The sequence below is a fragment of the Lactiplantibacillus xiangfangensis genome (assembly GCF_001438845.1).
In the GTDB taxonomy this organism is placed as follows: Bacteria; Bacillota; Bacilli; order Lactobacillales; family Lactobacillaceae; genus Lactiplantibacillus; species Lactiplantibacillus xiangfangensis.
Genome location: NZ_JQCL01000074.1, coordinates 157,670 through 214,689, shown reverse-complemented (window position 1 = coordinate 214,689; position 57,020 = coordinate 157,670). Strand labels below are relative to the sequence as shown.

Annotated in this window: 62 protein-coding genes, 1 other RNA gene and 1 other annotated feature (2 of these 64 running past the window's edge); of the genes, 46 read left to right on the top strand and 17 right to left on the bottom strand. The window is 45.5% G+C overall.

The features are described 5' to 3' along the window. The 15 genes from IV64_RS08980 to rplL form a co-directional block, all read left to right on the top strand. Positions 1-422: the 3' portion of a PIN/TRAM domain-containing protein gene (locus tag IV64_RS08980; protein WP_057706909.1), read on the top strand. 790 nt of this gene lie to the left of the window's left edge; only the last 422 of its 1,212 coding nucleotides appear in the window; its start codon lies off the left edge, out of view; its stop codon occupies positions 420-422. A gap of 173 nt (positions 423-595) precedes the next feature. Beyond that, positions 596-2,086, top strand: a complete 1,491-nt coding sequence (gene gltX, locus IV64_RS08975; protein ID WP_057706908.1) for a glutamate--tRNA ligase — start codon at positions 596-598, stop codon at positions 2,084-2,086. 194 nt (positions 2,087-2,280) lie between these two features. Next, positions 2,281-3,693, top strand: coding sequence for a cysteine--tRNA ligase (cysS, locus tag IV64_RS08970; protein ID WP_057706907.1), 1,413 nt, complete (start codon positions 2,281-2,283; stop codon positions 3,691-3,693). 1 nt (position 3,694) lies between these two features. Further along, on the top strand, positions 3,695-4,105 hold the full coding sequence (locus IV64_RS08965; protein WP_057706906.1) for a Mini-ribonuclease 3: 411 nt from the start codon (positions 3,695-3,697) through the stop codon (positions 4,103-4,105). After that, complete coding sequence (gene rlmB / locus IV64_RS08960; protein WP_057706905.1) at positions 4,077-4,868, top strand: 23S rRNA (guanosine(2251)-2'-O)-methyltransferase RlmB; 792 nt, start codon at positions 4,077-4,079, stop codon at positions 4,866-4,868. The genes IV64_RS08965 and rlmB overlap by 29 nt, the downstream gene beginning before the upstream one ends. 2 nt (positions 4,869-4,870) lie before the next feature. Continuing rightward, positions 4,871-5,416, top strand: coding sequence for a YacP-like NYN domain-containing protein (locus IV64_RS08955; protein ID WP_057706904.1), 546 nt, complete (start codon positions 4,871-4,873; stop codon positions 5,414-5,416). Between the two features lie 190 nt (positions 5,417-5,606). Then, entirely contained in the window at positions 5,607-6,170 is a 564-nt protein-coding gene (locus tag IV64_RS08950; RefSeq protein WP_057706954.1) for a sigma-70 family RNA polymerase sigma factor, read from the top strand. 61 nt (positions 6,171-6,231) lie between these two features. Then, positions 6,232-6,381, top strand: coding sequence for a 50S ribosomal protein L33 (gene rpmG / locus IV64_RS08945; protein WP_057706903.1), 150 nt, complete (start codon positions 6,232-6,234; stop codon positions 6,379-6,381). 11 nt (positions 6,382-6,392) lie between these two features. Next, positions 6,393-6,578, top strand: coding sequence for a preprotein translocase subunit SecE (gene secE / locus IV64_RS08940; RefSeq protein WP_057706902.1), 186 nt, complete (start codon positions 6,393-6,395; stop codon positions 6,576-6,578). 105 nt (positions 6,579-6,683) lie between these two features. Continuing rightward, a complete protein-coding gene (gene nusG, locus IV64_RS08935; RefSeq protein WP_057706901.1) occupies positions 6,684-7,232 on the top strand; it encodes a transcription termination/antitermination protein NusG in 549 nt (182 codons plus the stop codon). 49 nt (positions 7,233-7,281) lie between these two features. Further along, positions 7,282-8,160: an alpha/beta hydrolase gene (locus IV64_RS08930; protein WP_237757323.1), complete on the top strand. Its 879-nt coding sequence runs from the start codon at positions 7,282-7,284 to the stop codon at positions 8,158-8,160. A 101-nt stretch (positions 8,161-8,261) separates the two neighbouring features. Then, entirely contained in the window at positions 8,262-8,687 is a 426-nt protein-coding gene (gene rplK / locus IV64_RS08925; RefSeq protein WP_003640942.1) for a 50S ribosomal protein L11, read from the top strand. A 100-nt stretch (positions 8,688-8,787) separates the two neighbouring features. Continuing rightward, complete coding sequence (gene rplA / locus IV64_RS08920) at positions 8,788-9,477, top strand: 50S ribosomal protein L1 (protein ID WP_057706899.1); 690 nt, start codon at positions 8,788-8,790, stop codon at positions 9,475-9,477. Between the two features lie 56 nt (positions 9,478-9,533). Then, positions 9,534-9,646, top strand: a sequence feature (ribosomal protein L10 leader region). Positions 9,647-9,675: 29 nt separating this feature from the next. After that, a complete protein-coding gene (rplJ, locus tag IV64_RS08915) occupies positions 9,676-10,179 on the top strand; it encodes a 50S ribosomal protein L10 (protein WP_057706898.1) in 504 nt (167 codons plus the stop codon). 59 nt (positions 10,180-10,238) lie between these two features. Then, complete coding sequence (rplL, locus tag IV64_RS08910) at positions 10,239-10,607, top strand: 50S ribosomal protein L7/L12 (RefSeq protein ID WP_057706897.1); 369 nt, start codon at positions 10,239-10,241, stop codon at positions 10,605-10,607. Positions 10,608-10,876: 269 nt separating this feature from the next. Here rplL and IV64_RS08905 read toward each other — a convergent pair whose 3' ends face one another. The 4 genes from IV64_RS08905 to IV64_RS08890 form a co-directional block, all read right to left on the bottom strand. Further along, on the bottom strand, positions 10,877-11,782 hold the full coding sequence (locus IV64_RS08905; protein WP_057706896.1) for a phosphatase PAP2 family protein: 906 nt from the start codon (positions 11,780-11,782) through the stop codon (positions 10,877-10,879). Between the two features lie 301 nt (positions 11,783-12,083). Next, entirely contained in the window at positions 12,084-12,998 is a 915-nt protein-coding gene (locus IV64_RS14685; RefSeq protein ID WP_057706895.1) for an Ltp family lipoprotein, read from the bottom strand. 230 nt (positions 12,999-13,228) lie between these two features. Then, positions 13,229-14,206 (bottom strand): DNA/RNA non-specific endonuclease, encoded by a 978-nt coding sequence (locus tag IV64_RS08895; protein ID WP_083491619.1) that lies wholly within the window; start codon positions 14,204-14,206, stop codon positions 13,229-13,231. 14 nt (positions 14,207-14,220) lie between these two features. Further along, entirely contained in the window at positions 14,221-14,841 is a 621-nt protein-coding gene (locus tag IV64_RS08890; RefSeq protein WP_057706894.1) for a sunset domain-containing protein, read from the bottom strand. Positions 14,842-15,065: 224 nt separating this feature from the next. On the opposite strand from IV64_RS08890, the gene mprF reads away from it, so the two are divergent. Continuing rightward, positions 15,066-17,687, top strand: a complete 2,622-nt coding sequence (mprF, locus tag IV64_RS08885; RefSeq protein WP_057706893.1) for a bifunctional lysylphosphatidylglycerol flippase/synthetase MprF — start codon at positions 15,066-15,068, stop codon at positions 17,685-17,687. A 63-nt stretch (positions 17,688-17,750) separates the two neighbouring features. Here the strand turns inward: mprF and IV64_RS08880 are convergent, their stop codons facing one another. From IV64_RS08880 to IV64_RS08865, 4 genes are all read right to left on the bottom strand, one after another. Continuing rightward, the gene (locus tag IV64_RS08880; protein ID WP_057706892.1) at positions 17,751-18,326 is read right to left on the bottom strand and encodes an LOG family protein; all 576 of its coding nucleotides are present in this window, start codon (positions 18,324-18,326) and stop codon (positions 17,751-17,753) included. A 75-nt stretch (positions 18,327-18,401) separates the two neighbouring features. Then, the gene (gene nrdF / locus IV64_RS08875) at positions 18,402-19,427 is read right to left on the bottom strand and encodes a class 1b ribonucleoside-diphosphate reductase subunit beta (protein WP_057706891.1); all 1,026 of its coding nucleotides are present in this window, start codon (positions 19,425-19,427) and stop codon (positions 18,402-18,404) included. A gap of 36 nt (positions 19,428-19,463) precedes the next feature. Further along, a complete protein-coding gene (nrdE, locus tag IV64_RS08870; protein WP_057706890.1) occupies positions 19,464-21,629 on the bottom strand; it encodes a class 1b ribonucleoside-diphosphate reductase subunit alpha in 2,166 nt (721 codons plus the stop codon). A 144-nt stretch (positions 21,630-21,773) separates the two neighbouring features. Further along, entirely contained in the window at positions 21,774-22,004 is a 231-nt protein-coding gene (locus tag IV64_RS08865) for a redoxin NrdH (RefSeq protein ID WP_057706889.1), read from the bottom strand. A 223-nt stretch (positions 22,005-22,227) separates the two neighbouring features. On the opposite strand from IV64_RS08865, the gene IV64_RS08860 reads away from it, so the two are divergent. The 16 genes from IV64_RS08860 to galE all read left to right on the top strand — a co-directional run bounded on the left by IV64_RS08860 (position 22,228) and on the right by galE (position 33,041). Next, positions 22,228-22,836 (top strand): class I SAM-dependent methyltransferase, encoded by a 609-nt coding sequence (locus tag IV64_RS08860; RefSeq protein WP_057706888.1) that lies wholly within the window; start codon positions 22,228-22,230, stop codon positions 22,834-22,836. Between the two features lies 1 nt (position 22,837). Then, entirely contained in the window at positions 22,838-23,350 is a 513-nt protein-coding gene (gene tadA, locus IV64_RS08855; protein ID WP_083491618.1) for a tRNA adenosine(34) deaminase TadA, read from the top strand. Between the two features lie 48 nt (positions 23,351-23,398). Further along, an RNA gene (gene ffs / locus IV64_RS14145) (signal recognition particle sRNA small type) lies at positions 23,399-23,485 on the top strand. A 103-nt stretch (positions 23,486-23,588) separates the two neighbouring features. Continuing rightward, positions 23,589-25,277 carry a DNA polymerase III subunit gamma/tau gene (gene dnaX / locus IV64_RS08850; RefSeq protein ID WP_057706887.1) on the top strand — a complete coding sequence of 563 codons (1,689 nt, stop codon included), beginning with the start codon at positions 23,589-23,591 and terminating at the stop codon, positions 25,275-25,277. Positions 25,278-25,328: 51 nt separating this feature from the next. Continuing rightward, positions 25,329-25,637, top strand: a complete 309-nt coding sequence (locus IV64_RS08845) for a YbaB/EbfC family nucleoid-associated protein (RefSeq protein ID WP_057706886.1) — start codon at positions 25,329-25,331, stop codon at positions 25,635-25,637. Between the two features lie 22 nt (positions 25,638-25,659). Further along, a complete protein-coding gene (gene recR / locus IV64_RS08840) occupies positions 25,660-26,259 on the top strand; it encodes a recombination mediator RecR (RefSeq protein ID WP_057706885.1) in 600 nt (199 codons plus the stop codon). A gap of 15 nt (positions 26,260-26,274) precedes the next feature. Then, a complete protein-coding gene (locus IV64_RS08835) occupies positions 26,275-26,526 on the top strand; it encodes a YaaL family protein (protein ID WP_057706884.1) in 252 nt (83 codons plus the stop codon). A 218-nt stretch (positions 26,527-26,744) separates the two neighbouring features. Beyond that, positions 26,745-27,032, top strand: coding sequence for a type II toxin-antitoxin system RelB/DinJ family antitoxin (locus tag IV64_RS08830; protein ID WP_057706883.1), 288 nt, complete (start codon positions 26,745-26,747; stop codon positions 27,030-27,032). Then, positions 27,025-27,306: a type II toxin-antitoxin system RelE/ParE family toxin gene (locus IV64_RS08825; RefSeq protein ID WP_057706882.1), complete on the top strand. Its 282-nt coding sequence runs from the start codon at positions 27,025-27,027 to the stop codon at positions 27,304-27,306. The genes IV64_RS08830 and IV64_RS08825 overlap by 8 nt, the downstream gene beginning before the upstream one ends. A gap of 492 nt (positions 27,307-27,798) precedes the next feature. After that, positions 27,799-28,464, top strand: a complete 666-nt coding sequence (gene tmk / locus IV64_RS08820; protein WP_057706881.1) for a dTMP kinase — start codon at positions 27,799-27,801, stop codon at positions 28,462-28,464. Beyond that, complete coding sequence (locus IV64_RS08815; protein ID WP_057706880.1) at positions 28,461-28,790, top strand: cyclic-di-AMP receptor; 330 nt, start codon at positions 28,461-28,463, stop codon at positions 28,788-28,790. The genes tmk and IV64_RS08815 overlap by 4 nt, the downstream gene beginning before the upstream one ends. Before the next feature lie 18 nt (positions 28,791-28,808). After that, positions 28,809-29,831: a DNA polymerase III subunit delta' gene (gene holB / locus IV64_RS08810; protein WP_057706879.1), complete on the top strand. Its 1,023-nt coding sequence runs from the start codon at positions 28,809-28,811 to the stop codon at positions 29,829-29,831. Between the two features lie 25 nt (positions 29,832-29,856). Continuing rightward, positions 29,857-30,204: a DNA replication initiation control protein YabA gene (locus tag IV64_RS08805; RefSeq protein ID WP_057706878.1), complete on the top strand. Its 348-nt coding sequence runs from the start codon at positions 29,857-29,859 to the stop codon at positions 30,202-30,204. Positions 30,205-30,226: 22 nt separating this feature from the next. Then, positions 30,227-31,120 (top strand): 16S rRNA (cytidine(1402)-2'-O)-methyltransferase, encoded by an 894-nt coding sequence (gene rsmI / locus IV64_RS08800; protein ID WP_057706877.1) that lies wholly within the window; start codon positions 30,227-30,229, stop codon positions 31,118-31,120. A gap of 1 nt (position 31,121) precedes the next feature. After that, positions 31,122-31,907 carry an acyl-[acyl-carrier-protein] thioesterase gene (locus IV64_RS08795; protein WP_057706876.1) on the top strand — a complete coding sequence of 262 codons (786 nt, stop codon included), beginning with the start codon at positions 31,122-31,124 and terminating at the stop codon, positions 31,905-31,907. Positions 31,908-32,045: 138 nt separating this feature from the next. Next, positions 32,046-33,041 carry a UDP-glucose 4-epimerase GalE gene (gene galE / locus IV64_RS08790; protein WP_057706875.1) on the top strand — a complete coding sequence of 332 codons (996 nt, stop codon included), beginning with the start codon at positions 32,046-32,048 and terminating at the stop codon, positions 33,039-33,041. A gap of 76 nt (positions 33,042-33,117) precedes the next feature. Here galE and phnW read toward each other — a convergent pair whose 3' ends face one another. From phnW to IV64_RS08760, 6 genes are read right to left on the bottom strand one after another with little or no spacing between them, the layout of a single operon-like run. Then, positions 33,118-34,218: a 2-aminoethylphosphonate--pyruvate transaminase gene (gene phnW, locus IV64_RS08785; RefSeq protein WP_057706874.1), complete on the bottom strand. Its 1,101-nt coding sequence runs from the start codon at positions 34,216-34,218 to the stop codon at positions 33,118-33,120. 34 nt (positions 34,219-34,252) lie between these two features. Further along, positions 34,253-35,029, bottom strand: a complete 777-nt coding sequence (gene phnX, locus IV64_RS08780; protein WP_057706873.1) for a phosphonoacetaldehyde hydrolase — start codon at positions 35,027-35,029, stop codon at positions 34,253-34,255. Between the two features lie 26 nt (positions 35,030-35,055). Next, positions 35,056-35,910: a PhnE/PtxC family ABC transporter permease gene (locus tag IV64_RS08775; RefSeq protein WP_057706872.1), complete on the bottom strand. Its 855-nt coding sequence runs from the start codon at positions 35,908-35,910 to the stop codon at positions 35,056-35,058. Next, positions 35,907-36,710 carry a phosphonate ABC transporter, permease protein PhnE gene (phnE, locus tag IV64_RS08770; protein WP_057706871.1) on the bottom strand — a complete coding sequence of 268 codons (804 nt, stop codon included), beginning with the start codon at positions 36,708-36,710 and terminating at the stop codon, positions 35,907-35,909. Before phnE ends, IV64_RS08775 begins: the two co-directional genes overlap by 4 nt. After that, the gene (gene phnC, locus IV64_RS08765; RefSeq protein WP_057706870.1) at positions 36,700-37,473 is read right to left on the bottom strand and encodes a phosphonate ABC transporter ATP-binding protein; all 774 of its coding nucleotides are present in this window, start codon (positions 37,471-37,473) and stop codon (positions 36,700-36,702) included. The genes phnE and phnC overlap by 11 nt, the downstream gene beginning before the upstream one ends. Positions 37,474-37,510: 37 nt before the next feature. Continuing rightward, complete coding sequence (locus IV64_RS08760) at positions 37,511-38,563, bottom strand: phosphate/phosphite/phosphonate ABC transporter substrate-binding protein (protein ID WP_057706869.1); 1,053 nt, start codon at positions 38,561-38,563, stop codon at positions 37,511-37,513. A gap of 276 nt (positions 38,564-38,839) precedes the next feature. Here IV64_RS08760 and tsaB point away from each other — a divergent pair, with 276 nt between their 5' ends. From tsaB to tsaD, 4 genes are read left to right on the top strand one after another with little or no spacing between them, the layout of a single operon-like run. Further along, positions 38,840-39,565, top strand: a complete 726-nt coding sequence (gene tsaB / locus IV64_RS08755) for a tRNA (adenosine(37)-N6)-threonylcarbamoyltransferase complex dimerization subunit type 1 TsaB (RefSeq protein WP_057706868.1) — start codon at positions 38,840-38,842, stop codon at positions 39,563-39,565. Then, the gene (rimI, locus tag IV64_RS08750) at positions 39,549-40,127 is read left to right on the top strand and encodes a ribosomal protein S18-alanine N-acetyltransferase (RefSeq protein ID WP_057706867.1); all 579 of its coding nucleotides are present in this window, start codon (positions 39,549-39,551) and stop codon (positions 40,125-40,127) included. Before tsaB ends, rimI (IV64_RS08750) begins: the two co-directional genes overlap by 17 nt. Continuing rightward, positions 40,120-40,578: a ribosomal protein S18-alanine N-acetyltransferase gene (gene rimI / locus IV64_RS08745; RefSeq protein WP_057706866.1), complete on the top strand. Its 459-nt coding sequence runs from the start codon at positions 40,120-40,122 to the stop codon at positions 40,576-40,578. The genes rimI (IV64_RS08750) and rimI (IV64_RS08745) overlap by 8 nt, the downstream gene beginning before the upstream one ends. After that, complete coding sequence (tsaD, locus tag IV64_RS08740; protein ID WP_083491616.1) at positions 40,547-41,629, top strand: tRNA (adenosine(37)-N6)-threonylcarbamoyltransferase complex transferase subunit TsaD; 1,083 nt, start codon at positions 40,547-40,549, stop codon at positions 41,627-41,629. Before rimI (IV64_RS08745) ends, tsaD begins: the two co-directional genes overlap by 32 nt. A gap of 86 nt (positions 41,630-41,715) precedes the next feature. On the opposite strand, the gene IV64_RS08735 is transcribed toward tsaD, so the two are convergent. After that, complete coding sequence (locus IV64_RS08735) at positions 41,716-43,695, bottom strand: ABC-F family ATP-binding cassette domain-containing protein (RefSeq protein WP_057706865.1); 1,980 nt, start codon at positions 43,693-43,695, stop codon at positions 41,716-41,718. 168 nt (positions 43,696-43,863) lie between these two features. Here IV64_RS08735 and IV64_RS08730 point away from each other — a divergent pair, with 168 nt between their 5' ends. Beyond that, complete coding sequence (locus IV64_RS08730; RefSeq protein ID WP_057706864.1) at positions 43,864-44,529, top strand: redox-sensing transcriptional repressor Rex; 666 nt, start codon at positions 43,864-43,866, stop codon at positions 44,527-44,529. Positions 44,530-44,575: 46 nt separating this feature from the next. On the opposite strand, the gene IV64_RS08725 is transcribed toward IV64_RS08730, so the two are convergent. Continuing rightward, the gene (locus IV64_RS08725) at positions 44,576-45,214 is read right to left on the bottom strand and encodes a CPBP family intramembrane glutamic endopeptidase (protein ID WP_057706863.1); all 639 of its coding nucleotides are present in this window, start codon (positions 45,212-45,214) and stop codon (positions 44,576-44,578) included. A 189-nt stretch (positions 45,215-45,403) separates the two neighbouring features. Between IV64_RS08725 and groES the strand changes: the two genes are divergently transcribed. The 5 genes from groES (at position 45,404) to IV64_RS08700 (ending at position 52,038) form a co-directional block, all read left to right on the top strand. After that, on the top strand, positions 45,404-45,688 hold the full coding sequence (groES, locus tag IV64_RS08720) for a co-chaperone GroES (protein ID WP_057706862.1): 285 nt from the start codon (positions 45,404-45,406) through the stop codon (positions 45,686-45,688). A 53-nt stretch (positions 45,689-45,741) separates the two neighbouring features. Beyond that, positions 45,742-47,367, top strand: a complete 1,626-nt coding sequence (gene groL, locus IV64_RS08715; RefSeq protein WP_057706861.1) for a chaperonin GroEL — start codon at positions 45,742-45,744, stop codon at positions 47,365-47,367. A gap of 374 nt (positions 47,368-47,741) precedes the next feature. Beyond that, positions 47,742-49,577, top strand: coding sequence for an APC family permease (locus tag IV64_RS08710; RefSeq protein ID WP_057706860.1), 1,836 nt, complete (start codon positions 47,742-47,744; stop codon positions 49,575-49,577). A 153-nt stretch (positions 49,578-49,730) separates the two neighbouring features. Then, a complete protein-coding gene (locus tag IV64_RS08705) occupies positions 49,731-50,828 on the top strand; it encodes a glycosyltransferase family 4 protein (protein WP_083491615.1) in 1,098 nt (365 codons plus the stop codon). Between the two features lie 307 nt (positions 50,829-51,135). Beyond that, complete coding sequence (locus tag IV64_RS08700; RefSeq protein ID WP_057706859.1) at positions 51,136-52,038, top strand: phosphate ABC transporter substrate-binding protein; 903 nt, start codon at positions 51,136-51,138, stop codon at positions 52,036-52,038. A gap of 62 nt (positions 52,039-52,100) precedes the next feature. On the opposite strand, the gene IV64_RS08695 is transcribed toward IV64_RS08700, so the two are convergent. Then, entirely contained in the window at positions 52,101-52,742 is a 642-nt protein-coding gene (locus IV64_RS08695) for a YigZ family protein (protein WP_057706858.1), read from the bottom strand. A gap of 67 nt (positions 52,743-52,809) precedes the next feature. On the opposite strand from IV64_RS08695, the gene IV64_RS08690 reads away from it, so the two are divergent. The 4 genes from IV64_RS08690 to secA form a co-directional block, all read left to right on the top strand. Then, positions 52,810-54,162 (top strand): ATP-dependent helicase ComFA, encoded by a 1,353-nt coding sequence (locus IV64_RS08690; RefSeq protein ID WP_057706857.1) that lies wholly within the window; start codon positions 52,810-52,812, stop codon positions 54,160-54,162. Positions 54,163-54,373: 211 nt separating this feature from the next. Then, entirely contained in the window at positions 54,374-54,805 is a 432-nt protein-coding gene (locus IV64_RS14680) for a ComF family protein (RefSeq protein WP_237757322.1), read from the top strand. 133 nt (positions 54,806-54,938) lie between these two features. Then, on the top strand, positions 54,939-55,505 hold the full coding sequence (hpf, locus tag IV64_RS08680; RefSeq protein ID WP_057706855.1) for a ribosome hibernation-promoting factor, HPF/YfiA family: 567 nt from the start codon (positions 54,939-54,941) through the stop codon (positions 55,503-55,505). A 200-nt stretch (positions 55,506-55,705) separates the two neighbouring features. Beyond that, on the top strand, positions 55,706-57,020 hold the 5' portion of the coding sequence (secA, locus tag IV64_RS08675) for a preprotein translocase subunit SecA (RefSeq protein WP_057706854.1). The gene runs 1,046 nt beyond the window's last position; 1,315 of the gene's 2,361 nt are visible here — the first part of the coding sequence; its start codon is at positions 55,706-55,708; the stop codon falls past the right edge of the window.

The window sequence follows — 57,020 nt, the reverse complement described above, 5'->3', positions numbered from 1 at the left end:
TCACGAACGATTACAACTTAAATAAAGTGATCGAATTTCAAAATGTTCAGGTTTTAAACATCAATCAATTGGCCAAGTCATTGAAGCCACGGGTCATTCCTGGTGAAGAAATGAACGTCATGGTGGTTAAGAACGGTAGCGAACGGCAACAAGGGGTTGGTTACCTTGATGACGGGACCATGGTCGTTGTTGAAGACGGGAAATTCTACATCAACGAAAAAGTGGATGTCATTGTGACGAGTGCGTTGCAGACGGATGCGGGCCGGATGATTTTTGCGCGGTTAGCACATGCCAGTCGTGGTATTTCGGACCATACCGAAAATGAGAGTGGCCATACTGGTAATAAGCATGGCAACAATCGTAGTAGTCACAACAATGACAATCTCCAAAACGGTGGAAACAACCATAATAATCGCCACTAAGGTTGATTAGTTTATCGTGGAAAAATCAAGGTGGAAACTTAATTTTTAGCGGTAAACATGGTAAACTGGATAAGCAAGTGGACCGGATGGCGTCTCGGTTATTGAAGCGGGGCGTCACTGGTTTTATATCGTCACAGTAAGTGATAAAAATAATGAAAGAGGCGTTAATCACATTGGCAAAGAGCAAGATTCGTGTGCGTTACGCACCAAGTCCAACTGGCCATTTACACATTGGTAATGCCCGGACAGCATTGTTTAACTATTTATTTGCCCGGCATAATAAAGGGAAGTTTATTCTTCGAATCGAAGACACCGATTTAAAGCGGAACGTCGCTGATGGTGAAAAGAGTCAAATGGATAACCTGAAATGGTTAGGCATGGATTGGGACGAAGGTCCAGATATTGGTGGCGACTACGGTCCTTACCGTCAATCTGAACGGAAGTCAATTTACGATCCGTTGATTCAACAATTGATCGATGAAGGCAAAGCTTATGAGTCTTACATGACGGAAGACGAATTAAAAGCTCAGCGTGACGTCCAAAAAGCCAACAAAGAAATGCCACATTACGTGTACGAATTTGCTGGCATGACCGAAGAAGAAAAACAAGCTAAGATTGCCGCTGCTAAAGCAGCAGGATTAAAGCCTGTTATTCGTTTCCACGTCCCAGAAGGTAAAACTTACGCTTGGGATGACATGGTTAAAGGGAACGTCTCCTTTGAATCCAAGACGGTCGGTGGTGACTTCGTCATTAAGAAACGTGACGGGATGCCAACGTATAACTTTGCCGTTGTGGTTGATGATCACATGATGCAAATCAGCCACGTTTTCCGTGGTGATGATCACGTTGCCAACACGCCTAAACAATTAATGATTTACGAAGCATTCGGCTGGGAAGCACCTAAGTTTGGTCACATGAGCTTAATTATTAATACCGAAACCGGTAAGAAATTAAGTAAACGTGACGAAACGGTGCTCCAGTTTATCGAACAATACCGTGAATTGGGTTACTTACCAGAAGCGATGCTTAACTTCATCATCCTATTAGGGTGGTCACCAGTCGGTGAAAGTGAATTGTTCACGAAGCGCGAATTCATCAAGATGTACGATGAAAAGCGTTTGAGCAAGTCACCAGCCTCATTTGATGGCAAGAAGTTGGAATGGGTCAACAACCAATACATCAAGAAGGCTGACGAAAACGAAGTCTTTGCGATGTCAATTCGTCAATTGATCAAAGCCGGTCGGTTACCAAAACGTCCTGACATGAGTCAAATCGAATGGACCCGGACGCTAGTTTCACTTTACAAGAACCAAATGAGTTACACGGGTCAAATCGTCGACTTAGCTGACTTGTTCTTTAACGGTCCAGCTGACATTAACGATGAAGCCAAGGCGGAACTTGATAATGAAACTGCGCCAATCGTCTTGAAGGAATTCCGGAAGCGCGTTGAAGATATCGATGTCTTTGAAGCAACTGAAATTCAAAAGACCATTAAGAGCATTCAAAAAGATACTAAGATCAAGGGTCGTCAACTTTACATGCCGATTCGGATTGCCGTTTCCCATGAAATGCATGGTCCTGAATTACCAGAAACAATCGAATTATTAGGTCGCGAAACGACGATGAAGCATCTTGATGCGATGATCGCGGAACTCGCTAAATAACAATTTGCGTATAAACGTCTTTGGCACTGCGGCGTCTCCGTAGTGCGGGGGCGTTTTTTATTGCGTTGTTGAAGGCTAGCCGATGGCGTGAAACGAACCACGGCGTAATTTAATCCGACTAAGAATTTCACCCGCGGGTAGAACATGGTAAACTAGCAACAAAGCAATTGTGAACTGGAAAGGAGTGCCACTGCATGTTAAATGTTTTTAATACGCTGACGCGTCAAAAGGAACCATTCAAACCACTGACCCCCGGGGTCGTTAAGATGTACGTCTGTGGGCCAACCGTCTATAACTATATTCATATTGGGAATGCCCGCTCCGCCATTGCGTTTGATACCATTCGGCGCTACTTTGAATATTCAGGCTACCACGTTTATTATGTGTCAAATTTTACTGATGTTGACGATAAGTTAATCAAACGTGCGGCTGAAGACCACACGACGGTGCCTGAAGTGGCCGACCGTTTTATCAAAGCTTTTATGGAAGATACAGCTGCGGTCAATATTGAACCCGCAACGGCTCATCCCCGTGCATCGGAAAATATTCCTGAAATTATTAGTTTTGTTCAAGAATTGATTGATAAAGGTTACGCTTATGAATCTGAAGGGGACGTCTACTATCGGACCCGGAAGTTTAAAAATTACGGCCAGTTGTCTGATCAACGGATCGACGACCTTGAAGTCGGTGCGAGTCAGCATACGGCCGACGAGGAAACGAACCGTAAAGAAGACCCAATCGACTTTGCTTTATGGAAAGCCGCTAAACCGGGCGAGATTTCTTGGGACTCGCCTTGGGGTAAAGGGCGTCCGGGCTGGCATATCGAATGCTCCGTCATGTCCACTAAGTATTTGGGCGACACGTTCGATATTCATGGCGGCGGTCAAGACTTAGAGTTTCCCCACCATGAAAATGAAATTGCGCAAAGTGAAGCGAAGACTGGTCAAAAGTTTGCTAACTACTGGTTACATAATGGCTTTGTGACGGTTGGCGATGATAATGAAAAGATGAGTAAGTCCTTAGGTAACTTTGTGACCGTTCATGATATCATTAAAAAAATCGATCCTCAGATTTTACGCTTCTTCATGGCGACAACGCAGTACCGGCGGCCGATTCAATACATGCAGGGTAATTTGGACGAAGCGGCGAACAACTTAAGCAAGTTGCAGAACGCTTATCGTAACCTGAATTTCCGATTAAGCGATGCTGAAGCAGGGACGGATACTGACGTGATGGCACAACTCCAAAGCTTAAAGGGTGATTTTGTGACTGCCATGGATGACGACTTTAACGTGCAAAACGGGATTACGGCCGTCTACGAATTAGCTAAGTTGGCAAACGTCTACGCTGCTCAAACGGCTGTTCAAGCGGACACCGTAACTGCTTTGCGGGATGCTTTAACGCAACTAGCAGGGGTCTTTGGGGTGACGTTTGAAGTGCCAAGTAACGAACTTGCCGATGCGGATATTCAAGCGTTGATCGATGACCGTGAAGCGGCACGTCAAGCTAAGGACTTTGCCAAGGCTGACCAGATCCGAGACGATTTAAAAGCCCAAGGGGTTATTTTAGAAGATACACCCCAAGGGGTTCGGTTTAGAAAGGAATAATATGCAAGTTGATTACCAACAATTAAACGGCATCGCCCTCGCGTACTTAGGTGACGCGGTGTACGAACCGTTTATTCGCCAACATTTGATTGAAATTGGATTTACAAAGCCTACCAAATTGCACCACCATGCGACTCATTACGTTTCTGCTAAAGCCCAAGCGGCCTTAATTGCGTTGATGCAAGCAGATGACGTGTTGACGCCGGTTGAAACTGACGTCTTCAAACGCGGACGCAACGCTAAGAGTCATACATCTGCAAAGCACACCGACGTTTTAACTTACCGGATTTCAACCGGGTTTGAAGCGGTCTTTGGTTACTTGCAGTTAACGCAACAGACGGAACGAATTGCGGAACTCGCTAATTGGTGCATTCAGCAAGTTGATGAAGGGAGGATTTCAAGTGTCAAATAATGAACAGAACCAAACGCCAGAAAACGGTGACTTCGTCATTGGGCGTCATCCAGCCATGGCCGCAATCAAGAGCGACCAACAGATCAATAAAGTCTTCATTCAAAGTGGGCTACAAGCCGACGTTTTAAACGATATTGCCAAGATTGCTAAGAAGCGGAACTTGATCGTACAGTACGTGCCGAAGCAGAAGCTTGATCGGTTAACTGATAATGCGAACCATCAGGGGGTCGCTGTCGGGGTCGCGGCGTTTGAATACGCGACGATCGACGATTTATTCGCCGTTGCAAAGGAAAGAAATGAAGCGCCATTTTTCCTGATCCTTGATAATATCGAAGATCCACATAACTTAGGGTCAATCATGCGGACAGCGGATGCAGCTGGTGCACACGGGATTATCATTCCTAAACGCCGGGCCGTTGGCTTAACCAGTACGGTTGCCAAAACGTCGACCGGTGCCATTGAGCACGTGAAGGTGGCTCGGGTCACCAACCTCGTGCAGACGGTCAAACAGTTACAGGAAGCCGGCCTATGGATCTTTGGTACGGATATGAATGGAACTGATTACCGCCAGTGGGATGCCTCTGGTGCGGTTGGACTAATTATCGGGAATGAAGGCAAAGGAATTTCACCATTACTTAAGAAGAGTGTGGATGAAATGCTGACAATTCCAATGATTGGGCATGTTCAGAGTTTGAATGCGAGTGTGGCCGCTAGTCTTTTGATTTATCAAGGCTACACGTCCCGCCACCCACTTGGAAAATAGTGATGAAACAACAATTATTGATTGTAGATGCATATAATATGATTGGTAATTGGCCGGAACTTGCCCGGTTAAAACAAGCCGGTCGTTTACCCGAAGCACGGGATGAACTGATCAACGTTTTAACGGAGTATAAAAAAATTACGGGTCTAAATATTAGCCTGATTTTTGATGCCATGTACGTTCCGGGCAATTCGAAGAGTTATCGGCAAGCCGATTTAGAGATTGTATGGACGAGTAAGGATCAGACGGCTGATAGTTATATTGAAAAGTACGCGGCGGATAAGCAGTCTCGTGTGCTACAAGTGACGGTTGCGACTAGTGACCAGGCGGAACAATGGGTCATCTTTTCGGAAGGCGCCCTGCGTGTGCCGGCCTTAGAACTACGCAAACGGGTTCACGATGAATTGAAGGAGGTTCGCCACACCGCTGTTCGAACTCAGGATTTGGGTGCGGTCCGTAAATCACCGTGGGATGACGATCAATTGTCGAAATTGAATCAGTACCGTGAACGACTAGAACGTGAGCACGTTAAACACCATCATAAATAGAATTATGGGGTGTCGGCACGTTAGTTTTAATGGCTAGACTGATAACTTTAAATTAATTAATTGGTGAACTGATTTCTAGTATGAAATAAAAACGCTTGTTCGCTTGTGCTGCGCAAAAGGCCCATGTATATTGGGTTTACAGATTCAATGGGGTGCGGTTTCTGAAAATTACAGAAACGAGGAAAGCCATTTGAACGAGCAGCAATTAATTGCGTTAGCAGCACAAGGTGATGATCGGAGTATTATCCAGTTAGCTGATCAATATTTGCCAGTGGTTTTAAAGTTAAGGCGCCAGTATTTCATTCGTAATTTTGATGATGAGGATTGGCTGCAAGAGGCGCGTATTGCCATTCATCGAGCAGCTAAGCAGTATGATGCCGCGCAACCGTGCAGTTTTGGTGCGTTTTATCGGTTATTACTGAGCAATCAGATCATCGATTTGATTCGTCGTTCGCAGGCCAAGAAACGTCGTCCTGAACAGGAAGTAGTTTCGTTGGATACGGAGGAAGAGGACGGGCTAAGTAACGTCCTCGTGACCACCTTGTCCGCCGTAGACGTGGTCTATGTTCATGAGCAGCTCGTTGAATTTGCACGGGTCTGTTCACACTTTGAAGCGCAGGTCTTTGCAGCGATGCTGACGGGGATGACGCCCCAAGGGATCGCGGTGATGCTTCAAGTGGAGCTCGCGCCGGTCACGAACGCGGCGGATCGGTGTCGACGTAAGTTACGGCGACTATTGCTAAGCCAGACATGAAATTGACATTCAAAAAATTCCATGCTAATGTTAAGCTTGAATTATTATGGAGGTTTTGTCGATGGCTCAAAAAAAAGTTGCACTGGCATGTACCGTTTGTGGTTCGCGAAACTATACGGTCGATGCCAATCCGAATCGGACTAACCGCTTAGAAGTTAAGAAATTTTGTAAATATTGTGGTAAACACACACTTCATCGTGAAACGCGGTAGGGGGTTAAAACATGCGCTTGTTTAAGTTCTTTGGTCTAGTTGGTCATGAAATGAAAAAAGTTACCTGGCCAACTTGGCGGGAAAATCGGCGGGACTCGTGGACGGTTATTTCAACGTCACTGTTCTTCGTGGCTTTCTTCGCTTTGTTTGACTGGATCATTCAGATGTTACTACAGACGTTAACCACATTACATTAATGGTTTTTTAGCCGGAAATTTGGTATAATGTCCTTATTGAGAGAAAACTTCGTGTTGACGAAGTTTTTTTATTTTACCCAAAACAAGCCTTAAAGGAGTTCAATCATGGTCGAATCTGTTGAAAAAAAGTGGTATGTCTTACATACTTACGCTGGTTATGAAAACAAAGTTAGTTCTAACTTGGAATCACGAGTACAATCAATGGGCATGGAAGATAACATCTTTCGGGTCGTTGTCCCAGAAGAAGAAGCTCATGAAGTTAAGAACGGTAAAGATAAAGTTGAAATGAAGAAGGTTTTCCCCGGCTACGTCTTAGTTGAAATGGTCATGACCGACCAAGCTTGGTACATTGTGCGGAACACGCCCGGTGTTACTGGTTTCTTGGGTTCACATGGTCAAGGGAGTAAGCCAACGCCATTGTTACCTGAAGAAGCAGAACAAATCTTGCATCAATTAGGGATGAGCGCACGCCATACCGAATTGAATGTTCAAGTTGGCGAACAAGTTACGATCATCGACGGTGCCTTCTCTGGCTTGTCTGGTGAAATTACAGAAATCGACAACGAAAAGATGAAGTTAAAGGTCAACATCAACATGTTCGGACGTGAAACGAGTACTGAATTAGATTTTGACCAAGTCGACGAAATTAAGTAGTTCGACGGATAAAATTATTTAAGTAAGCTGGTGGGCCACTTTGGCAGAAATGATTTTGATCATCATCGGCGTTTTAATTATTGGGATTGTGGCCCGCATTGGTCTCAAGTTTTGGCAGTATGGTCGGCCGCAACACCTGACCCACGCACCCGCAGCTAGTTGTGCGGATGATAGTGCGGTCACATTGTTTATTCCCGGTTATGCGGGCAATCGCTTTTCGTTTGGCGGGATGCTACAACGCTTTGTGTCTAGTGGCATCGCTAATAAGTCGTTAGTCGTCATGATTGATCGTCATAATCAACCGCACGTCACGGGTCATTTAGATCCGTACCGGCCGATGGTGCAACTGATTTTTGCGACGCCGCGAGTGGCCGTTCGCCAACAAGCGGAGGGCGTTTTAGCGGTCGTTCAATATTTGATTGCGCATGAGCACGTTCAGACGATGAACTTAGTGGCACATTCAATGGGTGGCGTCGTGCTGTTTCAGTATTTGACAACTGCGGCTAAACTGGTGAATCTGCCGGAAGTGCGCAAAGTTGTCACGATTGGTGCGCCCTTTAACGATAGTGAGGTTGGTCAGAATACTTATCCGATTGAAAATCACCCGCTAACGGAAAATGGGCCGACGAAAACGACGCCCGTTTATAATTACTTTTTGCGCACGTTACAACGGTTACCCAATACGATTTCGTATTTAAATATCGCGGGTAATATTGGTGACACGGTGCAAAGTGATGGGGCGGTCGCACTAAATAGTGCGTTATCGTTACGGTTCTTATTGCGACCAGCCATTAACCAGTACCAAGAATTTGTCGTACACGGAAAAAATGCACGGCACTCGCGGTTGCACGAAAACTACGAGGTTGATCGACAAATTGTTCAATTTCTGTATCCGGACGCGCAAAAAAATGTTGCTGGTGAAAAATAGATATGCTACAATGACATTTGTGCGTCACGTATGCACGTTTACGTGGGAGGAGCAAAAACTCAGCTCCATTTACCACATCACGGACTAAGGAGGAATGTCTCGTGGCTAAAAAAGTAGCTAACGTTGTTAAATTACAAATTCCTGCGGGCAAAGCAACACCTGCTCCGCCAGTTGGCCCAGCTTTAGGTCAAGCAGGTATCAATATCATGGGATTCACAAAGGACTTTAATGCTCGTACTGCTGATCAAGCAGGTATGATCATTCCCGTTGTGATTACGGTGTACGAAGATCGTTCATTCGACTTCATCACTAAGACCCCACCTGCTGCCGTTCTTTTAAAGAAAGCTGCCGGTGTTGAAAGTGGTTCCGGTGAACCTAACACGAAAAAGGTTGCAACTGTAACCAAAGATCAAGTTAAGCAAATCGCCGAAACTAAAATGCAAGATCTAAACGCAGCTGATGTTGAAGCAGCTATGCGCATGATCGAAGGTACTGCTCGTAGTATGGGATTCACTGTCGAAGGCTAATTCAATACTGATGAGTACGTCGGACACTTCATCAAAATGAATGTGTCAAGTGGGAGGAAATCTCCGTTTGAACCACATTTGCAAGGAGGAAAACACTTAGATGGCAAAGAAAAGTAAACAATACCAAGACGCCGCTAAGCTCGTTGATCGTGACAAAGCTTACGATGTAACGGAAGCGGTAGACTTGGTTAAAAAAATGGATTTCGCAAAGTTTGATGCAACTGTTGAAGTTGCCTTCAAATTAAACGTTGATACAAAGCAAGCCGACCAACAACTTCGTGGTGCGGTTGTCCTTCCTAACGGTACTGGTAAAGATCAAACAGTTATCGTTTTTGCAAAGGGCGACAAAGCCAAAGAAGCTGAAGAAGCCGGTGCTGACTTTGTTGGTGAAGCTGACTTAGTTCAGAAGATCCAAGACGGTTGGTTAGACTTTGATGTCGCAATCGCAACTCCAGACATGATGGCCCAAGTTGGTCGTTTAGGTCGGGTTCTTGGTCCTAAGGGATTAATGCCTAACCCTAAGACTGGTACGGTTACGATGGACGTTTCTAAAGCCGTTAACGATTCAAAAGCTGGTAAGGTGACTTACCGGACTGACCGTGACGGTAACGTCCACGTTCCTGTTGGCAAGGTATCATTTGATACTGACAAGTTAGTTGGCAACTTCAAGACCATTGAAGACGTCATCGTTAAAGCTCGTCCAGCCTCAGTACGTGGGACTTTCATCCAAAACTTAGTTGTTACTTCAACGTTTACCCCAGCGGTACGTGTTGACTTAGCATCATTTTAAGGATTAATTTTCTGAAAACAATTGACCCTGTAGGTGATCTGTGATAGATTACTAGAGGTTAAGTAATATCTCTACCTAAGACTCAGGTGGCCAAATGGCCTCAATCTACCTGCCGAGGACATTGTTTTTCTCTATGTCTTGGTGGACATAGGGATTTTTTTATTAATCCCTGAACCAAAATTCTGGGAGGTGAATCTGTTGAGTAAAGAAACTGTTGCTGTAAAAGCACAAGAAGTTAAAGAAGTCACTGAACTTTTAAATAGTTCAGTATCAGCCATTGTAGTTGACTACCGTGGTTTGACGGTTGAACAAGTTACGGATTTGCGTAAGCAATTACGCGAAGCTGGCGTTAAAATGCGCGTTATCAAGAACAAGATCATGGTGCGTGTTGCTGACGAAGCTGGCTACCCTGACTTGAAACCTGTCTTTGCCGGTCCTACTGCCGTTGCCTTCTCTGAAGAAGACCCAGTTGCACCAGCTAAGATTTTGGCTAACTTCGCGAAGACTGCCGATGCCCTTCAATTAAAGGGTGGTATCATCGAAGGTAAAGTTGCTAGTCTTGAAGAAGTTCAAGAATACGCTACGTTGCCATCACGTGAAGAATTATTGGCTACGATCGCTAACTTGTTACAAGCACCTGTTCGTAACGTTGCATACGCTGTTAAGGCGATTGCTGAAAAGGGCGACGAAGACGCAGCTTAGGCTGACGTTGGTGTTAAAAAATACAAAAAATAATCTCACCTATAATGGAGGAACACAAAATGGCTTTTGATAAAGATAGTATTATTGCTTCATTAAAAGAAGCATCAATTTCAGATTTAAACGACTTAGTTAAGGCTATCGAAGAAGAATTCGATGTCTCAGCTTCAGCACCAGTTGCTGTTGCTGGCGCTGCTGGTGGCGACGCTGCCGCTGCAAAGGATTCATACGATGTTGAATTAACTGAATCTGGCGACCAAAAGGTTAAGGCTATTAAGGCCGTTCGCGACATCACTGGTCTTGGCTTGAAAGACGCTAAGGGTCTTGTTGACAACGTACCTTCAGTTGTTAAGGAAGGCGTTTCAGAAGACGAAGCCAACGATATCAAGGCTAAACTTGAAGAAGTTGGTGGTGTTGTTACCCTTAAGTAGTCATCTACTTAAAGGAACGACATCGAAAAACGCACTCACATTTGTGGGTGCGTTTTTTTGTGCTACTAGCAGATGTTAACGTTAACCGAAATGTATCCGCACAGGACGGAAACGGTTTGTTGGTACCGGTAATTATACAAGGATTGCACAGTAGGCCGGTTTCAATCCTGCTGGCAAACGATTCAATTAGGTAACGCTCTGTTAGTGACATGGTGGGCCGCTGGTCGTAACACTAATCTAGCCCCAACGACCCAGTTGCTACTTGGTCGTTATAATTGCAAGTTGTCTGGGACCAAGCGATGGTAGCATTCTTCCATGACGTAGATAATGGCTGCCGTGATCAGGAATGAGAAGGTGACGTCGGATAAGAAGTGCGCTCCGATGACGACCCGACTGATTGCCATGAGAATTGCGAAGACCACGCCTGAAACCCAAAGAATTTTCTTAGTCTTAGGATTGACGGCAAACCATGAGAAGAGGATGCTGACCGTTCCGGCCATTGCGTGTCCAGATGGGAAGGACATATGACCGTTGGGTCCGTTAGGATGAACCCAGCTCGTGAAGTTGGTCTGAGCGTGGTTGAGTTCATAAGGACGGAAGCGGCCCCAGAAAGTCTTTAGGGCACCGTTTACTTGCCCAGCAAACCAAAGTGTCAGGGAAGCGAAGACGGCGACGATTAGGTACTTTTTGAGCATCTGATCGTCTTTTTTATGAAGCCAATATTGAATCAAAATAGTGAGTAGCAGGTAAACCACGATCCACAAAATAAGGGATTGTCCCACTGGCAGCTTAACGGCGGCCTTATCGCTATTAGCTAGGCCCATGGGTTTGTCGACTTGAATGTTATGTAGCGCAGACAAGCCGTAGTTGGCGACTTGGTTAAGGTATTGCTTGAGCTGCCAAGCAGATAGGCCCAAGCCCCCTAAGAAGAGTAGCCCCGCAAATAATGGTTCGTCAGTGTGGCGTAGCGCGTAGGCCATTCCAATTTGGCCCGCTAATACAAAGACCAGGTAGGCAGCAAATAAGCCAAAGGTCTGAAAAAGCGTGCCAAAGATACTGTTGTAGTTGATGACCGCGTTACTAATGGATAAATCGGCGAATAGTGCAACAACTAGCAGACCGCCCCCAATTAAAAACGCTGCTAGAAAAAGTCGATTCTTGGTACTTTTTGACATAAGTGATTCCTCCTTTGTGTGTCATCATAGGAGGTCATTGTAAAGAAAAGGTTTAGTTATGGCTGTTGTTTTGTATATTTTGTAAAGGCGATGAAAATGAACTGAATTTTTCGGAATGGAAACGTTGGTAATTCAGAGGGGGAACTCACCTTTAATTGTAAAATCATAATTTGGGATTAAAAATAACAAGTATCTATTTGTTAACTAAAGTTTCTTAGAAAATCATTGATGAAAAAATAAGCTCTGAAAACCGATTTTGGCTTTCAGAGCTTATTTGCAATCATTATTATATCAAAAAATCTTATTTAGAAAGATGATCAATTGCGTATTGCGCTTGTTCATTAGTAAAACCTTCACCATAGGAAGAAGTTAACTGGTCTTTAATGGCGCTTGTAGACATTGATTGATCCTTTTGGTAAGATTCTGCCGATTTCCGTGCATTTTCATTCCAATTAATGCCAGTTAAATGCGCCATTGCGTACTGGGCATCTGCTGGAGAGAATCGATCACCGTAATCAGAGATGAGTTGTTCGTAAACTCCCTTTTCAGACATGTCCATACCAGCGTATATCTTTGCTGACTCTAGGGCCGCTAAACTTTGTGCAGGAACTTTTGGTTGAGCAGGCTTTTCGGCCACTGGATGATTTGGTACAGCAGGTGCAGGTGCTGGTACCTCTTGACTTGGAATAGCTGCTGGAGCTTGATTATTCTGGGCTACCTTGTGGCTTGGAACAGTTGCTTTAGCTGGACTATTTTGAGTTACCTTGTGACTTGGAACAGTTGCTTTAGCCGGACTGTTCTGAGTCACCGTATGATTAGCAGCTGACTTGGCCGGATTTTTTTGCATTACTGCATGACTTGAAGTGGCTGCTGAAGATGAGCTACTTTGAGTTACTTTTTGACTCGAAGTGGTTTTTTCATCCGGATGATCTTCGTCGTCTTTGTGACTTGAAGTTTCTGCTTTAGATGATTGATTCTTTTCATCCGATTGTTCTGAAGCCTCTGTTTCAGACGAACTGTTCTTGGCAACTTTGTGAGTCATGGTATCTGCTTCAGATGAACTTGAAGTGTTTGAACCGGCACCCAGAGCAATACCTGAGGCAACGCCTAAAATGATGACAGTGATGGCTGATAAGGTCCAAACCCAAACCTGCTTGTAGATTGGCTTTTTCTGCATGTGAACGTTACCATCCTCACTTTTGAGCTGTTTTGACATGAAATACTCCTCCAAAGAATTATTTTCTTAATCAAAACATCCCCGCTAATCAATCATACTAAGCCCGGTAGATTTTAGCAACTTTCGATTCGATTGTATATATAGGAACGATAAGGAATTTAAACCGCTATCAAACTTTATTATATATAGGAAAAAGTTAAATAAATAAAAAAACTACCAATACAGTCAAAAATCACTGTATCAGTAGTTCCAAATGTAAATATATGATCTTATTTTCCGACCCGACTAGTCCCCGTTTGATAGTTTAAGGTCACGCCCGGTTGAACGTTGAAAATGTAAACGTTGAAGCTAACACTGTTGTCGCCAACGGACTGGCCGCGCATCTGAACTCCGCGCGCCAGCAATTCGTTACCTTTGAAGATTGGCTTTACTTCGTAACGAACGTAGTGTTTTGGGCTCGCCTTGAGGTAAGCAGCCACTTGGTTTTCGTAGGTGGTCATTTCCGGGTCGTTAAGTGTGCGCGTCCCGGTCATCAAATTTTTCCAGTTGTTATTTTGACCAGTCAACTGGTAGCCGATTAAATGACTCCGGTTGTATAACCAACCGCTATTGATCCGTTTGTTATGCCAGCCAGTCGGATTCACGTGTAACGCTTCACGTTTCGCTTTAGGCATTAAGGATTGGTTCAAGAGGGCGTTAGCCGCGCGCACCCGGTTCAAATTATCGAGTGCCGTGTACTTCTGCCAAGCACCCTGACTCGTGGATAAGTCACTTGCACTAAAAGCGGGGGCGTTGTGATTCACGGTAATGGTTTGTTGGCCAGCAAAGGTTTTATCGGCTAACTTTTCATTACTAGGGTTGTTGCCAGCTTTAACGGTTGTTGCGGCAGTGGCCTTAGTGGCACCACCAGCTTGGTTCTTGTCTTTTTGCTTATTGACCTTTTTTTCTTCTTTATTGAGATTGGTCGCAACTGTTTTTAAACTGCTAGCCGAACTGGAATTAGCTGACTGTAACGCAGCCAATTTTTTGTCGTTAGTTGCGGTAACCCACTGCGTTTTGGTTTCCGTCTTGATCTCAGGTTCGGCGGCATTAGAACTTGGACTGCCACAACCACCCAGTGTTGCGACGGTCACTAGTAAGAGACTCGCTAATAACCAGAACTTACGGTGACGCTGAGAAGGTAAAGAAGTGTGCCAAACAATCCAAATTAACGCACTGATCAGTGCGAGTAGCATCATGATTTCCATTTCAAAGCTCCCCCTTAACGTAGTGACTTACGGTAGCCGGCAGCTTGCGCTTGGGCTTCCGTATTGAAGTACACGACGTTTTTACCGGACATTCGGTAATTATGACCGTACTCGACGTGGTAGATTTTAGAACGGCTGTTACCGATGATCCGTCCCTGTTGAGCAGTATCCGTGTCCCCAGAAAAGTTATTGGCGCGCGAGGGCTTGGTCGAGCTACTTTGTGTCGCTGCCTTTGACTGAGCTTCGGCTGCGCTGGCAGCGGATTTTGATTCTGATTTGGAGGCTGCTTCAGATTGTTCCGCTGCGACGGATGCCGCTGATGACGAGGATGCTTTGACCGCTTCCACCGATTCAGCGTGCGAGCTGCTCAACGAAGCGGCTTGTGAGCTTGCCTGCTCGTCCGCTTTTTTCAGCGTGCTTTCTGATTCGCTGAGTTTCTTAGCGGATTCGGATAAGGCTTGGCTCTCTGCTTTGGCGGTCGCCCAGGCTTTCTGATTCCCCTTAGTCCTTTTGGAAACGTAAGTCGTTTTGACGCTAGTATCCTTGGCTGATGATTTTTGACTAGTTGTCGCACTACAACCAGATAATAAAACCAGTCCTAGTAACACGGTTAGTGCCTTTTTTCGAGCATGCATAATAATCTCCCCCTATGTATGTGATTAGTTTTAATTATACAAGAAGGAAAAAGTGGGGTAAAGAACTGCTTGACGTAATTATAGAATGAAGCGCTTATAACTTTAATTAATTAAAATCAGTGTACTAGCCGTGTTAAGCTCTGCTTAAAACCCCCGTCAACAGTTGTATAAATCAGATAAGATTGCGATAATAGGAACAATTAAAACTATTGGGGGAATTAGCTTTGAAGGCAGCGTTACAGAAAATGGGTGCGGTACTGAATAAACGAATGGGCATTATTAAAGCGCTCTTCGTTTTCTCCGTCCTGTTATTTGTGATCACAGAAGTCGGCAAGATTGCGAAAGAAGTTAGTGGCGAACAATTAGCCAACGCACTGGCATCGCAAAGTTGGTGGCATCTCCTGAGTATGGTTGTGATTGGGATCATTGCGGTGACGCCGATGTTAACGTACGACGTCATGATTACAAAGTTTTTACCAAATCACTATTCACTGGGCTACATTTTTAAGGCCGGGTGGATCACAAATACATTTACAAACATTGGTGGTTTCGGCGGCGTACTGGGGGCTTCGCTGCGAGCTAATTTTTATAATAAGGCGGCGACAAAAAAACAGATCGTCTTCGCTATTTCAAAAATTGCACTATTCTTAGTTTCAGGTTTATCACTGTATTGTATGATCTCGCTGGTCCTAGTCTATGGCTTTGGCATCGGGAGCATGTACGGGAGTTATTGGATCTGGCTAGTCGGTGGGGCGATCTACTTCCCAGCCATCTTTATTTTTACGCGAGTCAACGATTCCGAGTTCTTTGACGGTCTGACACTGGGTAACGTCGTTCGCTTATTGAGTGGGTCTTTCGGTGAATGGACGGGGTGCGTCCTCTTTTTCTTATTGATTGGGAACTTTATGCACTTACCAATCGATTTTGCGGCGGTCGTCCCACTATTCGTCATTGCCTCGGTTGTTGGGGAAGTTTCGATGGTGCCCGGTGGGATCGGGTCGTTTGACGTTTTCATGATCTTTGGCTTGGGCGCAGTTGGCGTCTCCCGGCCGGATGCGGTCGCGTGGTTGTTATTCTACCGGCTGTTTTACTACATCATTCCGTTTGCAATTGGCCTGGCCTTATTCGTGCACGACACCGGTCACCGGTTCAACGAACGCTTAGAGGGGATTCCAAAGATTGCCCTTCAACGGTTCGCGCAACTTGCCCTGACCGTCTTCTTGTACGCCTCAGGACTGTTGATGTTGCTGATGTCGACAGTACCAAACTTTGCTTATAATAATAAATTGTTCCTACAGTTTTATCCGTACACCTTCTTTTTCATTAATCAGGCTACTAGTATCGTGATGGCGTTCCTATTGATTGGGGTCGCCCTTGGAACTGCGGGACGGGTCAAGAAGGCGTTTTGGCCCACAGTGGTCGTCTTATTTGTCGCCATTTTAAATACGATTCGCTGGCTAGTGGTATACGACGCCATCTCAATGAAGTTCATCATTTTCTTGGTGATTATTTTAGGCGTGGTGGTCTTATCCAAACACGCTTATTATCGTGACCACTTATCATTTTCGTGGGGTCAAACGCTATGGGTCGCTTGTGTCTATGTCGTAACGTTTGTCTTGTACACGATAGTGGGGGTCTATAACGCGCCTCAGATTCACCATCGGCACGCGGTTCCAGAGGCGTTGTTCTTCCCTTCGCAAAAACTGTGGGTCTTTGGGGTCATCGGGCTAGTCTTAGCAGCGCTGATTCTAGTCTTGATGTACCGGTACTTTGCGACTGGTCATAATTCCCGTATTGGGCAGGCCATGGATGCGCAGCGGGTCAAGCAGGTCATTACGACGTATGGCGGTAATGAGATTTCACATTTAGCTTACCTAAATGATAAGTTGGCCTACTACTATCAGGTTGATGGGGAAGATCAACTGATCTTCTTATACCAGAAAAAAGCCGATAAACTGATTATTATGGGTGAACCATTTGGTAACCAGGAACAGTTACAAGCAGCTTTGGAACAGCTGATGGACGATGCGGATAGCGATGGTTGCTCACTCGTTTTCTACGAAATTAGCGAAAATTTGACGATGCATTTGCATGAGATGGGCTTTGACTTCATCAAGACTGGTGAAGAAGGCCACGTGAAGTTAGCGGACTTCAGCCTCGCTGGGAAACGGCTACGGGGCGAGCGTGCGCTGATGAACAAGTTTACGCGGGATAACTATCAGTTTGAAGTGTTACAACCGCCATTCTCTAAGGAAGTCATGGCGGAGCTCAAGGCGGTTTCAGATAGCTGGTTAAATGGCGAAACGGAGAAGGGCTTCTCGTTAGGCTTCTTCAGTGAAACTTATTTAAATCAGGCTCCCATCGCGGTGGTCTACAATCCTGAACATCAAATCGTGGCGTTTGCCAACATCATGCCTCAGGGAAATGAGCAATCGACTTCGATTGACTTGATGCGTTCCAGTACGGACGCGCCGTCTGGCATTATGGATACGGTCTTCGTACACTTATTTGAACAGGCGCGTGACCAGGGTTACCAATACTTCAATATGGGGATGGCACCGTTATCTGGCGTAGGCGTTTCACGCTATAGTTTCATTCAAGAGAAGATTGCCCATCTGATTTATGAATATGGGTATCAATTGTACGGGTTTCAAGGACTACGGTCGTACAAAGAAAAGTACGTCACGGAGTGGGAACCGAAGTACATTGCTTACCGGAAACGAAATTCTTTGATCTTTACAATCTTACAGTTACTACAAGTTGTGAATACGCGGGTCAACAAACACGGTAGTCATCACCGGACGTTCTTGGTTCCGAAACGGTTACAAAGTAGTTCACGACATTAAAAAAAATCCACCCATTCTTCAAATTAACGTTTGAAGAGTGGGTGGATTTTGATTTATATGAGCTTAATTCGTGTACTTAGGTGGTAAGACGTGTTTGAAATTACGGAACCCGGTGAAAATGTCGTCGAGGTTATGACCATCAATAAACAGGTCCATGTTTTCTGTTGGTGCGAAACCCAGCGTGGTACTCTTCTTGAGCATCGCAACCAGGTCATCGTAGAAACCGTCGATATTATAAAGGGCGATTGGCTTCTGGTGAATGTCCATTTGACTCCAGGAAAGCATTTGAAGAAACTCTTCAAACGTGCCAAAGCCACCGGGAAGCACGATAAACGCGTCCGCTAAGTGAAGCATTTTCTCTTTGCGTTCAGTCATCGTCTTGGTTTCGATAAAAGTCGTAACGTCGGTGAGTGCTAAGCCACGTTCGATTAAGAAGTGCGGGATGATACCAATGACGCGGCCGTGGTTTTCAAGGGTCGCGGTGGCGACCTTGCCCATCAACCCGTGGTTACCACCACCATAGACTAGTTGGTAGTCGTTATCAGCTAAGTACTTGCCAAGTTCAGTCGTTTTATCTGCAAATTTAGGATCTAAACCGGAATTCGAGCCACAAAAAACACAAATGTTATGAATTGCCATCAAATTATTCCTCCAATATTAAATCACCTAGCAAAAATGCGGCACCACAAGTGGGCCGCATTTTTAATTTAATCATTAGTCGCGAGTACGTTCGTCATCAGGTTCGCCGATATCATAATCGGTATCCTGCATGGCTTCAACTTGACCTAACCGGTAACCATTCCCAACTTGTGAGAAGAAATCATGGTTAGAAGTCCCGGTTGAAATCCCGTTCATGACGACTGGGTTGACGTCTTCCGCGGTATCTGGGAAGAGGGCGTCTTGACCTAAGTTCATCAATGCTTTGTTGGCATTGTAACGACTGAAGGTTAAAACTTCGTCGGACCAGCCAAGTTGATCGTAAACTAAGTGAACGTAATTTTCTTCGTTCTCATAGAGCTTGTAAAGGAAGTCGAACATCCAGTCTTTGAATTCGGCCTGTTCCTTTTCAGAGCGTTCCTTGAAGCCGATTTGGAACTTGTAACCAATGTAAGTACCGTGGACACTTTCGTCCCGTAAAATCAGTTTGATGATTTCGGCAACGTTTGGTAATTGGTTATGGCCCAAATAGTAAAGTGGCGTGTAGAAACCAGAGTAGAATAAGAACGTTTCAAGGAAGACGTTGGCAACCTTTTGCTTCAAAGGATCTTCGTCCAAGTTATCATATAACTTGTAAATCCATTGCGCTTTATTTTGTAAATATTCTTCGCTGTCGCTCCAGTCAAAGATTTCATTGATTTCGTCCGGCGTGTTAAGCGTTTCGAAAATCGTTGAATAACTCTTAGCGTGGACCGATTCCATGAATTGAATGTTATTTAAAACGGCCGTTTCATGGGGTGTTACGACGTGGCGCCGTAGGGATTGCAACCCGTCTTGTGATTGTAAGGTATCCAGTAGCGTTAAGCCACCGAAGACGTGTCCAACTACCCAACGGTGATCGTCGTCCAAGGCCCGCCAGTCGGACATATCGTTTGAAACTGGAATCCGGGTGTCTAACCAGAATTGTTCCGTTAGTTTTTCCCAAGTGCTTTTATCGATTGCGTCTGAAACTTGATCCCAGTTAATCGATTTATAGTTGCCATTACTGAGCAATTTTTGGTAATAAGCCAAATTTGTTGCCATCGTTGATATCCTCCTAATGATCTAAGGTATAAATTACTAGATTACGCAGCTTTCACATTCATTTACCCCGACTTCACCATCATCATCCGTAAAGGTCCGAATATAGTAAATCGACTTGATTCCTTTGCGGTAAGCATAGTTGCGAAGAATGTTTAAGTCACGGGTCGTCATTTTGTTAGTGCGGCCGTCTTTCCATTCGTATAAGCCAGCAGGAATCGTTGAACGCATGAAGAGGGTTAAGCTCATCCCTTGGTCAACGTGTTGCTGTGCGGCGGCATAAACATCAATAACTTTACGCATGTCAGTATCGTATGCTGACTTATAGTAATCAATTGTATCATTAGATAGGTATGGAGCGGGATAATAAATTTTACCAATTTTCTTTTCTTGCCGTTCTTCTACCCGGTTAATGATTGGATGCAAGCTGGCAGTCGTATCATTAATGTAAGAAATCGAACCGTTGGGGGCTACGGCCATACGGTTTTGGTGATATAACCCGTCTTGCATAACCGCAGCTTTAAGAGCTTCCCAATCAGCCTTTGAAGGGATGAAAATTCCCTTGAAAAGGTCGGCTGTTTTGGCATACTGTGGTTGCCAGTCTTCATTAATATATTTATCGAAGTAAGAACCGTCAGCGTACTTCGATTTTTCAAAGTTAACAAAGGTTTCGTGCCGTTCACGGGCAATTTCATTCGAAGCCTTTAACGTCCAGTAGTTTAACAGTAGGAAGTAAATGTTGGTGAAATCAACGGCTTCCTTGCTACCGTAAGCCATTTGGTTCTTGGCAAAGAAGGCGTGCAATCCCATGGCACCTAAACCAATGGTGTGTGCTTGGTGGTTCCCCTTTTGAATTGAAGGGACTACGTCAACGTTAGAATGGTCGGTTACAAAAGTTAATGCCCGGACCATCGCTTCAACAGAATGCCCAAAGTTAGGCGAAGTCATCAAGTTAACGATGTTGGTTGAGCCCAAGTTACAACTGATGTCAGTCCCTAACTTTTCGTATTGTTGTTGGTCGTCGATGAGGGATGGCGTTTGGACCTGCATGACTTCGGAACAAAGGTTACTCATAACGATTTTACCGTCAATCGGGTTGGCCCGGTTGGCCGTGTCGATGTTGATGACGTAAGGATAACCGGATTCTTGTTGCAGTTTACTGATTTCGTTTTCCAAGTCACGTGCCTTGAGCTTGGTCTTCCGGATATTGGGATTCTTGACCATGTTGTCATATTCCTTAGAAATATCAACGTAGGAGAATGGCACGCCGTATTCCCGTTCAACCCCGTAAGGACTGAAGAGGTACATGTCAGCGTCGGCCTTGACTAATTCGTAGAACTTATCAGGTACGGTGACGCCGAGGGACAACGTCTTTAAACGAATCTTTTCATCCGCGTTTTCCTTCTTAGCAGAGAGGAAGGCGATGATGTCTGGATGGAAGACGCTGAGGTAAACGACCCCGGCACCTTGGCGTTGTCCTAATTGGTTAGAATATGAGAAACTGTCTTCGAGTAACTTCATGACGGGCACGACACCACTGGCAGCCCCGTCGATATGCTTGATGGGGTCACCCGCCCCCCGTAAGTTGCTGAGGTTGATCCCAACTCCGCCACCGATTCGGGAAAGTTGTAAGGCAGAATTGATCGTGCGGCCAATCGAGTTCATGTCGTCGGTCGACTGAATCAAGAAACAGGAAATGAGTTCACCCCGCCGAGCGCGCCCCGCGTTTAAGAAACTAGGGGTTGCTGGTTGGTAACGTTGGTGAATAATCTCATCTGCTAAAGCCATTGCAAGGTCTTCGTTGCCGTCTGAAAAGTAGAGGGCGTTCATTGCCACGCGGTCAATGAAGTTTTCCAAGTAATAGTCACCATCATCGGTCTTTAACGCGTATTGGGCGTAAAATTTATAAGCGGCCATGAAAGTCTTAAAGTGGAAGTCTTGCGATTTTAAGTAGTCGTATAACTTTTCAATGAAGCTAAAGTCATACTTATTAATGGCGTCCATTTCTAAGTAGTCATGGGTTTCGAGGTAGTCAAATCGGTCCCGTAAGCTGGCAAACTTTTTCGTGTTAGGTTCAACGTTTTGTTCCAAGAATGCGGCTAGGGCTTCTTTATCCTTGTTCAATGGAATCTGATTGTTGACGGGAATATTGATTTCATTGTTCAGATCATAATACGTGACGTCTTTTAAGTCTTTTAAGCTCATAAGGAATCCTCTTTCTATAACAATGTGAGTTGGTGCTGATTAAAAGCGGACGACCCACAATCAGTAGTGACTATTGATTGTGGGTCGCTTATCAAATCTATCCTTAAAACCAGCTATGTAACCGCGCAAAAAAAGCGCAGTGAACTAAACAGCTAATTGCTTCAAAGCATCTGGGCGGAAACCGGCAATGCTATCTTCACCAGTAATTTCGACCACGGGAACCGCTTGGAAACCTTGATTTTTTAAGTAATCAACGTATTCTGGATTAGTGTTAATGTTCTTTTCTTCGAAGGCGACGTTATGGGCCACGAGGAATTTCTTAGTCATTTTGCATTGCATGCAGTTGTTCTTAGTAAAAACCGTTACTTTTTTCATTTAAATCACCCTTATTTCGTTTTATCGATAAACCCAGTATACAACATACGGGGGAAAAAACAATCAAAAAACACAATATCTAGTGGCTCAAAATGAGCCTTAACCACTAGATATTGTGTTAATAACGGTCTTTAACCATTGCTTGAAAAATTTTTATTTTATTGTTGTTCCTTCTATAAATCAGTTATCATAGAACTAGACCATAAATCAGAGGAAAATAAATATGACCAATTATTATTATACACACAATCCAGAAGTTGTGCATGACGAAAAGCAATGGAATTTTGAAATTTTTCAGCACGACTTTAAATTTACGACCGATAACGGTGTCTTTTCTAAGCGGACCGTGGATTACGGTTCTCGGACCTTGTTAGCGGCCTTTGACCCTAGCCAGTTGCCGGCTGGTGCAATCTTAGATTTAGGGACCGGTTACGGCCCAATTGGCATGGCACTAGCGTATCAGTCGCCTGAACGGACGGTTGATATGGTTGACGTTAACGAGTTGGCGTTGAGTTTAGCCCGCAAAAATACGGCACTGAATCAGATTACTAACGTCAATATCTTTACGTCCGACGTCTACGAGCAGGTGACCAAGACGGACTACGCCGCCATCGTCACAAACCCACCTGTACGTGCCGGAAAAGACGTGGTCGCTGCCATGTTAACCGGCGCGGTATCACGCTTGGTAACCGGTGGTACGCTGACAGTTGTTCTCCAGAAAAAGCAGGGGGCACCGTCAGCCAAGAAGTTAATGCAGGCAACTTTTGGTAATTGTCAGATTATTAAGAAGGATAAGGGCTATTACATCTTACAAAGTGTAAAGGAGGGATAGCGTGAGTAATCAAACGGCGGAAGACTGGATGCAAGAAGCCCTCCACGAAGCACGGATGGCGTATGTGATCGGTGAAGTCCCGATCGGTGCCGTGATTGTGCACGATGGTGAGATCATTGGTCGTGGCCATAATTTACGGGAACATGGTCAGGATGCGACCATGCATGCAGAGATCATTGCGATTCAGGAGGCCTGTGAGTATTTACGTAGCTGGCGCCTGGAAGATTGTCAGCTGTACGTCACGCTAGAGCCGTGTCTGATGTGTAGCGGCGCCATTATTAATGCGCGGATTCCCGAAATGTTTTACGGCGCGCGCGATCCTAAAGCCGGGGCCGTCCGGAGCCTGTATCAAGTGATGGACGATACGCGGCTGAATCACCAAGTGACGGTCCATGAACGGGTCTTGGCACGGCCAGCGGGGGAATTATTGGAGAACTTTTTCCGAAATATCCGTAAACGTAAGAAGGCTGAGAAGAAGGCGCGCCGGGCCGCAGCTGAAAAAAAGTTAAACTGATGGCTGGTAATCTTAGTTTAAATCATGTATTATAGTATTTGCCGCAAGGCCTTAAGGCAAGGGTGGATTTACGAATCGTGTCAGGTCCGGAAGGAAGCAGCACTAAGTTTGCTTCATCTTGTGCCTTAAGTTTTTATGAAATGTAACAGCTCTTAGCCATTCGGTTGAGAGCTTTTTATTTAAAATCAATTGTTTAATTAACGTGCAGCCAGTGGGCTAGTGAGAAAGGAAGATTCGCATGTATCGGGCATTATATCGGGTTTGGCGGCCCCAACGTTTTGATGAAATCGTCGGTCAACAGATGATTACCCAGACGTTGAAAAATGCGATCATGACCCATCAGACGAGTCATGCGTATTTATTTACTGGGCCACGGGGGACGGGGAAAACGTCCGCTGCCAAAATTTTTGCCAAGGCGATTAACTGTCACCATCTGGTTGACGGCGAACCTTGTAACGAATGCGACACTTGTAAGGCCATTACTAAGGGTCAGCTTAATGATGTGATCGAAATTGATGCAGCTTCTAACAACGGGGTCGAAGAAATTCGGGACATTCGGGATAAGGCCAAGTACGCGCCGACCGAAGCTGACTACAAAGTCTACATTATTGATGAAGTTCATATGTTATCGACTGGGGCGTTCAACGCGTTACTAAAAACGTTGGAAGAGCCGCCAGCAAACGTCATCTTTATTCTAGCGACGACTGAACCGCATAAAATTCCGCTGACCATCATTTCACGGACACAACGCTTTGACTTTCGGCGGATCACGGCAAAGGATAGTTACGAGCGGATGGTCTATATCCTGAAACAAAAAGATGTTACTTATGACGAAAAAGCTTTACGGGTGATTGCGCAGGCTGCGGAAGGCGGGATGCGTGACGCCCTCAGTATTTTGGACCAAGTGATTTCGTTTGGGGACAACACCGTGACGTTAGACGACGCGCTAATGGTAACGGGAAGTGTCACCAAGAAGTTGATTGCCGATTACGTTGAAGAAGTCACGAATCATGTGACGAAGCCGGCGTTAGAAACGATGCGGGAAATCTTACAAGAAGGTAAAGATGCGAACCGCTTCATCGAAGATCTGATCAGCTATACGCGTGACGTGTTACTCTATCAACAAGCACCAGAAATGGTCGACAGCGTTGCGATGGGTGAAGATGACAAGCGCTTTGAAGACTTCGCCAAGAGCATCGACGCTGAAGTCCTATATCAAATGATCAAAACGCTCAATGATATTCAACAACAAATGCGGTTCACGACGCACCCGGATGTCTATCTGGAAGTATTGACGGTCAAATTGGCCCAACTCGATGGTCAGCCCGCACAAGCCGCAGCGCCGGCAGCTGTTAATCCTGGTGACCCAACCGTTCAAAAGTTGGCACATCAGGTGGAACAACTTCAAAGTGAGCTGAAAAATATCAAGAGTACCGGTGGGGCGCCACAAGCCAACCGGGTAAAGCAGACGCCTAAGAACGGGCCGGTCGTTAAAAAGGTCAACGTTAGCCAGATTTATCCAATTCTGGATACGGCCAAGAAGAACGACTTGCTGAAGATTCGAGACGTCTGGGGCGATTTAATGAACATCCTCAGTGTGACGCAACGGGCCTTAATGCACGTTGCACAGCCGGTTGCGGCCAGCGATAACGGCCTGGTCGTTGCGTTTGATTACGCCTTTATTTATCAGAAGGCAACCGATGATCAGACGTTGATCGACGCACTTAGCAACGGTTTGGATCGTTTGATGGGCCAGTCACCGAAGATTGTGTGTGTGCCGAAGGACCAGTGGCCACAAATTCGGAAAGACTACTTAGCAACGCACCAACCTGGTGGCAAAGCCGCTGAGAAAGCGCCAGAAAAGGTGCCAGTGGTGGACCAAGCTAAGGACATGTTTGGCGATTTAGTTGAAGTTAAACCAGACTAAGCTAATATTATAGTAGTAAAAATCATTTAATCCCGAAAGGAACTGATAATTATGATGCGTGGCATGGGTAATATGCAAAACATGATGAAACAAATGAAAAAGATGCAGGCACAAATGTCTGCGGAACAAGAAGCCTTGAACGAACAAACCTTTGAAGGCGTTGCGCCAGACGACATGGTCAAAGTCACTTTTACGGGTGACAAGAAGATGAAGGACATCACCATCAATCCTGAAGCTGTTGATCCAGATGACGTCGATATGTTACAAGATTTAGTGTTAGCTGCCGTTAACGACGCTTTAGGGAAGGTTGACGCCCAAACACAGAGTACGATGGGCAAGTACACTCAAGGTTTAAAGTAAGCAAGTAGAGTGAGGTAAACACATGCAGTATCCAGAACCAATTGCTAAGTTGATCGATAGTTATATGAAGCTCCCCGGCATTGGTGGTAAGACTGCGACCCGCCTGGCCTTCTATACGATTGATATGGACGGCGACGACGTGACCGAGTTTGCCAAGTCGCTCGTGGCCGCAAAGCGTGATCTACACTTTTGCAGTATTTGTGGCAATATCACCGAAGACGATCCTTGTGTCATTTGTCGCGATAAGTCTCGTGATCAAAGCACCGTACTGGTTGTGGAAGAGGCCAAGGACGTGATGGCGATGGAAAAGATCAAGGAATATAATGGTCTGTATCACGTCTTACACGGCGTACTTTCGCCGGTTGACGGTAAGGGCCCGGAAGACATCAATATTGCCAGTTTATTAAAACGACTTCAGCAAAATGATGCGATTAAAGAAGTTATTATTGCAACTAACGCCACGCCGGAAGGGGAAGCGACCGCCATGTATATTTCACGGTTGGTCAAACCGGCTGGTATCAAAGTAACGCGTTTGGCACACGGGTTGTCAGTTGGGAGCGATATTCAGTACGCTGATGAAATGACGCTGTTCAAAGCAGTTGAAGGACGCCAAGAGATGTAATTGGGGGCATAAGAGATGTTTGGAAGAAACAAGAAGATCAAGCAACCCAAGGCAGTTTTTGACCAACAGTTGTTAAACACCTTAAACGCGGCCAAGGTCGACTGGGACCGTGCTAAGGAAAATGAACAAGCAATTTACGATAATAATACCAGTGAATTAGTGACGCAGACGGCGCTTGCCCGGGCAAAGTACTTGTACTTATACCGGGAAGCTCGCCGGCGCCAAGTGCATGGACAGACGATCCAACGCTCGGTGATCGACAACTAAGTGTTAATCGCCTAAAAGATGAGTAATCTAGGATAATTCTAGATTGCTCATTTTTTGGCTGTTCCTGTGTAGAGCTACTTATATTAATTTGAAATTAACTACCTTTGTAAATCCATGTGGTTATGACGAAGGCGTCGTGGTGGTATAAAGTTAATTCAGTAGACATCGGTGACAAATGGTGATAGTATGACGCCAATAGGTGAAAGGAAGGACTGGAAATGGAAAATACGACTAAAGATCGGTTAACCATTAGAATTGATCACGACCGTAAACAACGGGCAGCAGTAATCGCTGAATCAATGGGGACTGATTTACCAAACTTAGTAAATATGTTCTTAGCACAGGTCATTACCGACAACGGATTACCGTTTCGACCGACTCAGGATCATTATGAACGCGCGATTGATGAAGCACTAAAAGATGTTAAAAATGGTGATGTGAGAACTAGTTCTGCGGATGATTTTTTCAAACGATTGCATGCAATCGAAAGGGATACTGATGATTGAAAAAGTGACGACCACTGCACATTTCACACGATCAGTAAAAAAATTAGCTAAAAAGCATTACGATATGGAACGATTAGATGCTGCTATTAAAACAATTCTGTTAGAAGATCAAGAGACACTGAAATACAAATTTGATTGGCATATGCTACGCGGTAATCATGCAGGGATCAATGAGATTCATCTTGATAAAAACTGGTTGCTGACTTATCAAATCATTAACAATGATGAACTGATTTTGCTGTTGTTGAATACTGGTGGTCACGACATACTGTAGTATCAAGCTCGTACTATTAATAATTATCGGTTGAGAAACTTGTTTTTGAATATAGTACCTAAAATAGATTGAGAAGAATTGTGATGAGCCAATTTATGAAATTGAAACCGCCTTACACTGATGATTGTAGCCAGCGTAAGGCGGCTTTTCAATTGTTACTGAAGGTTAAAAGCTAAACTTAGGGATTGATTACTGTCGTAACAGTATCTAAACTAATACAAATTGGTTACTTGTGAGTTAGTCCGGTTGTCACTGATGACATACGGTTGGTGGCCAATTTTGAATTGGCGGTCGCATCAAATAGCAAAACGTGATTTGGTATTATTTTTGCGTCAAACTAAAAAAAGTTGAAAACCACAATCAGTAGTAGTTACTTCGCCAAAAGTAGTTTAAAAAATACCTTCACTAGTGGCAACCGCATTAGACAGGTGGTCTAGAATCAAGTACAATTATCACATATATGTAAATTAGAGAATTTAGATGGGATTGGGAATGTTGACAGGTAAATTAGTGACTTTCGAAGGGCCAGATGGTGCTGGGAAAACGTCAGCTTTGAACGCAATCGTGGCTGAATTACAACCGCGACTGGGCGACCAGTTAGTCGTAACCCGCGAACCTGGTGGTAATCAAATTTCAGAAGCAATTCGGCAAATTATTTTAGACCGCCACAATACGATGATGGATGACCGCACTGAAGCGTTGCTGTACGCGGCAGCGCGGCGGCAACATATCATTCAAAAGATTTTACCCGCATTGCGCAATGACCAGCTAGTCTTGTGTGACCGGTTTATTGATAGTTCAATCGCGTATCAGGGTGCCGGCCGGGGCATCGGTGAACAAGCCGTTTACGACATGAATCAGTTTGCAACTGAGGGATTAACCCCTGATTTGACGCTTTATTTTGACGTCGATGCGGCCGTGGGATTGGAACGAATCCAGACCCACCGGCAAAATGAAATCAACCGCTTAGACGTTGAAGCTTTGAGCTTTCATCACCGGGTACAAGCAGCTTATTTACAACTTTTAGCTGACCATCCCGATCGGATTAAGCGTGTTGATGCCAGTCAACCACTAGGTACGGTGGTTCAACAAGCCCTAGACATTATGACCAAACAATTACCAACCTACTTAAGAGCGGAAGGAAAGTCGAAGCGATGAAATTAATTATTGCCATTGTCCAAGATAAGGACAGTAACCGGCTGAGTAGCCAATTTATTGAAGCAAACGTACGGGCCACTAAACTTTCAACAACCGGGGGCTTTCTGCGTTCTGGTAACACGACTTTCATGATTGGAATCGAAGATGACCGGGTTGATGAAGTGCTTGCAATGATTAAGGAAACTAGCCACGCACGGGAACAATTCATGACACCGCCAGTGAACTTGGACGTCACGATGGACGGTGCGGCCGCTTATCCGGTCGAAGTTCAGGTCGGCGGCGCGACGGTCTTCGTCTTACCAATCGAACAGTTTCATCAATTTTAGAGATTAAGGGTGGTTCAAATGGCAACGACCGATCCGTTAGCAGTAACGATGGCTGCCAAACAACCACGGTTACTAGCGGCATTTCAACATATTATTAAACAAAATCATTTGGCGCACGCCTACCTGTTTGCGGGGATGGAAGGTGCTGGTCAGCCCGAACTTGCACGCTGGATCGCACAGCGTTTGTTTTGTCTGCACGTTGTCGATGATCAACCGGACGGGACTTGTGAAGAGTGTGTCCGAATCGCTAACGGTTCGCACCCGGATATCATCACGGTGGTCCCGGATGGGCAAAGCATCAAAGTCGACCAAGTCCGGTATTTAAAAGCCGAATTCTCGAAGAGTGCGGTGGAAGGTAATCGCAAGATTTTTATCATCGAGGATGCTGAAAAAATGACGGCGTCGGCTGCCAACAGCTTATTGAAGTTCATTGAGGAACCGAGTGGCAACGTGACGGCGTTCTTGTTAACGACGAATAAGCAATTGATCCTACCCACGATTATTTCGCGGACGCAGGTGATTGAATTTCCACCACTAAAAGCGCAGGCATTGCAGCAAACGTTTGAAGCAGCGGGGATTGCTCCCCAAGTTGCGCAAATGCTGCGGGGCCTGACCAACAGTGTGACCCAGGCAAAAGGGTTGCTGGAAGAAGACTGGTTACCGCAAGCTGCCAAGGCGTTATGGCGTTGGTTTGACCAAGTCGTTAAGGGTGAACCCCGGAGCTTTGTTGCGGTTCAGGTCAACTTAGTCGGCTTAGCCAAAGATACCGCACACCAATCGGTGATGTTGGATTTGATTGCGGCGCTATTTCAGGATTTATTACAGTTACATTTTGATGCAGACGAGCACGACACGTTAACGTTTGGTCAGTATGCACAGGATTTGACAGTGCTAACGGGTCGTTTAAGCGCGACGCAGCTAGTGGAGGCTACTGAGTTAGCCTTAACGGCAAAACGGCAACTCGCCAGCAATATTAGCTTTCAAAACGTCTTAGAAGGTCTAACGCTGAAGTTATGGCCAATTTTTAAAACAAACGCTTAAATAAAGGAAAACGAGGGTGAAGCGCGTGGATAAGCGTGATTTATACGATAGTTTCGGCGATATGGAACAACAGATGCAACTAATGCTCGACAAAATGGCTAAGTTGCGTGCTGATATGACGACCGTGTTAGAAAAAAACGCGGAATTAGTCATTGAAAATGAACACTTAAGGGAACACATGGTAGAAATTGAAAACGAATTGCCGAAGAAGCCCGCAGGAACGGCCACGCTCTCCAAGTCGCGTCAGAACCTAGAAAAGTTATACGACGAAGGCTTTCACGTCTGCAACCAGTTTTACGGTAAGCGGCGCGACGATGACGAATCATGCGTCTTTTGCCTAGAAGTGATTTACGGCGAACGGGAACGTTCTTAACGAGTAGAGGAGGAAGCAACGGTTGGAAACGCAACAGAGTTTTGCTGATCATGCGGGAACGGGGACCTTATATTTGGTTCCGACGCCGATTGGCAACTTACAAGATATGACTTATCGTGCGGTGGAAACGTTAAAGACGGTCGATTTGATTGCCGCGGAAGATACCCGAAACACGCAAAAGTTGTTGAATCATTTTGAAATCACGACTAAGCAGATCAGTTTCCACGAACATAATACTCAGGAGCGAATCCCGCAGTTAGTCGCTAAATTGCAAGATGGTGTCAACTTGGCGCAGGTCAGCGATGCGGGGATGCCCTCCATCAGTGATCCAGGAAAAGAACTAGTAGCGGCGTGTGTCGCGCAGCAAATTCCCGTTGTGCCGTTACCAGGTGCCAATGCCGGTTTGACGGCGTTAATTGCCTCAGGATTGGTGCCACAACCATTTTACTTTTACGGCTTTTTGCCCCGGAAGAAGCACGACCAAAAAGAGGCACTAGCGGCGTTAGCAAAGCGTCATGAGACGGTCGTCCTGTACGAATCACCGTTTCGAGTTGCCAAGACGCTCAGCGTACTAGCAACGGTCTGTGAAGGTAGCCGTCAAATCGTCGCTTGTCGGGAACTGACCAAACGGTACGAAGAATTTGCCCGGGGGACCTTAACGGAACTCGTTGAATGGTCACAGGATCACCAGTTGAAGGGCGAGTTTGTCCTGCTAATCAGTGGTAATCCGGATACGAGTGAGCCGGTTCAAACGGATGAGTTAGCTCAGCTGCCAATCAAGGCACAGGTTGAGGCGCTCATTGCGGCGGGGGACAAACCCAACGCAGCCATTAAGGCAATTGCCAAACGACGTGAATTACCACGTCAGGCGGTGTACAATGAATTTCACGACTTAAAGAATGGTGAGGAACGTTAGAATGGCAAGTTTAGGCACATCAGCCAGCATATATAGTGAAGACCACCGGATAACTTATTATGAATGTGATCGAACGGGGCGGGCCACGTTGGCGACGCTGATCGATATTGCCGTTTTGGCATCTGAGGATCAAAGTGACGCTTTAGGGCTGACGACCGATTTTGTTCAGAGCCACGGGGTTGGCTGGGTCGTGACGCAGTACGCGATTGACGTGACGCGGATGCCGCATTTAGATGAGATCGTTACGATTGCGGTGCGTGGGTCGGCGTATAACCCGTACTTTGCTTACCGGGAGTTTTGGATCAAAGACGCAAAGGGCAACCAGTTAGCTTACATTACGAGTATCTGGGTGACCATGAGTCAGACGACGCGGCGGATCGTCAAGATCTTGCCGGAGTTAGTCGAACCATACCACTCAGAAGTCGTCAAACGTATTCCACGGCTACCACGGCCAAGTACCTTTGAAGTCACGGAGACGACCATTAGTAAGCCGTATCACGTGCGCTTCTTCGATATTGACCCGAACCGTCACGTGAATAACGCGCATTACTTTGACTGGTTGCTAGATACGTTGCCGGCTGAGTTCTTATTGCAACACGACTTATTACACATCGACGTTCGCTATGAGAATGAAGTCCAGTACGGCCACATCGTTGATTCTAAGGTCAACATTTTACCCGGTGACCAGGCGGATCAAGTTAAGACGAGCCACTTGATTCAGGTCGGTGATGAGAAGTGCTGTGAAGTGACGATTTTGTGGCAGACATTGGCTGAACCAATTAAATAGATGATTGAAAAAAGTAGTTGCCACGCGTGACTACTTTTTTATTGGCCCCAATTAATTGCTTTACAAACCCGCAATTTTTAAAGCGCATTAGCCGCTGAATATGCTATGATTAAAGCATCTATGTAGGGGAGGTACACTATGTCAATTCTTGTTTTGGGGGGAGCCGGTTACATCGGTTCTCACATGGTCGATCGCTTAGTCGCCAATGGATCTTCGGTAGTTGTCGTTGATAATTTGGTTACTGGGCACCGGGCAGCCGTTAACGCCGCAGCTAAGTTTTATGAAGGCGATGTCCGTGATGCGACCTTTTTAAACCACGTTTTTGATGAAGAACCGATTGAAGCCGTGGTGCACTTTGCAGCGTTCTCAGTCGTACCAGAGTCAATGGCCAAGCCACTGAAGTACTTTGATAACAATACTGGTGGCATGATTACGTTACTTGAAACGATGCAGGCCCACGATGTTAAGCAAATCGTCTTTTCATCAACCGCTGCAACGTACGGGACACCGGAACGGATTCCAATCAAGGAAACTGATCCGCAAGAACCAATCAACCCTTACGGGGCAAGTAAGTTAATGATGGAACAAATCATGCACTGGTCTGACGTGGCGTACGGGATCAAGTTCGTCGCCTTACGTTACTTTAACGTCGCCGGTGCTAAGCCAGATGGCAGCATTGGTGAAGACCACGGTCCTGAAACCCACTTGGTTCCGATTATTTTGCAAGTGGCACAGGGTAAGCGTGACGAATTGAAGCTCTTTGGTGATGATTACAACACGCCAGATGGAACCAACGTCCGCGATTACGTGCACGTTTTGGACTTAGCCGATGCGCATATCCTGGCATTGAAGTACTTAGCTGCCGGTAACGACAGTGACGCCTTCAACTTAGGCTCATCCACTGGTTTCTCAAACAAGCAGATGCTTGCAGCTGCTCGCGAAGTGACTGGCAAGCCGATTCCAGCCAAGATTGCGCCACGGCGTCCTGGTGACCCAGATTCACTAGTTGCCGCAAGTGATAAGGCTCGCGAGGTTTTGGGCTGGCAACCACATTACGATGACGTTAACGAAATCATTAAAACAGCCTGGGCATGGACCCAGAAGCATCCGAATGGTTACGATGACCGTAACTAGTTTGGCTAACTAAAGTAAGTCAAAAAGGCACCCAGTAAGACGAATTTTCGTCTTACTGGGTGCCTTTTAATGCTGACTACCGGTTCAATTGTTGATAATCACTCACAATTGCGAGTAGTCGTTTGATGTCAGCGGTATGAATGTCACCAATCGTACCAATTCTGAAACTTGGAATTGCGGAAACCTTGCCTGGGTAAATAACGAATCCCCGTTCCTTAATGAATTGGTAGAAATCAGCAAAATCAAAATGTTGCGTTGGGTATTTGAAAGAAGTAATGATGGGGCCTTGAACGGCTGGATCAATCACTAAGTCAAATCCTAACGCTTGCATCCCGTTGCTAAGCAGTGCTTGGTTAGCAGCGTAGCGTTCATACCGTGGTGTAACGCCGCCTTCAGCTTTAAGCTCAATCAAGGCCTGAGCGAAAGCGTGAACAACGTGGGTTGGGGACGTAAAACGCCACTTTCCAGGTTGTTTAGTCATTGCTTGCCACTGTGCGTAAAGATCTAAGCATAGTGAACGGGCGTTATTCGCCGTCTTTTCCAAGGTGGCTTGCTTAGCAATGATGAAGGCAAAACCAGGGACACCTTGCACGCACTTGTTGGCGCTGCTGACCAAGTAGTCACAGTCCAACCCATCAACGCTGATTGGAACGCCACCTAAGCTTGACATAGCATCGATAATTGTGACGATTCCACGCGCTTGCATGAGTGGCATGAGCTGTTCGATGGGGTTCAAGATCCCGGTTGTTGTTTCACTGTGCACCGTGGCAAAGTGGGTAACTTCCGGATGCGCATCGAGGGCAGCTTCAATCTGTGCCGGGTCAACGGCTTCGTCTTCGTTAAAGACAACGTCGACGTGTTCGATCCCGTAATAATCCGCGATTTCACTGATTCGGTGGCCATAAGCCCCGTTAACAGCAATCATCAAGACAGCGCCTTCGCGTGGAAGGGCGGTCCCAATCGTTGCCTCGACACCGTAGCTACCGCTACCTTGCAGAAGAACCGTCGTGTAGGCGTCTGGATCTGCTTGCGCAAGTTCAAGAATTTGTTGGCGAATCGTTTCCGTCACGTTCCGGTAATCACTGTCCCAGGTACAATAGTCAATTTGCATGGCTTCTTTAACCGTGGGGGTGGTACTTAGTGGACCGGGTGTTAACAACAAGTAAGGCTGTTTCATATTCTTTCCTCCGTAACTAATGACCAGAAACGGCTTAACTAATGCTGTCAATCAAGGCTGGCAGTTCAACCATTGATTGCAGAATGTAATCCGCACCGACTTTTTTGTATTCGTCAGCAACCTTGGTCCGCAAAGCGGCTTGTTCGGCAGCTGATAACGCGTCGAATTCAGCTTGTGACAAGCCCATCAAGTTGCTACCGTCAATAATCCCAACGCTAATGGCATCAGCGTTTTGACCTTCTAAGATATCGTTGATTGAATCACCGACCTTCATGACACTCGCCGCGTTGGTAATTTCCAGCTTGTCGCTGGCTAATTCCAACATTGCGGGTGCCGGGCGGCCGATACCATTAGTTTGTTCTGAAGTGATGTTAACAGTTGGTTGGTAACCTTGCTTTGCCGCAATTGGTAAAACTAGGGCCAACATTTCAGAATCATAACCGGTCGTTGTGCCATAGGCAATGTGATGTTCGTTTAAGTAACTGATAACTTGATCCATCCCAGGCTTTAATTGCGCAAAGTCTGTCAGTGAAGCTAAGAGAATTGACTTAAAGTCGTGAAAAATACGATCACAGTCATCGGATGAAGGTAACACTTGGAAACGAGCTTGCCAGTCATTTTGAACGGCAGGTAAGTTAATGATCTTGCAGATGTGGGTATACTTATCAAGCCCCATATCTTGCCGGATTTCAGCCTCGGTAATCGTGATACCGACGTTGTCGAATGCTTTTTGGAAAGCGACGATGGGGGCACGGCTACCATAATCAATAGTTGTACCGGCCCAATCGAAGATAACTGCTTGAATAGTCATGTGAAAACTCCTTTAGATGCGATAAATTAGTTGTGCTTTAAATAATGGCCCCGTAGTTTCATTGAAACCAATTCGAGTACGATGGCAACGGCTAAGAGTAAGTAAACGATCAAACCGACTTCGTGGAAGTTAAAGTAGAAGCTACCTGCCATGAAGAGGTAGTAACCAATGTCATCCGCACCAGCAGCGGCCCCAACGGCAACTGCGTTAGCGAAGTTGATTTCGAAACGAATGAAGGTCCAACTTAGTAGTGCTGGGACGATTGATGGCAAGATTGCTTGGAAAACAATTGGCCAAAAACCGACACCACTAGCTTTTAAAGCCTCAATCGTATCTTGTGAAGTTTCCTCAATACTTTCCGAATAGGCTTTAACAAGGTAAGCCACACTATGGAACGTTAAACCGACAACGGCGGCACTGGCACCAAGTCCCATGACAACTGAATAGATCAGAACCCAAAGGATGGTTGGAATGGCACGAACAAAGGCCATCACCGCTTTAATTGACGTTGCAAGCCAGTTAGGGGCTAAGTTACGTGCCGCACCGACCGCGATAAAGAACGCAATCAGGGCGCCTAAGAGGGTGGTTAACATTGCGAGTGAAACACTCGTGGCTAACGCCCGTAGTAGCAGTGCCCATGAATCTTGGCCGACGCTTGGGTGTAAAAACATGGCGTTCAGATTAGCGCCTAAACTTTTAAAGGCTTCTGAAAGCTGTAAGTTGCTGTTGTTAAGCGTTGCAAGTGAATAAATGGTAACGATTGTGAGTCCCGCAAGCACGCTACGTAAGATTTTCCGCGGTTTAGTTACCAGGGTAATTTTCTTGGCGTGGGATGCCGATGGCTGAATTGTCTCCGGTTTTGGTTGACTGTTTTCAATCATGCGATGGCCCTCCGAATCATAGTGGATGTTAATTCTAAGACGATAACTAAGATGGCAATTAATAAGACGATTAGACCGGCAGCGTCATAACGGAAACTCTTGAAGTAGAAGTCGAAGAGAAATCCAACGCCAGTCCCAGTTAACAGACCAACCAAAGTAGCGTCCCGTAAGTTATTTTCAATCATGTAAAGGACCCAACTGGTCAGGGTACTAGCAGCTTCTGGTAAGACGCCGCAGAACACGCATTGAAAGTAGTTCGCACCCACCGCTTGTAAGGCTTGGAGCTTTTCGGCATCCAAGTCTTCAATCGTTTCCGTGAAAGCCCGGGTGAGGTAGCCTAGCGTCATAAAGAAGAGGGCTAAGAAACCCGTAAAATCACTTTGCTTAAATGAAAACAGTAGGATCATGGCCCACGCAACTACCGGAATGTTCCGGAGTAGTGAAGCCCCAAAACGAATCACAATCCGCAAAACGGGATGCGGTGTCGTCGTCTGAGCACCTAAGATGGCAAAGACGAGTGAAAAGAGACTCGCGATAATGGTGGAAGAAATTGAAACGAGCAAGGTCCGCCATAACTGATAAAGGATTGGTCCTAAGTAAGAAATTGAACGTTCCGTTGGAATAAAGTTGTGGAACAACCAGATGATACCAGCTGGAATTTTAACGATGGAAGTCCAGGTTTGGAAGTTCACAATCGTCATTGAAAGAACGTAAATTCCAATCAAAATGATTAAAACGACCGACAAACGTAACCGCCGTTGACGGAAAAAGCTTTGGGGTGATGGGAAACTAGTCTTCATTAGCACTCACCACCGCTTTAGCGTCATCAGCTTGTCGATAAATCTTTTGTAACACGTCGTCATCAACTGCCTTGGTTGCCCCTTCAAACACGATGGCACCGCTATTGATCCCGATAATGTGATCAGCGTATTCCATCGCGATATCAACTTGGTGAAGGTTGATGAGAATAATCAGTTGCTTTTCTTTTGCTAACTTACGTAAAATGTCCATGACAATTTTAGTTGACTTTGGATCAAGTGATGCAATTGGTTCGTCACATAAAATCATCTTAGGATGTTGCATGAGGGCACGTGCAATCCCGACCCGTTGTTGTTGACCACCACTAAGCTGGTCACAACGTTGGTAGGCATATTCTTTCAGACCAACTTCATCTAAAAGTGCGAGTGCTTCCGTCTTTTCTTCATTACTATAAAGTCCGAGCATCCCGGCGACCGTGGACTTAGCACCTAAGCGTCCGTGTAAGACGTTTTCCAGGGCAGTGAGGGGGCTAATCAAGTTATAGTTTTGGAAGATCATCCCGATGTGATGACGAATTTTACGCAATTCAGCTTTATTCGCTTGACGAATATCTTGGTCATCTAATAAAATCTGACCACTATCATCACGAATTAACTGATTAACACTCCGTAGAATCGTTGTTTTCCCAGCGCCTGAAGGCCCAATAATTGCCGTCACTTCACCTGGTTGAGCAGTAAAGTTAACGTCTTTGAGCGAGCGCTTATTTGAACCGTAAGTTTTATCTAGTTGAATGACCTTGAGCATAGCAGTTCCTTTCCTGAAGACCTAAATGGAAATCGGTTTAGTAACCAACTAACTTATGAGTTGGGGCGTACCATTTGTCTGTAACTTTAACTAATTGTGACTTTTCAGTCGTTTTAGGGAATAACATTGGTGTCTTAGCATTTGGTTTTGAGAAGATCTTTTCGTTGTCTGCAAATGATTTTGATGTAAATTCTTTAGCAATCTTATCTTGATCATCCTTGCTTAAGGCCTTAGTGTTGTATACCCATGGACCTTGTTGAACAGGCATCATCGCAATGTTGACAACGGACTTGCCATTTAAGCCAGTGAATGGTGCTTCAGCGTCATCTTTAACAGTGAAAGTTGAGCCCAGTTTGTTCCATGAACCCTTAGTGACTTTCAAGTAAGGCATCAAATCAGTGTCATCGAAGGCAGCTACGTCAGCGTCACCCTTAAGTAAGTTAACGGCTGAACCTTGGTGTGAACCACCGTAAAGAACTTTGCTGAAGAATTTACCGCTTTGCGTTAATTGATCCTTGTCAGCGTCTTTGATCTTGAATTCACGCGTGATTTCAGCGTTTGGAACTAAGAAACCAGACGTTGAACTGTTAGAAACGAAGGACATCTTTTGGCCCTTGATCTTATCAATGCTGTACTTACCGTTTTCTTCATACTTTTTGGCGTCTTTTTGTTGTACCATTAAGTATGAGTTGTAAGTGGCTTTCTTCAAGGTCCCTTCACCGTCAGATTGTGCGGCGAATGGTAAAACGTCCTTGCTTAACTTGTGGGCTTGGATATAACCATTGGCACCCATGTAAGCTAATTGTGCTTTACCAGAAGCAATTGCTTGAATGGCAACGTTGTAGTCGGTCGTTGTTTGTAATTTAACCGTCTTACCAGTAACCTTTTCAATTGATTTCTTTAAAGCGTCACGTGAACCGGAAAAACTCTTAGCTGATTCGTTAGGATAGAAAACAACCGTGATTGTTTTATCCTTACTAGTGTTGTTACTCTTGGAACTAGTGCTCGTGCCGCTTGCACAACCGGCTAAACCTAAACCTAGTACCGATACAAATGAGAGACCTAAAAGAGACTTACTGAGCTTTGACATAATTTTCAATTACCTCCAAGTAATTTAGTTACTTGTGTAGCATAACAAGGTAATGTAAATGTGCTAAAAAGGAACCGTGAAGTATATGTATAAGTTGTGTAAACGATATTTACGAATTGATTACATTACGTTAATTGGTAAGGGTGTCAAGGATCAATATAAAGTTGCTCTGGCTTGCAACCAACTCGAATTGGTTGGTTCTGGCCGGAAAGCTTTCAAAGTAATCAAATTATGATAAGATATGTGAAGTAATTCAAAACGAGGAGTCTGTAAATTATGAAGTTGTTGGCTATTGATACTTCCAACCGTCCGTTGAGTGTAGCAGTTTTAGAGGACGCTAAGATTTTGGCCACGACGACCACCAATGTTGGTCGCAACCATAGTAGTACGCTGTTACCCATTATTGAACAGTCGCTAGCTCAAGCCGGTTTCAAACCTGATGATCTAGACCGCATTGTCGTGGCTGCTGGACCGGGATCGTACACCGGTTTGCGGATTGGCGTCACGACCGCTAAAACTTTGGCCTTCACTTTACATAAGGAATTAGTTGGTTTATCAAGCTTAGAAGCTTTGGCTGGCAATGTTCTGATGGAAGGTCAACTAGTGTCGCCACTATTTGATGCGCGGCGTGATAACGTCTTTACCGGATTATACCGGATTGAAAATCAGCGTCCCGTACAGGTGATTGCTGATCAGCATATCAGTATTGCGGAATGGACCGATCAGTTGGCAGCATACCCCGAACCAGTAACGTTTATCGGGGCCGATGTTGCAACGTATGAAGCCCCATTAAAGGAACAGTTGGGTGATCGGTTTGTTCGTGCACAGCCCCAGTTAGATTTGCCACAAGCAAGCGTGTTAGGCTTGCTCGGACAAACTGCTCAGCCCGTAGAACACTTGCATGCGTTCGTGCCCGACTACTTACGTTTGACACAGGCCGAACGTGATTGGCAAGCTAAGCACCCGAAAGAGGATCATGCGCCCTATGTTGAAAAGATTTAAGGAATACTTTCAGAAAATTACATCGAACCGTAATCAACACCGTGAAAAAGTTTTGACGGTTGATAATCACATCGTAGAGGTCGCGGGGACGAGGTATTACCTTTCTCAAGCACTGATTACCGATGTGCCGGAAATGCTGGCCATTGAACGCGCCGTTTATGCCGGAAAGACGCCGTGGGATGAGAACGCCTTTAAGACCGAATTACGGCGCCAAAGTGGGCGTTTCTACATTGTAATGCGTCACGAAGACCGGTTGTTGGCGTTTTGTGGTTGCGCGTTTGATGATCGTCGTCATGACGCCCACATTACCAACATTGCGGTGCATCCTGACGTGCAGGGACGCGGACTCGGGCACTTCATGATGAAAACGATGATTGATCGGGCAGTAGAGTTAGATTATCAGACGGTCAGTTTAGAAGTTCGGTATAGCAATACTACTGCGCAACGTATGTACACGAATTTAGGCTTTGAAAAAACGGGGATAAAAAAACGTTACTACTTCGGTGATCATGAAGACGCAATCGACATGACGTACCGATTAGCCCCAAAAGCAAATGAGTGAGTGGCAATTAGTCCCTGGTGATGAATACGCGGCAAGCGACTTGGCCGCGATTTGTTACCAGTTGTCGGCTGCTGCTTATCCGAACGGGGCGCCGTGGCGGCAAGCAACTTTTATGGCGGACATTGAAGCACCACAGAGTCGCTATCACGTGATGCTTGCTGATAAGCGCCCGGTTGGATTTGTGAGCTGTACGATTGTATTAGATGAAGTTGAAATTACGAACATTGCCGTACACCCGGACTTTCAGCGTCACGGGTTGGCACGGCAATTATTGCAGACGTGTTTGGCTGCGCTTACGACTAACGGCCAGATTTTCTTAGAAGTCCGCCCTAGTAACGTTGCGGCACAGAAGTTATACCGTCAATTTGGCTTTGAGCAGATTGCCACACGTCGTCGTTATTATCATGATCCAGTGGAAGATGCCTGGATCATGCGCAAAATTATTGATTAAAGGATGGTCACTGGTGGAGAAACAGAATTTGATTTTAGCATTTGAATCTAGTTGTGATGAGACAAGTGTTGCCGTCATTCGTGACGGTCATGAGATCTTGTCAAACGTCATTGCAACTCAGATCAATAGCCATAAACGTTTTGGTGGGGTCGTTCCAGAAGTTGCTAGTCGCCACCACATTGAACAGGTTACGATTTGCATTGAAGACGCAATGACGGAGGCCGCCGTGACCTATGATGATTTAGACGCGGTCGCTGTGACTTACGGTCCCGGGTTAGTCGGCGCACTCTTAGTTGGTGTGAATGCCGCTAAGACCGTGGCGTATGCACATCATTTACCCTTGATTCCAGTCAACCACATGGCGGGACATATTTATGCGGCGCGCTTTGTGAAACCGTTCGAATTTCCATTGATGGCATTACTCGTTTCGGGTGGGCATACTGAACTCGTTTATATGCAGGCTGATGGTCAGTTTGAAATCATTGGAGAAACCCGCGATGACGCTGCCGGCGAAGCTTACGATAAAATCGGACGGGTATTGGGCGTCCCATACCCAGCCGGCAAAGTAATCGATGAGATGGCTCATAAAGGAAACGATACGTTTAAATTCCCACGGGCAATGATTGATGAAGACAACTACGACTTTAGTTTTAGCGGTCTCAAGAGTGCGTTTATTAATACCGTTCATCATGCTGACCAGATTGGTGAGACCCTGGATAAGAATGATTTGGCGGCCAGCTTTCAAGCGAGTGTCGTCGACGTCTTGACGAGTAAGACGTTGCGGGTATTAAAGCAGTACCCGGTCAAACAGTTGATTTTGGCGGGGGGCGTAGCTGCAAACCACGGTCTACGCGAACGGCTACAAGAAGTGTTACCTAAAGAATTTCCCAACACTGACTTAGTTTTGGCCCCACTCAAGTTGTGCGGCGATAACGGCGCTATGATTGGGGCGGCTGGTTACGTTCAGTACCAGCACCAACAATTTGGTGACGCAACGCTAAACGCAGATCCTAGTTTGGAATTTGATTGGATGCCTAACATGCCCCACTAAGCCTGACTTAGTACGGGTGGTAAACTTTATAATGAAGCTAAAAAAGCTGGTTCAGATGAAATCTGAACCAGCTTTTTTAGTTGGAATTAGTCCATATTTTCAAGGGCTTCGGCCTGTTCCGTCCAGTCCGTTTCGGCTTGTGCTTGTTCCGCGTTAACGGCGTCAAGTTGCTTTTGTAAGTCACCTAGTTTGCCGGAATCAGAAAAGTTTTCTGGTTGCGCCATCTCTTCTTGGATGACCGTTGCCTGTTGTTCTAAATCGTTCATTTTAGCTTCTAACGCTGCAACGCTGCGTTCTAACTTCCGCTTTTCACGCTGTTGCTGCTTGCTAGCTTGGTAATTTTGCTGGCCCTTTGAACGCGGTACGGCAGCTGAAGCGGGGGTGGCATCCGGGTTAGCCAGCGCGTCTTGTTCAGCGGTCTCACTCGCGGCGGCCGCTGCGAGTTCTTCTTGTTCCTGTTTCTTATCGACATAGTAATCATAGTCCCCTAAGAACAGTTCCGTTCCTTCGGGTGAAACTTCGACGACGCTAGTGGCCACTTGGTTAATGAAGTAACGGTCATGAGAAACAAAGAGAAGGGTGCCATCAAAATCATTGAGGGCCACTTCCAATACTTCCCGACTATCAATATCCAAATGGTTGGTCGGTTCGTCAAGAATCAAAAAGTTATTATTTTGCATCGCCAGTTTGGTCAACAATAAGCGGGCCCGCTCACCACCGGATAGGGCGTGAATTGGTTTGTCGACGTCTTCACCAGTAAAGAGGAAGCTACCGAGAATCGTGCGAATGTCTTTTTCAGGCGTGGTCGGGTGTTCATCCCAAAGTTCGCTTAGGACCGTTTTATTATCGTGAAGGTTCCGTTGTTCTTGGTCGTAGTATCCGGTCACTACGTTGGTACCGAAAACGGCCTGACCTTTAATGAACGGAATCTTTCCCAAAATACTTTTCAAGAGGGTCGATTTACCGATTCCGTTAGGCCCAACGATGGCGATGGCCTCGTGCTTTTTAACGTTAAGGTTATCCGGTTCTGATAATGTCTGACCGGCGTAACCAACGGCGGCGTCCTTAACGGTCAAAACGATATTCCCACTTTGCTTTGCAGCGTGAAAACCGAAGTGCGCCGTCTTGTCATCACTGTCTGGCCGGTCTAAGCGGTCCATCTTAGCTAACTGTTTGCGTCGGGCTTGGGCCCGCTTCGTCGTTGACGCCCGAACAATATTCTTATTGACGAAATCTTCTAACTTACTGATTTCGGCTTGCTGTTTTTCGTAGTGTTTCCACTGGGCCTGAATCCGGGCGGCTTTTTCTTGAACAAATTGATCGTAGTTCCCGGTGTAGTGAATCATTTCATGATGGGATAGGTCGTAGACTTCGTTAACCACGCGGTCTAAGAAGTACCGGTCATGAGAAACGATTAGTAAAGCGCCGGTATAGGATTGCAAATAACTTTCCAACCAAGTTAACGTTTCAACGTCCAAATGGTTAGTCGGTTCGTCCAAAATCAGGAGGTCCCGTTTTTCAAGTAATAGTTTGGCTAACGCTAACTGGGTCTTTTGACCACCGGAAAGTTCGGTGACGGACTTGTCGTAAACGTCGGCGTCAAATTGAAATCCGTGTAAAACGCCGCGAATCTCGGCTTGGTAGCCGTAACCATTTTTTTGTTGAAAGGCGGTTTGGACCTGATCATAAGTTTTTAAGGTTTGTTGGTAAGTTTGGTCGTCCGCAATGACGGCCGGGTCGCTTAATTGGGTTTCTAAGCGATGCATTTGGTCTTCCAAAGCGTGCACTTCGGCAAAGACACTACTCATTTCTTCCCAAATCGTATTGTTGCTGTCGAGGCCTTGGTCTTGGGCTAGGTAACCAATGGTCAGGTCTTTACGCATTGAGATCTGACCTTCATCCGGGACGGTTTCACCGGCAATCATTTTTAGTAAGGTTGATTTACCCGCACCGTTACGACCGACTAAGGCCACCCGGGCATGTTCTTGAATGTCCATTTGTACGTTATCGAACAAGACATCGGCGCCAAAACGCCGCATGACTTGCTGTACTTGTAGTAAAATCACGCTTTTTTAAGCTCCTTTCACATTTAATTCGTCATACAATTGTAGCATATTGCAACGGTCTGCCCTAGTAATACGGAATAATAAGTAATTATTATTTCACAAAGTGACGCACTATGCTAGAATAGTGTCAGCAAATTCACAAACTTTTGGTAAGGAGGGATCGTCCGAATGGCAGAAACAAAAATTCCTCGGGCAACGGCGAAACGGTTGCCGATTTATTATCGTTATCTCAATATTTTATTAGATGCCGATAAAAAACGGGTTTCATCAACGGAATTGTCCGAGGCGGTTAAGGTAGATTCAGCAACGATTCGACGCGATTTTTCATATTTTGGGGCCCTAGGTAAACGGGGGTACGGATATGATGTTGAAAAGTTACTTTCATTCTTTAAGAAAATCTTGAATCAGGATACCTTGACGAACGTTGCCTTGATTGGGGTCGGAAACTTAGGACACGCGTTACTGAACTTTAATTTCCACAAAAACAGTAACGTGCGGATCTCCGCAGCTTTTGATGTTAATGAGGCCATTGCGAATACGGTACAAAGCGGTGTGCCAGTATATCCAATGACGGAACTCAAAAAGCAATTGATCGAACAACAAATTGAAATTGCAATCTTGACAGTACCAACGACGGCTGTGCAAAACATCACTGATGAATTGGTGGATGCCAACGTTAAGGGAATCATGAACTTTACGCCGCTACGCATTTCAGTACCGGATACGGTTCGGGTTCAAAATGTCGATTTAACCAATGAATTACAGACGCTGATTTACTTTATTGAACACTACGGTGAACAATTGGGTGATCACGGTAACTCTGACGATGAATAATAAAAACGCTTGGGATTTTTCCCAAGCGTTTTTATTTGGCTAGCGGTTATTTACCAAGTAATGTAGGTAAAATAACGACGCTGTTCATTAAAATATGTGCCAACATTGAGGTCTGGATACGGCCAGTTTGGCGGTATAACCAACAAAAGAGTAATCCGATGAAGGCGTACAGGATAAAGTGCCCGTCGGCGTGCGCAAAACTGAAGAAGACACTGGAGATTAGCGCGGCCCCAATTTGCCCCGTTAGTGGAGCGAGGTTGCCAAAAATCACTTTACGAAAGACGAGTTCTTCCATAATAGGTGCGCCGACCATAATTGCTAGGAAAAAGAACGGGTACTGACGGCCAACGGTTAAAAGCGTCGTCGTATTGGCCGATGCCGTAGACTGCCCGAGTAGTTGGGTGAGCTGCAGAATCACCATCTGCCCGACAATGACCAGCACGGTACCTAATAGCCCCCATAATAGTGTTTTAGTCCAATTAACGGGATGCTTTTCTAGGGGATTGGGTTCACGCATCCGACTTGCAACGATGACCAACAGCACAGCGCCGACTAAGTAGTCAACGGTCTGGATGACAAAGACCTGCGACCCCAAGTTATGAAAACTAGCGACCAAAAGGCTAGGTAATGCGTAAATTATAAAGTAGAGGATTAAAATGATTAGCGATTGGCGGCGATTAGCCATCAGCTCACGTCCTTTGATTTAGTTAATTTCGAGTCAATTTGACTTAAGTAATCCCATTATAGTCGATTTGACATTCTTTGACTAATAATTGACAAATCACTTGCATTCTTAAATCAAAATGATATAGTTATCTTTGTAATTAGCACTTGGGTATTAAGAGTGCTAAAAAGAATAAATGGAGGGATTCACGTGTTAAAACCATTAGGAGATCGCGTCATCTTGCAACAACAAGAAGAAGAAGAACAAACGATTGGTGGTATCGTTATTGCCAATAACGCTAAGGAAAAGCCACAAAGCGGTAAAGTTGTTGCCGTCAATGACGGTCGTGTTTTAGATAACGGGACGAAGGTTGCCCCAAGCGTGAAAGTCGGCGATCAAGTATTGTTCGACAAGTACGCCGGTACTGAAGTTAAGTATGAAGGAACTAAGTACCTTGTTTTACACGAAAAGGACATTGTCGCAGTCGAAGACTAATCCATTTAAAACAATATTTAATTAAAAAATTATTCATGAGGTGAAAATAGATAATGGCTAAAGAATTAAAGTTCTCTGAAGATGCACGAGCAGCTATGCTTAAGGGTGTCGATCAATTAGCTGACACCGTTAAATCAACGTTAGGGCCTAAGGGACGCAACGTCGTATTGGAACAATCATACGGTTCACCAACCATTACTAATGATGGTGTAACAATTGCTAAAGCAATCGACTTGGAAGACCATTTCGAAAACATGGGTGCCAAATTAGTTTCTGAAGTTGCTTCTAAGACTAACGATATCGCTGGTGATGGGACGACCACTGCTACAGTCTTGACCCAATCGATCGTTAACGAAGGTATGAAGAACGTTACGGCCGGTGCTAACCCCGTCGGTATTCGTCGTGGGATCGAAGAAGCCACTAAGACAGCGGTTGACTCTTTACACGCAATGGCTCACCAAGTTAAGACTCAAGAAGATATTGCACAAATTGCTTCCGTTTCATCTGCTAGCCAGGAAACCGGTAAGTTGATTGCCGAAGCCATGGAAAAGGTTGGCCATGATGGGGTTATTACCATTGAAGAATCCCGTGGGGTTGATACGAGCTTAGACGTTGTTGAAGGGATGCAATTCGATCGCGGTTACTTATCACAATACATGGTAACTGATAATGACAAGATGGAAGCTGACCTTGATAACCCTTATATCTTAATCACCGATAAGAAGATTTCAAACATCCAAGATATTTTACCATTGTTACAATCAATCGTTGAACAAGGCAAGCCATTGTTGATCATTGCTGATGACATTTCTGGCGAAGCTTTACCAACCTTGGTCTTAAACAAGATGCGTGGGACGTTCAACGTCGTTGCAGTTAAGGCACCCGGTTTTGGTGATCGGCGTAAGGAACAACTACAAGATATCGCCGTCTTAACTGGTGGTACTGTAATTACCGATGATTTGGGTCTTGAACTTAAAGACACGACTATCGATCAGTTAGGTCAAGCTAACAAGGTCACGGTTACGAAGGACAACACGACCATCGTTGAAGGCGCCGGTGCTAAGGACGCAATCAAGGAACGGGTTGACTTCATCCGTAACCAAATCAGTGAAACCACTTCTGATTTTGATAAAGAAAAGTTACAAGAACGTTTGGCTAAATTAGCCGGCGGGGTTGCCGTGGTTCGTGTTGGTGCCGCTACGGAAACTGAATTAAAAGAACGTAAATACCGTATCGAAGATGCTTTGAATGCGACCCGTGCGGCCGTCGAAGAAGGCTTCGTTCCTGGTGGTGGGACTGCCTTTATCAATGTGATTAAAGACATTGCCGCTTTGAAAGAAGAAGGCGACGTTCAAACTGGGATTAACATTGTTAAGCGGGCCTTAGAAGAACCAGTTCGTCAGATCGCTGAAAATGCCGGTCTTGAAGGCTCTGTCATCGTCGAAAAGATGAAGGACCAAAAGCCAGGCGTTGGGTTTAACGCGGCAACTGACGAATGGGTTGATATGATCGAAGCTGGGATTGTTGACCCAACCAAGGTTACCCGTTCCGCTTTACAAAATGCTGCTTCAGTTTCAGCCTTATTATTGACGACGGAAGCCGTTGTTGCTGAAAAGCCTGAACCACAAGCACCAGCTGCACCAGCCGCACCAAACCCAGGTATGGGCGGTATGATGTAAGCCGTTAGTTAAAAAAGTACGACTATAGTGATTAAAAATAGCTGCCGCAAGGGATCAATGGATGCCTTACGACAGCTATTTTGAATTTTAAGGAAGACCGCATCAGTCCTATCCAAGACGAGTAAAGTTCAATTATTTACATCAATCGATTTCGCTTATATTTGCGAGTCAGTTACTCCAGTTGGATGTTAGTAAAATTAAAGTGTTGCTTTGCGTCGGGTGGCGCGTTAGAATCAGTCGTTGGCGAAAAATTGCGGAAATAATTTAATTGATTGCGATTTTAACGTGTAGTATTTACTAATTTAAAGTAGTAAAATCTACTTTGACTTAGCTTACTTGGGAATAATTATTTTTGAAATAAAGGAGTTATTATCATGTGGCGTTATTTAAAACGGTTGTTAATTGGGAAACCGTTAAAAACCATGGATGAGGGTGGGCAAGCGCTCACTAAGTTCAAGGCGTTGGCGCTGCTGTCTTCAGACGCGCTTTCGTCAGTTGCCTATGGTACTGAACAAATCACAACCGTCTTAATTACACTTTCAGCAGCTGCCTTGATGTATCAACTATATGCTGCGGCGCTCGTGTTAGTCCTGTTGTTTGCGATTACGATGTCGTATCGCCAAATTATTCGGGCCTATCCGTCCGGTGGTGGGGCTTACGTTGTTGCTAGTACGAACTGGGGGCGGCCAGCTGGCTTAGTTGCCGGGGGGTCACTGCTCGTTGATTACATGTTGACCGTTGCGGTTTCAGTGACTTCTGGGACTGAAGCGATTACGTCAGCGATTCCAGCACTAACGAATTATCAAGTGTTGATTGCAATTGTGATTGTGATTGCCATTATGGGGTTAAACTTGCGGGGCATGCGGGAGTCAGCTTCGTTTCTAACGTTCCCCGTGTATTTCTTCATTATCATGATTATTGGGATGGTTCTGTGGGGTGTCATGAACATTGCGAGTGGTAACTTAACTTACCATGCGTCAGCAGCAATTGGGGCGCCGGTCCAAGGGATGACCCTGGTGTTATTCTTCCGTGCGTTCTCATCTGGTTCATCTTCACTAACTGGGGTTGAAGCCATTAGTAACGCGGTGCCAAACTTTAAGCGTCCTAAACGTAAGAATGCTGCTAATACGCTGGCAATTATGTCATTAATATTAGCCGCTTTCTTCGCAGGAATTACTTACTTGAGTTATTACTTGGGTATTAAACCACAAGCTGATAACACGGTCTTGTCACAAATTGCTTCGGCCGTATTTGGTCACGGATTGTTCTACTATTTATTACAACTCTCAACGGCGATGATTTTAGCCGTTGCAGCGAATACCGGTTTCTCAGCCTTTCCAATTTTGGCCTATAACTTGGCTAAGGATAAGTTTTTGCCACATGCGTATATGGACCGCGGGGACCGTTTGGGTTACTCGAACGGGATTATCTCATTAGCCGTTGGGGCAATTGCGCTAATCATTATTTTCGATGGAAAAACAACGCTGTTGATTCCACTATATGCGGTTGGGGTTTTCGTGCCATTTGCGCTTTCTCAATCTGGGATGATCATTCACTGGTTCCGCGAACGGGGCAATTGGTGGTGGATGAAAGCGTCCGTTAACTTACTCGGTGCGCTGATTTCACTCTTGCTAGTGTTCTCCTTATTCTTGCTCCGTTTTGGCAACGTTTGGCCATACTTAGTGGTGATGCCACTGTTACTGTACATGTTCTATCGAATTCATGTGCACTATATTCGGGTGGCGGCCCAACTGCGGGTAATGGCTAAAGAAAAAGCGGAACTACATGACTACGAAGGGGCAACGGTGATCGTCCTCGTTTCTAACGTGACGCGGGTTACGGCGCAGGCTGTTAATTACGCCCGGTCAATTGGTGACTACGTCATTGCCATGCACGTTTCCTTTGATGAAAATCCGGAGAAGGAACATAAGACGGCGGCGGAATTTAAGTCGACCTTCCCAGACGTTCGGTTTGTGGATATTCACTCATCGTACCGTTCCATTGCAACACCAACGCTACGGTTCTGTGATGTTATCGCAAAACGTGCGGCGGAACGAAACTTCTCGACGACCGTCTTAGTCCCACAATTTGTACCGAAGAAGCCTTGGCAAAATATTTTGCATAACCAAACTAGTTTGCGGTTACGGGCAGTATTAAATTCACGGGAAAATATTATCGTCTCAACTTATAATTACCATTTAAAAGAATAGTTACATCAATGTGTCACCAGTGATTGGTGGCACATTTTTTTGAAAAGCGTGACCGAAATGCGGTGCCTTTACTAAGTTTCTGTGAAGTGAGTTGTCAAGGTGCGCTGAGATTTGTATAATTATCCTAATAGATGAGAAGGGAGTTGCGCACAAATGATTAGATTTGAAATTCTAGTTAGCTTAATGGCAACCATGATGATCTCCGCAATCTTGACGCCATTTGTGCGAAAACTTGCATTTAGAATTGGAGCGGTCGACAAACCCAATCGCCGCCGAGTCAATAAGGTACCCATGCCAACCATGGGTGGCTTGGCGATTTTTATTTCTTACACGATTGGGACGACTATCTTATATTTAATGCATCAATTTCCGACCCGGTTATTTTTTGCGTTACTGGGTGGCGAACTGATTATTTTGAGTACTGGGATTATTGATGATATTTACGAATTAAAACCCCGACAAAAAATGTTAGGGATTACGCTTGCAGCGTTAGAGGTTTATTTTATCGGTGGCATTCGAATGACCACTTTTACGGTACCGTTTCTAGGGCTGATTCATTTTCAATGGTTGAGTTTACCAATCACTTTGTTGTGGATTTTAGCAATTACTAACGCGGTGAACTTGATCGACGGTTTGGACGGTTTGGCGACGGGGGTTTCCATCATCTCGATGAGTACGATGGGAATTATTGGCTTGTTCTTTTTAAATGCCAATACGTTCGTTTCCTTATTGATTTTCACGTTGGTCGCGGCGATGCTCGGCTTCTTACCTTATAACTTTTTCCCCGCCCGGATTTACTTGGGGGACACGGGATCACTGTTTATTGGGTTTATGGCGGCAGTCTTTTCACTATTTGGGCTGAAGAACGTCACGCTGATTTCGGTTGGGATTCCAGTCATGATCTTAGGGGTCCCCATTACCGATACCGTGTATGCAATGATTCGACGAATTTTGAACAAGAAACCAATTTCGCAAGCGGATAAGCACCATTTACACCATCGGTTGATGCAACTTGGTTTGACACACCGTCAAACGGTCATGGTCATTTACGGGATTGCGTTGATCTTTTCGTTTATTTCCTTACTTTACCCAATTTCTTCCATTTGGGGGTCCATTTTATTAACGATTGGATTGCTATTTGGACTTGAATTATTTGTGGAAGCGATTGGCCTTGCCGGTGATGATCGACAGCCATTGTTGAACTGGATTAAACGCACCGTAGCCCGGTTTACATCGAAAACTAGTCATTAATATTAAAGAAATTGTTACAGGCCCACTAGCCGATAATCGCTAGTGAGCCTGTTTTGATTAGGACAGCATTTGGTTTAAACAAATAGCCTTTACTCAAAATATACAAGGGATTTACACAATCGTCATTTTTAATTTACACACGGCCGGTAATATTGAAAATGTTCCAGATACAATCAATGGATGGCATAGAACGCCGGTGATCATGCTCGCATCACTATTCAGCACTTCCTACCCAGACTTGCTAAGGTGTTCTGCCAGCATTGATTGTTTAATTATGATAGTCAAATGGAGAAGGGGAGTTTCGATTATGAGAAAAGCAGTGACACTTGGGGCGCTGGCCGTAACAATTACCGTACTACTGGCTGGTTGTGGAAGTAATTCTGCAACAAGTACTAAGAATACTAGTAGCAGTAGCACCAGTTCAAAGACCACTAAAATCGTGGCGACTGGTTCGACTGCGCTACAACCGTTAGTAGAACAGGCTGGCCAAGCTTATCAAAATGAACATGCCAAAGTAACGATTAACGTTCAAGGTGGCGGTTCTGAAGCTGGTCTAAGTCAAGTAGCCAAGGGCTCTGTTAACATTGGTAACTCCGACTTGTTCGCACAAGAACAAAAAGGCCTGGATGCTAAGGGCTTAGTTGATCATAAGGTCGCCGTTGTTGGGATGGCACCAGTGGTTAACAAAGATGTTGGTGTAACTAACATTTCTAAGGATCAATTGGTTAAAATCTTCCAGGGCAAGATTACGAACTGGAAAGAAGTCGGCGGTAAGAGTGAAAAAATCACTGTTATTAACCGTGCTCAAGGTAGTGGGACCCGGGCCACTTTTGAAAAGTGGGGCCTTGGTAATGCTAAGGTAGCAACTAGCCAAGAACAAGATTCTAATGGGACCGTTCAAAAGATCGTTGGAACGACGCCAGGTGCAATCAGCTACTTAGCCTTCTCCTACATTAAAGATAATTTACAAGCACTTTCAATTGATAACGTTAAACCAACTGAAAGTAACGTTGCGAACAATAAGTGGAAGATCTGGGCATACGAACATATGTATACTAAGGGTCAACCAAAGGGCGAAGTTAAGGACTTCTTAACTTACATGACTTCTAAGAGCGTTCAAGGTAGTCTCGTTAAGAAATTAGGTTACATTCCATTGACTTCAATGAAGGTCGACCGGGGACAATCTGGTGAGATCACGACCCTTAAATAGTGACTGTTAAGTCGCACAAAAGCGTCCGGGAACTTTTCCGAACGCTTTTTTTGCGGCTTAATTTAGTTTGACTGAACGGGCACTTCGTTAAATTGTTCACCCTGATCTTCAAAACTAGCCTGCCCACTAAGCAAGTTAGTAATGGCCGTTTGAGTGGCAGCCAGTGTCGCGCTGTCGATCGCAATCGTTAGGGTGACTTGCACACCGTAATCGGTGTCTAGGGTCACCATATTTTGCTGAGTCAAGTAGTAGTTCAACGCGTCAACGTTGCGGTAATCGATCGTGACGGCGAGTTTTGTTTGTTGCACCCGTTGCACCTTACCGACACTTTCAATGGCTAGTGCGGGCGCGCCACTATAAGCCCGAATCAAACCACCGGCCCCAAGCTTGATGCCCCCAAAGTAGCGTGTGACAACGGCTAAAACATCGTGGATTTCGTTCGTTTTTAACACTTCTAAGATGGGAGAACCGGCTGTACCGACGGGTTCCCCATCGTCACTCATGCGCTGGATGTGATCGTCTGCGCCTAAGACGTAAGCGAAGCAATTGTGATTGGCTTTGGGGTTATCGGCCCGTACTTGCGCGATTTTGGCCTGAGCATCAGCTTCATCACTAATACGAAAAAGGTGGGCAATAAAGCGCGATTTCTTAATGGTTTGCTCACTAACCGTGTTTTTAGGAATTGTGTAGTATGGTTTTGTCAAAATTAAGGGTTCCTTTCAAGATGTTTGGCTCAGTTATTCGGATGTTATTGATAGGAGGTGCAGTTTAATGGAAAAATCAGCACTCTATGGTCGCCAACTCTGCTTAACGCCCGATGAAGCTAGAGATTTACCCGCAGAGGCTCAAAAGATGGTGGGAATTCAAAGAAATGGCCAGACGTTGCGCTGCAATCGTTGTGGCAGTAACTTAACGGCAACCATGGCACAGCTACCTAATCAACAATATTACTGTTATCAGTGTCTGAATTTGGGCCGGGTTAGTACCTTAACCTCACTCTATCACATTCCAGAACCAAATGAATTTTTGAATTATCCCACTTGTAGCTGGCAGGGGAAATTGACGTCCCAACAGGCCGAGTGTGCCGAACGGGTCCGGACTAATTTTGAGCAGCGCGGTCGGCACCTGTTGTGGGCGGTCACCGGTGCGGGAAAAACGGAAATGCTGTTTCCAGGGTTAGCCTGGGCCCTCAGCCAGGGCTTGCGCTGTGCGCTGGCTTCCCCGCGGGTCGACGTTTGTTTGGAGTTAGCGCCTAGGTTACAGGCCGCGTTCCAAGACGCCGAAATCGCGCTCCTACACGGTCGGAGTGATGAGCCGTACCGGTACTGTCAGTTAACGATTTGTACGACGCATCAACTGTTACGGTTTCGATCGGCGTTTGACGTCTTAATTATTGACGAAGTGGATGCGTTTCCGTTTGCGACAAATCCGCGGTTACATTACGCGGTCAATCAAGCCGTTAAACCGAACGGTGCCTTACTGTATATGACGGCTACGCCTAGTCGCGAGTTACTGCGACAGGTGCGGCGGAGACAACTCAGTATCAGCTATTTGCCACTGCGCTTCCACCAGCACTTGTTGCCAACGATTAAGGTCAGCCTACAACCGCACTGGTGGCGGACCATCACACGGGGGCAACTCCCGCCGTGTTTGCGACGTAAATTAACGGCCTATGCCAAGTCGCACCAACGATTCTTACTATTCGTCCCCCGCGTCGCTCAGTTAGCGCAAGTTAAAGCGGCAATCGAACGGGCGGTGCCAACGTTAAATGGGCTGACCGTCCATTCCACGGACCCGGAACGGCTGGAAAAAGTACAACGAATGCGTGACCATCAGGTGCAATTTTTAGTGACTACCACGATTTTGGAGCGGGGTGTAACGTTGCCCGGTATTGATGTCATCGTGTTAGGAGCCGACGATTCTATCTTTTCGACCGCTGCGTTAGTTCAGATTGCCGGGCGGGTTGGGCGCAGTCGGGACCGTCCTGATGGCCTCGTTTGGTTCCTATGTGCGAGTTACGCCCGGACCATCAAAAATGCCCGGCGACAAATTAAACTGGTCAACCAGAAAGGACGGCGACTGCAACGTGCAATGCCTATTGTGTCATCAGAACATTCATCATAAGGCGAGTCTACAGTGGCTGTTAAGCTGGCAGCCACTACCGCACCCCGTTGTGTGCGCCACTTGTTGGCAAAGCTTTACCCGGATTGAACGGTCAACCGCTTGCCCGGGGTGCGGGCGTGCACAAACTAGTCGGCGGCTTTGCCCAGACTGTCAGCGTTGGCCCAGCAACCAGCCTTTTCATAACGTTGCGTTATTTACTTACAATGATGCCATGCATAATTATTTTCAGCAATACAAGTTTCGGGGAGATTACCGGGTACGAGCGGTATTTTCAACGTTGATGCAGACTACGGTCAATCAGCTAGCTGGTGACGTTGTGTTAACTATCCCAGTTACGGCGAGTACCATGGTAACCCGGGGCTTTAATCAGGTTACCGGGTGGCTGACGGATGGTTTAAATCAAGTGGACGGGCTAGCAACGTTGGTACAAGAAAAAGGGGTGGCTCAATCCCAAAAGGCCCGCCAAGATCGGATGGCGACGCCCCAGCCGTTTAAGCTCGTGATGGGCACTGAACGGCTTCGACAGCAGCGCGTGATTTTAGTTGATGATATTTATACAACTGGGCGAACGATGCGGCACGCGGCTGACCTAATTATCGAAAACGGTGCCAAGTCAGTAACGGGGCTAACTTTGGCTCGTTAATTATGATGAAAAACGCCGTTTGGATTGTTTATTGTAGCGCTTTCTATTATAATAAAAATAAGCAAAGCGATTGAAGAGTGGTCCTTTGGTCGCTTTGGGTACACAGTAATGTGTGTGAAGGGAGAGAAGATCTATGCTAAATTTTAATATTCGCGGTGAAAATATCGAAGTGACCCAGGCTATTCGAGACTATGTTCAAAAACGGGTGGGGAAGTTACAAAAGTATTTCGGCAATGACGTCGATTCCATTGCCCATGTTAACTTGAAGATTCACCCAGATAAGACTGCTAAGGTCGAAGTTACGATTCCACTTCCATATTTAGTTCTCCGGGCAGAAGAAACTTCTCCTGATATGTATGCTAGTGTTGATTTGGTTACCGACAAGTTGGAACGCCAAATCCGCAAGTATAAGACGAAAGTTAACCGTAAATCCCGTGAAAAGGGTTATAAAGCGATTGACTTTGCAGCAACTGATGAAACGGTTGCCGCTGCAGACAATGATCAGGACGATAAGTTAGACGTTGTACGTACGAAGCGGGTGGCTTTAAAGCCAATGGATAATGAAGAAGCAATCCTTCAAATGGATATGCTGGGCCACGATTTCTTTATCTATCAAGACGCAGAAACGGATGCGATCAACATCGTCTATCGGCGTAACGATGGCCGTTACGGTTTGATTGAAACCGACGACAATCAATAATTTAAGATTATTAACGAAAGAGCGGGCCATGTCGATGGTCGGTTCTTTCTTTTTTTAATAAAGCGCGCGTTATCGGTTACATTGATAGCGCGCTGTTTTCATTACTCGTAAAAAATGGTAAAATGACAAATGGTATTTTATTTTGAAAATAGACTAATTGAAACGATACTTAATTATTATTATTTGGAGAGGATACGTAAATGGCCAACATTTTAAAACGCTGGGTCGAGAGTGATAAGCGGATTATTCGGCGTCTCGACAAGACTGCCAATAAAGTTGAAGCTTATGCTGACGAATATGCCAAATTAAGCGATGCTGACTTACAAGCAAAGACCCCAGAATTTCAGGAACGGTACAAGGAGGGCGAATCGCTAGACGATTTGTTGCCAGAAGCATTTGCGACGGCGCGTGAAGGTGCTAAGCGGGTACTAGGACTTTACCCGTTCCACGTTCAGATCCTTGGGGGAATCGTGTTACACGAAGGCGATATTGCCGAAATGAAAACTGGTGAAGGTAAGACGTTAACGGCAACGATGCCCGTCTACTTAAACGCCATTTCCGGCAAAGGTGTGCACGTTGTAACGGTCAACGAATACCTATCAGCGCGTGATGCGACTGAAATGGGTGAATTGTACCACTGGTTAGGGATGAGTGTCGGTATTAACGGCGCTGAAAAGTCGCCTGAAGAAAAGCGTGCAGCGTACAACGCTGATATTACTTATTCAACTAACGGTGAAATTGGGTTTGATTACTTACGTGATAACATGGTGGTTTACCGTGAAGATATGGTTCAACGGCCACTAAACTTCGCCATTATTGATGAAGTTGACTCCATCTTAATTGATGAAGCGCGGACGCCGTTGATTATTTCTGGTCAATCCGAAGGGACGACTGGCATGTACAAACGGGCGGACCGCTTTGCGAAGACGCTGACCAAGGACGAAGATTACAAGGTTGACCTTGAATCTAAGACGGTCGCATTGTTAGACGAAGGGATTCGTAAGGCTGAGAAGTACTTTGGCTTAGAGAACCTCTATGATACGGATAACACGGCGTTAAACCATTACTTGGATGAAGCGTTACGTGCGAACTACATTATGTTAAAAGATAAGGACTACGTGATTCAGGACGGTCAAGCATTGATCGTTGATTCCTTTACGGGACGGATCATGGATGGTCGGCGTTTCTCTGACGGTTTGCATCAAGCGATTGAAGCCAAGGAACACGTCGAGATTCAAGAAGAAACTAAGACCATGGCCAATATCACTTATCAAAACTTATTCCGGATGTATAAGAAACTTTCCGGGATGACCGGGACGGCAAAGACTGAACAGGAAGAATTCCGTGAAATTTACAACATGGAAGTTATCACCATTCCAACCAACCGTCCAATGATTCGTGATGACCGTTCAGATTTACTCTACCCAACGTTGCGGAGTAAGTTTAACGCGGTTGTTAAAGAAATTCAGACGTTATACAAGAAGGGCCAACCAATGTTAATTGGGACGGTCGCCG

What these genes read in the sequence shown, in the direction of transcription:
- cysS (WP_057706907.1), top strand. Translation starts at nt 2,281, where the DNA reads ATGTTAAATGTTTTTAATACGCTGACGCGTCAAAAGGAACCATTCAAA.
- IV64_RS08965 (WP_057706906.1), top strand. Translation starts at nt 3,695, where the DNA reads ATGCAAGTTGATTACCAACAATTAAACGGCATCGCCCTCGCGTACTTA.
- rlmB (WP_057706905.1), top strand. Translation starts at nt 4,077, where the DNA reads ATGAAGGGAGGATTTCAAGTGTCAAATAATGAACAGAACCAAACGCCA.
- IV64_RS08955 (WP_057706904.1), top strand. Translation starts at nt 4,871, where the DNA reads ATGAAACAACAATTATTGATTGTAGATGCATATAATATGATTGGTAAT.
- rpmG (WP_057706903.1), top strand. Translation starts at nt 6,232, where the DNA reads ATGGCTCAAAAAAAAGTTGCACTGGCATGTACCGTTTGTGGTTCGCGA.
- secE (WP_057706902.1), top strand. Translation starts at nt 6,393, where the DNA reads ATGCGCTTGTTTAAGTTCTTTGGTCTAGTTGGTCATGAAATGAAAAAA.
- nusG (WP_057706901.1), top strand. Translation starts at nt 6,684, where the DNA reads ATGGTCGAATCTGTTGAAAAAAAGTGGTATGTCTTACATACTTACGCT.
- IV64_RS08930 (WP_237757323.1), top strand. Translation starts at nt 7,282, where the DNA reads ATGATTTTGATCATCATCGGCGTTTTAATTATTGGGATTGTGGCCCGC.
- rplA (WP_057706899.1), top strand. Translation starts at nt 8,788, where the DNA reads ATGGCAAAGAAAAGTAAACAATACCAAGACGCCGCTAAGCTCGTTGAT.
- rplL (WP_057706897.1), top strand. Translation starts at nt 10,239, where the DNA reads ATGGCTTTTGATAAAGATAGTATTATTGCTTCATTAAAAGAAGCATCA.
- IV64_RS08905 (WP_057706896.1), bottom strand. Translation starts at nt 11,782, where the DNA reads ATGTCAAAAAGTACCAAGAATCGACTTTTTCTAGCAGCGTTTTTAATT.
- IV64_RS14685 (WP_057706895.1), bottom strand. Translation starts at nt 12,998, where the DNA reads ATGTCAAAACAGCTCAAAAGTGAGGATGGTAACGTTCACATGCAGAAA.
- IV64_RS08895 (WP_083491619.1), bottom strand. Translation starts at nt 14,206, where the DNA reads ATGGAAATCATGATGCTACTCGCACTGATCAGTGCGTTAATTTGGATT.
- IV64_RS08890 (WP_057706894.1), bottom strand. Translation starts at nt 14,841, where the DNA reads ATGCATGCTCGAAAAAAGGCACTAACCGTGTTACTAGGACTGGTTTTA.
- IV64_RS08880 (WP_057706892.1), bottom strand. Translation starts at nt 18,326, where the DNA reads ATGGCAATTCATAACATTTGTGTTTTTTGTGGCTCGAATTCCGGTTTA.
- nrdF (WP_057706891.1), bottom strand. Translation starts at nt 19,427, where the DNA reads ATGGCAACAAATTTGGCTTATTACCAAAAATTGCTCAGTAATGGCAAC.
- nrdE (WP_057706890.1), bottom strand. Translation starts at nt 21,629, where the DNA reads ATGAGCTTAAAAGACTTAAAAGACGTCACGTATTATGATCTGAACAAT.
- IV64_RS08865 (WP_057706889.1), bottom strand. Translation starts at nt 22,004, where the DNA reads ATGAAAAAAGTAACGGTTTTTACTAAGAACAACTGCATGCAATGCAAA.
- IV64_RS08860 (WP_057706888.1), top strand. Translation starts at nt 22,228, where the DNA reads ATGACCAATTATTATTATACACACAATCCAGAAGTTGTGCATGACGAA.
- dnaX (WP_057706887.1), top strand. Translation starts at nt 23,589, where the DNA reads ATGTATCGGGCATTATATCGGGTTTGGCGGCCCCAACGTTTTGATGAA.
- IV64_RS08845 (WP_057706886.1), top strand. Translation starts at nt 25,329, where the DNA reads ATGATGCGTGGCATGGGTAATATGCAAAACATGATGAAACAAATGAAA.
- recR (WP_057706885.1), top strand. Translation starts at nt 25,660, where the DNA reads ATGCAGTATCCAGAACCAATTGCTAAGTTGATCGATAGTTATATGAAG.
- IV64_RS08835 (WP_057706884.1), top strand. Translation starts at nt 26,275, where the DNA reads ATGTTTGGAAGAAACAAGAAGATCAAGCAACCCAAGGCAGTTTTTGAC.
- IV64_RS08830 (WP_057706883.1), top strand. Translation starts at nt 26,745, where the DNA reads ATGGAAAATACGACTAAAGATCGGTTAACCATTAGAATTGATCACGAC.
- IV64_RS08825 (WP_057706882.1), top strand. Translation starts at nt 27,025, where the DNA reads ATGATTGAAAAAGTGACGACCACTGCACATTTCACACGATCAGTAAAA.
- tmk (WP_057706881.1), top strand. Translation starts at nt 27,799, where the DNA reads ATGTTGACAGGTAAATTAGTGACTTTCGAAGGGCCAGATGGTGCTGGG.
- IV64_RS08815 (WP_057706880.1), top strand. Translation starts at nt 28,461, where the DNA reads ATGAAATTAATTATTGCCATTGTCCAAGATAAGGACAGTAACCGGCTG.
- holB (WP_057706879.1), top strand. Translation starts at nt 28,809, where the DNA reads ATGGCAACGACCGATCCGTTAGCAGTAACGATGGCTGCCAAACAACCA.
- IV64_RS08795 (WP_057706876.1), top strand. Translation starts at nt 31,122, where the DNA reads ATGGCAAGTTTAGGCACATCAGCCAGCATATATAGTGAAGACCACCGG.
- galE (WP_057706875.1), top strand. Translation starts at nt 32,046, where the DNA reads ATGTCAATTCTTGTTTTGGGGGGAGCCGGTTACATCGGTTCTCACATG.
- phnW (WP_057706874.1), bottom strand. Translation starts at nt 34,218, where the DNA reads ATGAAACAGCCTTACTTGTTGTTAACACCCGGTCCACTAAGTACCACC.
- phnX (WP_057706873.1), bottom strand. Translation starts at nt 35,029, where the DNA reads ATGACTATTCAAGCAGTTATCTTCGATTGGGCCGGTACAACTATTGAT.
- IV64_RS08775 (WP_057706872.1), bottom strand. Translation starts at nt 35,910, where the DNA reads ATGATTGAAAACAGTCAACCAAAACCGGAGACAATTCAGCCATCGGCA.
- phnE (WP_057706871.1), bottom strand. Translation starts at nt 36,710, where the DNA reads ATGAAGACTAGTTTCCCATCACCCCAAAGCTTTTTCCGTCAACGGCGG.
- phnC (WP_057706870.1), bottom strand. Translation starts at nt 37,473, where the DNA reads ATGCTCAAGGTCATTCAACTAGATAAAACTTACGGTTCAAATAAGCGC.
- IV64_RS08760 (WP_057706869.1), bottom strand. Translation starts at nt 38,563, where the DNA reads ATGTCAAAGCTCAGTAAGTCTCTTTTAGGTCTCTCATTTGTATCGGTA.
- tsaB (WP_057706868.1), top strand. Translation starts at nt 38,840, where the DNA reads ATGAAGTTGTTGGCTATTGATACTTCCAACCGTCCGTTGAGTGTAGCA.
- rimI (WP_057706867.1), top strand. Translation starts at nt 39,549, where the DNA reads ATGTTGAAAAGATTTAAGGAATACTTTCAGAAAATTACATCGAACCGT.
- rimI (WP_057706866.1), top strand. Translation starts at nt 40,120, where the DNA reads ATGAGTGAGTGGCAATTAGTCCCTGGTGATGAATACGCGGCAAGCGAC.
- tsaD (WP_083491616.1), top strand. Translation starts at nt 40,547, where the DNA reads ATGCCTGGATCATGCGCAAAATTATTGATTAAAGGATGGTCACTGGTG.
- IV64_RS08730 (WP_057706864.1), top strand. Translation starts at nt 43,864, where the DNA reads ATGGCAGAAACAAAAATTCCTCGGGCAACGGCGAAACGGTTGCCGATT.
- IV64_RS08725 (WP_057706863.1), bottom strand. Translation starts at nt 45,214, where the DNA reads ATGGCTAATCGCCGCCAATCGCTAATCATTTTAATCCTCTACTTTATA.
- groL (WP_057706861.1), top strand. Translation starts at nt 45,742, where the DNA reads ATGGCTAAAGAATTAAAGTTCTCTGAAGATGCACGAGCAGCTATGCTT.
- IV64_RS08710 (WP_057706860.1), top strand. Translation starts at nt 47,742, where the DNA reads ATGTGGCGTTATTTAAAACGGTTGTTAATTGGGAAACCGTTAAAAACC.
- IV64_RS08705 (WP_083491615.1), top strand. Translation starts at nt 49,731, where the DNA reads ATGATTAGATTTGAAATTCTAGTTAGCTTAATGGCAACCATGATGATC.
- IV64_RS08700 (WP_057706859.1), top strand. Translation starts at nt 51,136, where the DNA reads ATGAGAAAAGCAGTGACACTTGGGGCGCTGGCCGTAACAATTACCGTA.
- IV64_RS08690 (WP_057706857.1), top strand. Translation starts at nt 52,810, where the DNA reads ATGGAAAAATCAGCACTCTATGGTCGCCAACTCTGCTTAACGCCCGAT.
- IV64_RS14680 (WP_237757322.1), top strand. Translation starts at nt 54,374, where the DNA reads ATGCATAATTATTTTCAGCAATACAAGTTTCGGGGAGATTACCGGGTA.
- hpf (WP_057706855.1), top strand. Translation starts at nt 54,939, where the DNA reads ATGCTAAATTTTAATATTCGCGGTGAAAATATCGAAGTGACCCAGGCT.